The sequence below is a fragment of the Streptomyces sp. NPDC030021 genome, assembly GCF_055574035.1.
Genome location: NZ_JBVIAH010000004.1, coordinates 476,369 through 533,775, shown reverse-complemented (window position 1 = coordinate 533,775; position 57,407 = coordinate 476,369). Strand labels below are relative to the sequence as shown.

General features: G+C 72.7%; 45 protein-coding genes, 6 pseudogenes and 1 riboswitch (2 of these 52 running past the window's edge). Of the genes and pseudogenes, 17 read left to right on the top strand and 34 right to left on the bottom strand.

Annotated elements, in window-relative coordinates:
* A protein-coding gene (locus ACZ4YL_RS11290) for a dihydrofolate reductase family protein (RefSeq protein WP_468115574.1) crosses the window boundary here: on the top strand, positions 1-32 show its 3' end. The gene continues 613 nt to the left of window position 1, outside the view; the window shows 32 of its 645 coding nt (coding positions 614-645); its start codon lies off the left edge, out of view; it ends in the stop codon at positions 30-32.
* Positions 33-175: 143 nt separating this feature from the next.
* Entirely contained in the window at positions 176-2,017 is a 1,842-nt protein-coding gene (locus tag ACZ4YL_RS11285) for a glycoside hydrolase family 15 protein (RefSeq protein ID WP_468115572.1), read from the top strand.
* A 14-nt stretch (positions 2,018-2,031) separates the two neighbouring features.
* Here ACZ4YL_RS11285 and ACZ4YL_RS11280 read toward each other — a convergent pair.
* From ACZ4YL_RS11280 to ACZ4YL_RS11250, 7 genes and pseudogenes are all read right to left on the bottom strand, one after another.
* Positions 2,032-2,343 (bottom strand): annotated as a pseudogene (locus tag ACZ4YL_RS11280) (CatB-related O-acetyltransferase); the annotation flags it as partial.
* A 27-nt stretch (positions 2,344-2,370) separates the two neighbouring features.
* A complete protein-coding gene (locus tag ACZ4YL_RS11275; RefSeq protein WP_468115570.1) occupies positions 2,371-3,417 on the bottom strand; it encodes a cytochrome d ubiquinol oxidase subunit II in 1,047 nt (348 codons plus the stop codon).
* Complete coding sequence (locus ACZ4YL_RS11270) at positions 3,414-4,904, bottom strand: cytochrome ubiquinol oxidase subunit I (protein ID WP_468115568.1); 1,491 nt, start codon at positions 4,902-4,904, stop codon at positions 3,414-3,416. Before ACZ4YL_RS11270 ends, ACZ4YL_RS11275 begins: the two co-directional genes overlap by 4 nt.
* Positions 4,905-4,936: 32 nt before the next feature.
* The gene (locus ACZ4YL_RS11265) at positions 4,937-5,731 is read right to left on the bottom strand and encodes an SDR family oxidoreductase (protein WP_468115644.1); all 795 of its coding nucleotides are present in this window, start codon (positions 5,729-5,731) and stop codon (positions 4,937-4,939) included.
* Positions 5,732-5,958: 227 nt separating this feature from the next.
* A complete protein-coding gene (locus ACZ4YL_RS11260; RefSeq protein WP_468115566.1) occupies positions 5,959-7,539 on the bottom strand; it encodes a GMC oxidoreductase in 1,581 nt (526 codons plus the stop codon).
* 157 nt (positions 7,540-7,696) lie between these two features.
* Complete coding sequence (locus ACZ4YL_RS11255) at positions 7,697-8,611, bottom strand: cyclase family protein (RefSeq protein WP_468115642.1); 915 nt, start codon at positions 8,609-8,611, stop codon at positions 7,697-7,699.
* A gap of 152 nt (positions 8,612-8,763) precedes the next feature.
* Positions 8,764-9,573, bottom strand: a complete 810-nt coding sequence (locus ACZ4YL_RS11250; RefSeq protein ID WP_468115640.1) for a M15 family metallopeptidase — start codon at positions 9,571-9,573, stop codon at positions 8,764-8,766.
* 230 nt (positions 9,574-9,803) lie between these two features.
* On the opposite strand from ACZ4YL_RS11250, the gene ACZ4YL_RS11245 reads away from it, so the two are divergent.
* Entirely contained in the window at positions 9,804-10,544 is a 741-nt protein-coding gene (locus tag ACZ4YL_RS11245) for a hypothetical protein (RefSeq protein WP_468115564.1), read from the top strand.
* Between the two features lie 54 nt (positions 10,545-10,598).
* Here ACZ4YL_RS11245 and ACZ4YL_RS11240 read toward each other — a convergent pair whose 3' ends face one another.
* The 5 genes from ACZ4YL_RS11240 to recQ form a co-directional block, all read right to left on the bottom strand.
* Complete coding sequence (locus tag ACZ4YL_RS11240; protein ID WP_468115562.1) at positions 10,599-13,487, bottom strand: NHLP bacteriocin export ABC transporter permease/ATPase subunit; 2,889 nt, start codon at positions 13,485-13,487, stop codon at positions 10,599-10,601.
* A 1-nt stretch (position 13,488) separates the two neighbouring features.
* Positions 13,489-15,747 carry an NHLP family bacteriocin export ABC transporter peptidase/permease/ATPase subunit gene (locus ACZ4YL_RS11235; RefSeq protein ID WP_468115560.1) on the bottom strand — a complete coding sequence of 753 codons (2,259 nt, stop codon included), beginning with the start codon at positions 15,745-15,747 and terminating at the stop codon, positions 13,489-13,491.
* Positions 15,744-16,550 (bottom strand): hypothetical protein, encoded by an 807-nt coding sequence (locus ACZ4YL_RS11230; RefSeq protein ID WP_468115558.1) that lies wholly within the window; start codon positions 16,548-16,550, stop codon positions 15,744-15,746. The genes ACZ4YL_RS11235 and ACZ4YL_RS11230 overlap by 4 nt, the downstream gene beginning before the upstream one ends.
* A gap of 114 nt (positions 16,551-16,664) precedes the next feature.
* The gene (locus ACZ4YL_RS11225; RefSeq protein ID WP_351154853.1) at positions 16,665-16,904 is read right to left on the bottom strand and encodes a hypothetical protein; all 240 of its coding nucleotides are present in this window, start codon (positions 16,902-16,904) and stop codon (positions 16,665-16,667) included.
* 487 nt (positions 16,905-17,391) lie between these two features.
* Positions 17,392-19,452: a DNA helicase RecQ gene (gene recQ / locus ACZ4YL_RS11220; protein WP_468115556.1), complete on the bottom strand. Its 2,061-nt coding sequence runs from the start codon at positions 19,450-19,452 to the stop codon at positions 17,392-17,394.
* A 98-nt stretch (positions 19,453-19,550) separates the two neighbouring features.
* Between recQ and ACZ4YL_RS11215 the strand changes: the two genes are divergently transcribed.
* From ACZ4YL_RS11215 to ACZ4YL_RS11200, 4 genes and pseudogenes are all read left to right on the top strand, one after another.
* Positions 19,551-20,765 carry a hypothetical protein gene (locus tag ACZ4YL_RS11215; protein ID WP_468115554.1) on the top strand — a complete coding sequence of 405 codons (1,215 nt, stop codon included), beginning with the start codon at positions 19,551-19,553 and terminating at the stop codon, positions 20,763-20,765.
* 83 nt (positions 20,766-20,848) lie between these two features.
* Positions 20,849-22,906 (top strand): nuclease-related domain-containing DEAD/DEAH box helicase, encoded by a 2,058-nt coding sequence (locus ACZ4YL_RS11210; RefSeq protein ID WP_468115552.1) that lies wholly within the window; start codon positions 20,849-20,851, stop codon positions 22,904-22,906.
* Between the two features lie 103 nt (positions 22,907-23,009).
* Positions 23,010-23,126, top strand: a pseudogene (locus tag ACZ4YL_RS11205) (oxidoreductase); the annotation flags it as partial.
* A gap of 277 nt (positions 23,127-23,403) precedes the next feature.
* On the top strand, positions 23,404-24,198 hold the full coding sequence (locus tag ACZ4YL_RS11200) for a peptidoglycan recognition protein family protein (RefSeq protein WP_468115550.1): 795 nt from the start codon (positions 23,404-23,406) through the stop codon (positions 24,196-24,198).
* A 30-nt stretch (positions 24,199-24,228) separates the two neighbouring features.
* Here the strand turns inward: ACZ4YL_RS11200 and ACZ4YL_RS11195 are convergent, their stop codons facing one another.
* The 8 genes and pseudogenes from ACZ4YL_RS11195 to ACZ4YL_RS11160 form a co-directional block, all read right to left on the bottom strand.
* Positions 24,229-24,678 (bottom strand): hypothetical protein, encoded by a 450-nt coding sequence (locus ACZ4YL_RS11195; protein WP_468115548.1) that lies wholly within the window; start codon positions 24,676-24,678, stop codon positions 24,229-24,231.
* Positions 24,665-25,135 (bottom strand): Ohr family peroxiredoxin, encoded by a 471-nt coding sequence (locus ACZ4YL_RS11190; protein WP_468115546.1) that lies wholly within the window; start codon positions 25,133-25,135, stop codon positions 24,665-24,667. The genes ACZ4YL_RS11195 and ACZ4YL_RS11190 overlap by 14 nt, the downstream gene beginning before the upstream one ends.
* Before the next feature lie 75 nt (positions 25,136-25,210).
* Positions 25,211-25,273: riboswitch (guanidine-III (ykkC-III) riboswitch) on the bottom strand.
* A gap of 85 nt (positions 25,274-25,358) precedes the next feature.
* On the bottom strand, positions 25,359-25,553 hold the full coding sequence (locus ACZ4YL_RS11185) for a hypothetical protein (RefSeq protein ID WP_468115544.1): 195 nt from the start codon (positions 25,551-25,553) through the stop codon (positions 25,359-25,361).
* 309 nt (positions 25,554-25,862) lie between these two features.
* Positions 25,863-27,047: a vWA domain-containing protein gene (locus ACZ4YL_RS11180; RefSeq protein WP_468115542.1), complete on the bottom strand. Its 1,185-nt coding sequence runs from the start codon at positions 27,045-27,047 to the stop codon at positions 25,863-25,865.
* A gap of 12 nt (positions 27,048-27,059) precedes the next feature.
* On the bottom strand, positions 27,060-28,265 hold the full coding sequence (locus tag ACZ4YL_RS11175) for an AAA family ATPase (protein WP_468115540.1): 1,206 nt from the start codon (positions 28,263-28,265) through the stop codon (positions 27,060-27,062).
* Entirely contained in the window at positions 28,262-29,953 is a 1,692-nt protein-coding gene (locus tag ACZ4YL_RS11170; protein WP_468115538.1) for an ankyrin repeat domain-containing protein, read from the bottom strand. Before ACZ4YL_RS11170 ends, ACZ4YL_RS11175 begins: the two co-directional genes overlap by 4 nt.
* Positions 29,950-31,086, bottom strand: a complete 1,137-nt coding sequence (locus ACZ4YL_RS11165; protein WP_468115536.1) for a leucine-rich repeat domain-containing protein — start codon at positions 31,084-31,086, stop codon at positions 29,950-29,952. The genes ACZ4YL_RS11170 and ACZ4YL_RS11165 overlap by 4 nt, the downstream gene beginning before the upstream one ends.
* A 74-nt stretch (positions 31,087-31,160) precedes the next feature.
* Positions 31,161-31,233: pseudogene (locus tag ACZ4YL_RS11160) on the bottom strand.
* A 387-nt stretch (positions 31,234-31,620) separates the two neighbouring features.
* Between ACZ4YL_RS11160 and ACZ4YL_RS11155 the strand changes: the two are divergent.
* From ACZ4YL_RS11155 to ACZ4YL_RS11130, 6 genes are read left to right on the top strand one after another with little or no spacing between them, the layout of a single operon-like run.
* The gene (locus tag ACZ4YL_RS11155) at positions 31,621-32,679 is read left to right on the top strand and encodes a 3-oxoacyl-ACP synthase III family protein (RefSeq protein WP_468115534.1); all 1,059 of its coding nucleotides are present in this window, start codon (positions 31,621-31,623) and stop codon (positions 32,677-32,679) included.
* A gap of 9 nt (positions 32,680-32,688) precedes the next feature.
* Complete coding sequence (locus ACZ4YL_RS11150) at positions 32,689-33,540, top strand: hypothetical protein (protein ID WP_468115532.1); 852 nt, start codon at positions 32,689-32,691, stop codon at positions 33,538-33,540.
* 5 nt (positions 33,541-33,545) lie between these two features.
* Positions 33,546-35,609 carry a fatty acid CoA ligase family protein gene (locus ACZ4YL_RS11145; RefSeq protein WP_468115530.1) on the top strand — a complete coding sequence of 688 codons (2,064 nt, stop codon included), beginning with the start codon at positions 33,546-33,548 and terminating at the stop codon, positions 35,607-35,609.
* Positions 35,594-36,754 (top strand): NAD-dependent epimerase/dehydratase family protein, encoded by a 1,161-nt coding sequence (locus ACZ4YL_RS11140; protein ID WP_468115528.1) that lies wholly within the window; start codon positions 35,594-35,596, stop codon positions 36,752-36,754. Before ACZ4YL_RS11145 ends, ACZ4YL_RS11140 begins: the two co-directional genes overlap by 16 nt.
* Positions 36,751-40,065 (top strand): amino acid adenylation domain-containing protein, encoded by a 3,315-nt coding sequence (locus ACZ4YL_RS11135; RefSeq protein ID WP_468115526.1) that lies wholly within the window; start codon positions 36,751-36,753, stop codon positions 40,063-40,065. Before ACZ4YL_RS11140 ends, ACZ4YL_RS11135 begins: the two co-directional genes overlap by 4 nt.
* On the top strand, positions 40,062-40,778 hold the full coding sequence (locus ACZ4YL_RS11130) for a formyltransferase family protein (RefSeq protein WP_468115524.1): 717 nt from the start codon (positions 40,062-40,064) through the stop codon (positions 40,776-40,778). Before ACZ4YL_RS11135 ends, ACZ4YL_RS11130 begins: the two co-directional genes overlap by 4 nt.
* Here ACZ4YL_RS11130 and ACZ4YL_RS11125 read toward each other — a convergent pair.
* The 3 genes and pseudogenes from ACZ4YL_RS11125 to ACZ4YL_RS11115 all read right to left on the bottom strand — a co-directional run.
* The gene (locus ACZ4YL_RS11125; RefSeq protein WP_468115522.1) at positions 40,747-41,148 is read right to left on the bottom strand and encodes a hypothetical protein; all 402 of its coding nucleotides are present in this window, start codon (positions 41,146-41,148) and stop codon (positions 40,747-40,749) included. The genes ACZ4YL_RS11130 and ACZ4YL_RS11125 overlap by 32 nt on opposite strands.
* Before the next feature lie 23 nt (positions 41,149-41,171).
* Entirely contained in the window at positions 41,172-41,552 is a 381-nt protein-coding gene (locus ACZ4YL_RS11120; RefSeq protein ID WP_468115520.1) for a ferrous iron transport protein A, read from the bottom strand.
* A gap of 41 nt (positions 41,553-41,593) precedes the next feature.
* Positions 41,594-41,725: pseudogene (locus ACZ4YL_RS11115) on the bottom strand (NAD(P)H-dependent oxidoreductase); the annotation flags it as partial.
* 746 nt (positions 41,726-42,471) lie between these two features.
* On the opposite strand from ACZ4YL_RS11115, the pseudogene ACZ4YL_RS11110 reads away from it, so the two are divergent.
* Positions 42,472-43,274 (top strand): annotated as a pseudogene (locus ACZ4YL_RS11110) (helix-turn-helix transcriptional regulator).
* A gap of 37 nt (positions 43,275-43,311) precedes the next feature.
* On the opposite strand, the gene ACZ4YL_RS11105 reads toward ACZ4YL_RS11110, so the two are convergent.
* Both ACZ4YL_RS11105 and ACZ4YL_RS11100 read right to left on the bottom strand, forming a co-directional pair.
* Positions 43,312-44,052 (bottom strand): ferritin-like domain-containing protein, encoded by a 741-nt coding sequence (locus ACZ4YL_RS11105; RefSeq protein WP_468115518.1) that lies wholly within the window; start codon positions 44,050-44,052, stop codon positions 43,312-43,314.
* A gap of 47 nt (positions 44,053-44,099) precedes the next feature.
* Entirely contained in the window at positions 44,100-45,575 is a 1,476-nt protein-coding gene (locus tag ACZ4YL_RS11100; protein ID WP_468115516.1) for an amidase, read from the bottom strand.
* 130 nt (positions 45,576-45,705) lie between these two features.
* Here ACZ4YL_RS11100 and ACZ4YL_RS11095 point away from each other — a divergent pair, with 130 nt between their 5' ends.
* A complete protein-coding gene (locus tag ACZ4YL_RS11095) occupies positions 45,706-46,299 on the top strand; it encodes a TetR/AcrR family transcriptional regulator (RefSeq protein WP_468115514.1) in 594 nt (197 codons plus the stop codon).
* Positions 46,300-46,316: 17 nt separating this feature from the next.
* On the opposite strand, the gene ACZ4YL_RS11090 is transcribed toward ACZ4YL_RS11095, so the two are convergent.
* A complete protein-coding gene (locus ACZ4YL_RS11090; protein ID WP_468115513.1) occupies positions 46,317-47,261 on the bottom strand; it encodes a 5'-nucleotidase in 945 nt (314 codons plus the stop codon).
* Between the two features lie 141 nt (positions 47,262-47,402).
* Here ACZ4YL_RS11090 and ACZ4YL_RS11085 point away from each other — a divergent pair, with 141 nt between their 5' ends.
* The gene (locus ACZ4YL_RS11085; RefSeq protein WP_468115511.1) at positions 47,403-48,104 is read left to right on the top strand and encodes a hypothetical protein; all 702 of its coding nucleotides are present in this window, start codon (positions 47,403-47,405) and stop codon (positions 48,102-48,104) included.
* A 186-nt stretch (positions 48,105-48,290) separates the two neighbouring features.
* Here ACZ4YL_RS11085 and ACZ4YL_RS11080 read toward each other — a convergent pair whose 3' ends face one another.
* Positions 48,291-49,634: a YhgE/Pip domain-containing protein gene (locus ACZ4YL_RS11080; RefSeq protein ID WP_468115509.1), complete on the bottom strand. Its 1,344-nt coding sequence runs from the start codon at positions 49,632-49,634 to the stop codon at positions 48,291-48,293.
* Positions 49,635-49,774: 140 nt separating this feature from the next.
* On the opposite strand from ACZ4YL_RS11080, the gene ACZ4YL_RS11075 reads away from it, so the two are divergent.
* Complete coding sequence (locus ACZ4YL_RS11075) at positions 49,775-50,458, top strand: MerR family transcriptional regulator (protein WP_468115507.1); 684 nt, start codon at positions 49,775-49,777, stop codon at positions 50,456-50,458.
* Between the two features lie 87 nt (positions 50,459-50,545).
* On the opposite strand, the gene ACZ4YL_RS11070 is transcribed toward ACZ4YL_RS11075, so the two are convergent.
* The 7 genes and pseudogenes from ACZ4YL_RS11070 to ACZ4YL_RS11040 all read right to left on the bottom strand — a co-directional run.
* Complete coding sequence (locus tag ACZ4YL_RS11070; RefSeq protein ID WP_468115505.1) at positions 50,546-51,412, bottom strand: ABC transporter ATP-binding protein; 867 nt, start codon at positions 51,410-51,412, stop codon at positions 50,546-50,548.
* Positions 51,409-52,512: a FecCD family ABC transporter permease gene (locus ACZ4YL_RS11065; protein ID WP_468115503.1), complete on the bottom strand. Its 1,104-nt coding sequence runs from the start codon at positions 52,510-52,512 to the stop codon at positions 51,409-51,411. The genes ACZ4YL_RS11070 and ACZ4YL_RS11065 overlap by 4 nt, the downstream gene beginning before the upstream one ends.
* A complete protein-coding gene (locus ACZ4YL_RS11060) occupies positions 52,509-53,495 on the bottom strand; it encodes an ABC transporter substrate-binding protein (protein WP_468115501.1) in 987 nt (328 codons plus the stop codon). Before ACZ4YL_RS11060 ends, ACZ4YL_RS11065 begins: the two co-directional genes overlap by 4 nt.
* Positions 53,496-53,639: 144 nt before the next feature.
* Complete coding sequence (gene tsaD / locus ACZ4YL_RS11055; protein ID WP_468115499.1) at positions 53,640-54,710, bottom strand: tRNA (adenosine(37)-N6)-threonylcarbamoyltransferase complex transferase subunit TsaD; 1,071 nt, start codon at positions 54,708-54,710, stop codon at positions 53,640-53,642.
* Between the two features lie 72 nt (positions 54,711-54,782).
* The gene (locus tag ACZ4YL_RS11050; protein WP_468115497.1) at positions 54,783-55,595 is read right to left on the bottom strand and encodes an ECF transporter S component; all 813 of its coding nucleotides are present in this window, start codon (positions 55,593-55,595) and stop codon (positions 54,783-54,785) included.
* Positions 55,592-56,551 (bottom strand): annotated as a pseudogene (locus ACZ4YL_RS11045) (ATP-binding cassette domain-containing protein); the annotation flags it as partial. The gene ACZ4YL_RS11050 and the pseudogene ACZ4YL_RS11045, both read right to left, overlap by 4 nt.
* Positions 56,506-57,407: the 3' end of a SpoIIE family protein phosphatase gene (locus ACZ4YL_RS11040; protein WP_468115495.1), read on the bottom strand. It continues 1,528 nt past the right edge of the window; 902 of the gene's 2,430 nt are visible here — the last part of the coding sequence; its start codon lies off the right edge, out of view; it ends in the stop codon at positions 56,506-56,508. The pseudogene ACZ4YL_RS11045 and the gene ACZ4YL_RS11040, both read right to left, overlap by 46 nt.

The following is a 57,407-nucleotide window of genomic DNA, read 5'->3' as shown; positions in this document are numbered from 1 at the left end:
CACCCGACCGTGGTGCCGGAAGCGGGGGCTGAAGCCGCCCGCCGGGCTGCCGGGGGAAGCCCCTGCGCCGTACGCCGTAGGTGCCCCGCTCGGCGGGACGGTGCCGCAGGCCCGGCATACGCTGGTTCCGGGGGCCGAGATCCGGGCGGCGATGCATGCCGGAAGGGACGCCCTGATGGACGAGTACCCGCTGATCGAGAACCACGGCCTGATAGGCGATCTGCAGACCGCGGCGCTGGTGACCTCCGACGGAGTGGTCGACTGGTTCTGCTGCCCGCGTTTCGATTCGCCCAGCGTGTTCGGAGCGCTGCTGGACAAGGGCAAGGGCGGCCACTGCACGGTCCGCCCGGCCCACACGACGTACGCGACGAAGCAGTTGTACCTGCCCGACACCGCGGTCCTGGTGACCCGCTTCATGACCGAGGCCGGCGCCGGCGAGGTGGTCGACTTCATGCCCCTGACCGGCACCACGGTCACGGCCCGGCACCGGCTGGTCCGCATGGTCCGCTGCGTGCGCGGCAGCATGACCTTCGACGTCGACATCGCTCCCCGCTTCGACTACGGGCGCAAGTCGCACGAGCTGCACATCACCGAGAACGGGGCGGTGTTCACCGCCGACGGCACGACCCTGACCGTGCACGCCATCCGGGAACCGGACGACGAGCGGCTGGGCCACCTCCTCACCGGTGACCACGACCTGCGTCTCACCCTGAACCTGCAGGCGGGACAGCAGCGCGGGCTGATGCTGGAGTCCGCCGCCGACGGGCCGCCCCGGCAGATCCGCCTCACCGAGTACGAGGAGATCTTCCAGGCCACCATCGGCTACTGGCGGAAGTGGCTGAGCACCTCCCGCTACACCGGCCGCTGGCGCGAGGCGGTGGAGCGCTCCGCCGTGACCCTGAAGCTGATGACCTACGCCCCCACCGGCGCCGTGATCGCCGCCCCCACCACCGGGCTGCCCGAGCAGCTCGGCGGCGAGCGCAACTGGGACTACCGCTACACATGGATCCGGGACGCCTCGTTCTCCGTGTACGCCCTGCTCGGCATGGGGTTCACGGAGGAGGCGAAGGCGTTCATCGGATGGCTCGGCGACCGGATCGCGGAACGGGCGGGCGGCGAGGGGGACACCGGGCCGCTGAACATCATGTACGCGGTCGACGGCTCCTCCGACCTGAAGGAGGAGACCCTGGACCACTGGGAGGGCTACGAACGCTCGTCGCCCGTCCGCATCGGCAACGGAGCGGCCACCCAGCTCCAGATGGACATCTACGGCGAGGCGATGGACAGCATCTCGTTCGCGCAGAGGCACGGCATCCACCTCGGGTACCGGGGATGGACCGGCCTGATCCGCGTGCTGGAGTGGCTGGCGGACCACTGGGACTCGGCCGACGAAGGGCTGTGGGAGACCCGTGGCGGGGCCCAGGACTTCACCTACGGCCGCGTGATGTCCTGGGTGGCGTTCGACCGTGCGCTGCGGCACTCCGTATTCAGCGGCCGCCCCGCACCGGTACTGCACTGGAGCGCCACCCGGGACCGGATCTTCGAACAGGTCATGGACCGCGGGTGGAGCGAGGAGCGCGGCGCGTTCGTCCAGCACTACGGCAGCGGGGTCCTGGACTCCTCGCTCCTGCGCATGCCCACCGTCGGCTTCCTCACCCCCCAGGACCCGATGTGGGCCTCCACCCTCGACGCGATGGAACAGGAACTGGTCAGCGACAGCCTGGTGTACCGCTACAACCCCGAGGCGTCGCCGGACGGCCTGCGCGGCTCCGAGGGCACCTTCTCCCTGTGCACCTTCATGTACGTCGACGCACTCGCCCGGGCCGGACGGATCGACCAGGCCCGGCTCGTCCTGGAGAAGATGCTGGGCTACGCCAACCACCTGGGCCTGTACAGCGAGGAGATCGACCTGACCGGACGCCAGCTGGGCAACTTCCCGCAGGCGTTCACCCACCTCGCCCTGATCGACGCGGCGATCACCCTGGACGCGGCCCTGAACCGGGGCTCCGCGCCGTAGCAGATCCGGCCGGCTCACGCTCGGGGTGCGGCCCTTTCGAGGTCGTCGACGGTGCCCGACACGACGGTCCGGATGTGTTCGGTGAGGTGGGCCGCCGGCCAGTCCCACCAGGCGATCGAGAGCAGGCGGGCGATGTCGGCGTCGGTGTGGCGGGTGCGGATGAGCCGGGCCGGGTTGCCGCCGACGATGCCGTAGCCGGGGACGTCGTCGACCACGACGGCACCGGAGGCGATGACGGCGCCGTGCCCGATGCGCACCCCGGGCATGACCGTCGTGCCGTAGCCGAACCAGACGTCGTTGCCGACGACGGTGTCCCCCCGGGTCCGGTGGCCGGCGATCGCCGACGGGCTCCGTCAGGCCTCGGGTTCCGGGCCGCCGCCCCGTCGCAGGTCCGCGTCGCCGAGGGGTTCCAGCGCGCCGCGGGTGTCGAGCCGGTACAGAAAGGCCACGGCGGGGAAGACCAGGATCGCGGCGACGACGGTCACGATGATCAGCCAGTGCAGGGTGCTGGGCGCCCCCGCCGCCTCGGCCACCGTCAGCCGGCCGGGGATGAGGTACGGGCGCTGCGCCACGCCCCACGCGAGCACGGCCGAGGCCATGAGGACGACGGCCGCCGGCCGGGACCACGCCCCGGACGTGCGCAGCAGCAGCCATGCCGTGACGAGGGTGGCCAGTACGGCCACGATGACGAGGACGAGCCCGGCGCCGTGGGTGAGGCCGTGCCACAGGTGGGGGGCGTCCTCGTGGGCGACGATCAGCGTGACCGCCCCCAGCACGGCGAAGGCGCCGAGGGCGGCCAGCGCCCGCCGCCGGAAGTAGGCGTGCAGATCGGGGGCTTCGTAGCGGACGGCGTCCGCGGCCAGGAACACCGCCCCGAGCAGCGCCGTGCCGACGACGGCCAGCAGGCCGAAGAAGACGGAGGTCGGGTTGGACCAGGCGTGCGCCGTCGGCTCGGTGCCCGGTCCCACGCGCCCCGAGGCGATCCCGCCCGCGGCGGCACCGAGGAAGAACGGGGTGAGGAGCGAGGAGACCGCGAACACGGCGCCGTAGACGCGCCGTCCGGCGATCCTGCGGGTCGGCTTGCGCAGCGCGAAGCCGGCGCCTCGCAGCACGATGCCGATGACGGCGAGGGCCAGGGGCAGCCACATCGAGGAGAACACGGTCTGGAAGAACACCGGGAACCCGGTCCACATGATGACCAGGACGAAGATGAGCCAGACGTTGTTGACCTCCCACACGGGGGCCATGGCGTGGTCGATGAGCCACCGGGGGCGCTTCCCGCGTTCCGCGCCGCCCGCCGTCAGGTCCCAGAAGCCCGCCCCGTAGTCGGTCCCGCCGGCGCAGGTGTAGGCGGCCACCGCGAGGAGCAGGACGGCGGCGACCACACCGGCGGCGGTCACGGCCTGCCGTCCTCGGCCGGTGCCGCGCCGGTGCCGTCGCCCGGAGCGGGGGCGTCACCGGCCGGGACGGCGGAGCGGGGGCCGTAGGGGGTGTCGGTCTCCGGTGTCGCCATCGTGCCCGCCTCAAGGCTTCGTTCGTCGTCCTGGCGCCATCGGGTGCGCATCTTCAAGAGCACGGCCAGGAAGGACCCGAAGATGAGGACGTACACGACGACGACCACGGCGAACATGGTCCACAAGGACCCGGAGCGGGCCCCGGTCACCGCTTCGGCGACCCGCATGTTCTCGTAGACGATCCACGGCTGGCGGCCCACCTCGGTGGTGATCCAGCCGCACTCGACGGCGATGACGCTCGCCACACCGGCGCAGGCGGCGCTGCGGTAGAACCACGGCGACGCGGGCAGCCGGCGGCGCCGCCACCAGACGATCGCGTACCAGATGACGAGCAGCAGGAGCACCGAGCCGATGCCCACCATGATGTCGAAGGTCCAGTGGACGAGGGTGGCCTGGGTGACGGTGGGCCGGTCCGCCGCCGGTACGGTCGACAGTCCGTGCACCTCGGTGTCGGGGCTGAAGCCGGCCAGGATGGAGTCGAGTTGGGGGATCTTGATGCCGCCGGTGACGGTCCCGTCGGGGTGGAGGCGGCCGAAGAGGTACTCCGGGACGTGCGTGTCGGTGTTCCAGACGATCTCCATCGCCGCGAACTTCACCGGCTGCTTCTGGAACACCGCCCGGGCGATGGCGTCGCCCAGCATGAACTGGACGGGAGTGAACACGGCCGCGACCGTGAACGGAACGGTGAAGCCGAGGCGGTGGTAGCGGTCGCGGCGACCGCGCAGCCAGCCGGTGGCGTAGACACCGGCCACCACGAACCCTGCGGTGACCAGCATCGCCACGACGAAGTGCCAGTACTGCGGCCCGAACATCGGCGTGAAGATCGCCTTGCGGACGTCCACGTCGACGGGATTGCCCTCGGAGTCGAGGGAGAAGCCCTGCGGGGTGTTCATCCAGGAGTTGGCCGCCAGGATGCCGAAGGCGCCCAGCAGGGCCGTCGCCGGCAGGGGCAGTCCGAGGAGGAAGTGGGTACGGGCGGGAAGCCGGCGCCACCCGTAGAGGTAGATCGCGATGAGGACGGCCTCCAGGAAGAAGGCCCATGCCTCGACGCCGAAGCCGATCCCGAACACATCGCCCCACCGGCCCATCAGCCCCGGCCACAGCAGGCCGAACTCGAAGGACAGGACGGTGCCCGTGACGACGCCGATGGCGAACTGCACCGCCATGACCGCCGACCAGCGGCGCGCCAGCAGGAGGGCGGTCGCGTCGCCGCGCCGCAGCCCGTAGCCGTGCATGATCAGGGTGATCAGCGGCAGCGCCACGCCCATCGGCACCAGGATGATGTGCGAGGCCAGGGTGAACGCCATGAGCGAGCGGGCCGGCAGCATCTGCGGCGGCGGTACCTCCGCCAGCAGGTGGAGCGTGGTGTGCATGCGTCCCTCCCCGGGGCCGAAGCGGATGGAGGTCAGCCGCCGGTGGCGAAGCCCGGGAAGAGGGTCATTCCTCCGTCCACGTAGAGCGTGGCGCCCACGACGTAGTCCATGAGGTCGGAGGCGAGGCCGACGGCCGCGTGGGCGATGTCCTCCGGGTCGCCGACCCGGCCGTACGGGATCAGCTTGAGCAGGTCCTGCTCGGCCTGCTCGGTGTCCCAGGCACTGCGGTTGATGGGCGTCCGGATCGCGCCGGGGGCGATCGCGTTGACGCGGATCTTCTGCGGGGCGAGTTCCTGGGCCAGGGTCTCCATCATCATCTGCACGCCGCCCTTGGAAGAGGCGTAGTTCACGTGCCCGGCCCAGGGGATGATCTGGTGCACCGAGCTCATGCAGATGATCTTGCCTGCGGAGCTGGAGACCTCCGGGACGACCCCCCGCCGCAGGAACTCCTTCGTCGCCTCGCGGGCGCACAGGAACTGTCCCGTCAGGTTGACGTCGATGACCTTCTGCCACTGGGCGAGCGTCATCTCGGTGAAGGCGGAGTCCCGCTGGAGGCCCGCGTTGGCGACGAGGATGTCGATGGTCCCGAACTCCTCGACCATGCGGTCCATCATGGCCACGACCTGGCCCTCGTCGGACACGTCCGCCTCGTACGCCGCCGCGCGCACCCCGAAGGAGGCGATCTCCGCGACGACCTTCTCGGCCTCCTCCCGTCCGGCCACGTAGTTCACCACCACGTCCGCCCCGGCCCGGCCCATGCCGATCGCCGTGGCCTTGCCGATTCCGGAGTTCGCACCTGTCACCAGTGCCTTCTGGCCCCGGAGCAAGTGCGCGGGGATCACGCCCCGGGGTACGCCCTCGGTCGAACTCACGACGGACTGCCTCCTTCGCACCGCCGCCCCGTGCCGTCGGGGTGACGGCACCCCGGCGGGTCCGGCGTCACCCAATCACCGCATCCGGGGCGCGACGGCCCGCCGCGTTCCGTGTTGCGCCACCTGGTGCAGGATCTTCGCCCGGTCGGCGGTGTCCCTGGCCGCGGTGTCCCCGCCCCGGGTCAGCCCATCCGTTCCAGGAGGTGGTCGCCGACCCGCAGGGCGTTCGCGATGGCCGTCAGCGACGGGTTGACCGCGCCGATGCTCGGGAAGAAGCTCGTGTCGACCACGTACAGGTTGTCCAGCTCGTGCGCCTTGCAGTTGAGGTCCAGGGCAGACGAGGCCGGGTCGGTGCCGAACCGTACGGTGCCGGCCTGGTGCGCGGTCGCACCGATCGGCATGCCCTTGTGCAGGTAGAGGCTGTGGTCCAGCAGGTGGTGCTCGTGCATGCCCAGGTGTCCCAGCATGCTCTGGAGCTTGTGCCGCAGCCGCTTCAGCCCGTCCGTGTTGTGGGTCTCGTCGAGCGCGAGGTGGATGCGGCCGTCGCCGTCCAGGGTGACGCGGTTGTCGGGCAGCGGCAGGTCCTCCCCGCACAGCCAGAAGTCCACCGCGTGGTGGGCCATGACCTCGAACGGCATGTTCGGGGTCACCGCGCCGGCCCAGCGCGGGGCCTCGCCGTGGATCTGCTCGGCGTCCGACTTGCCGAGCATCTGGATCCCGCCGAGGGGGTAGTCCCAGTCGTCCGCGCCCAGGTACCAGTCGTGCAGGGCGAGGGTCTTCTGGAACTGCGTGTCGTTCGGCTCCCGGGAGATGGCCATCAGGGCCAGGTTGTTGTGGCGCATGTAGAACCGCCCGACCACGTCCGAACCGTTCGCGAGGCCCTGCGGATGCCGGTCGTTCGCCGAAGCGAGCAGCAGAGCCGCCGAATTGACCGCGCCGCAGGCCACGACCACCAGGTCGGCGGAGAACCGGGCCTCCTCGCCGCCGGCGAGGCGGGCGACGACCGAGCTGACCGTACGTCCCGTCGGATCGGTCTCCAGCCGCAGTACGTGCGCGTGGGTGACCAGCTCGACGCCCGGGTGCTGCAGCGCGGGCTCCACGCAGATCACCTGGGCGTCGGACTTGCCGCGGACCAGGCACGGGAAGCCGTCGACCCGGTTGCAGCGGATGCAGACGCTGGACGGGGTCGCCCGGCCGGTCGCGTCCTGGTCCAGGTCGACCCCGATGGGCAGGTGGAAGGGGTGCAGGCCCTGCTTCTCCAGGTCGTCGCTCAACTGCTGGATCCGCGGCTCGTGTTCCACCGGCGGGTGGGCGTACTGGGCACTCGCCGGACCCTCCGTGGGGTCCTCGCCGTGCCGGCCGTGCACCCGGTAGAGGTGTTCCGCCTGGGTGTAGTACGGCTCCAGGTCCTCGTAACGGAGCGGCCAGGCGGGCGAGATCCCGTCGTGGTGGCGCAGCTCCCCGAAGTCCTCCGGGCGCAGCCGGAACAGCGCCGCGCCGTAGAACTTGGTGTTGCCGCCGACGTAGTAGTTGACCTCGGGAGGGAACTCGCGGCCGTGCCGGTCGAACCAGAACTCGGGCGCGCGGTACTTCCCCTTGACGAACACCGCCGTGGAATCCCAGTTGTCGCGTTCGCGGGGGAGGTAGCCACCGCGTTCGAGGATCAGCACCCGCTTCCCGGACGGGGCGAGCCGGTGGGCGAGCGTGCCGCCGCCGGCCCCCGTTCCGATGACGATGACGTCGTAGTGCGGAGCGTCGTTCAACCGGATCACCGTCCTCGGCTTGGGGTGCCGCCGGCCCGACGGGCCTGTCGCGGCAGGGCCCCCCTTCGAACGTATACGCCCCCAGCCGGTGCGGCACCCGGGGATGCGCGGGGCCGGGAATGCCGGGGGCGGTGCCCGCGGTCACCGACGGCGCGTGTCACAGGACGGCGATCGGGTTCACCGGGGACCCGGTGGCCCCCGGCAGCCGCAGCGGCGCCACTGTGCACAGGAACCGCCAGCGCCCGAGCCCCGCGCACGCGTCGGCCAGTTCGTCCAGGTCCAGGTAATCCAGCAGGTGCATGCCCAGGGCGTGCAGAGCCAGGACGTGCACGGGGAAGGAGACGCCGGGCACCGGGCTCGGGGCCGTGTCGTTGTTGCCGTCCGAGCCGAGCACGGCGACCTGCCGCTCGGCCAGCAGCCCCATGCACGCCGGATGCAGGCCCGCCCGGGCGTGCGCCGCGTCCCAGGCGCCGGTCTCCCGGCGCCGGCGGCGGTGTCCGACCCGTACGAGCAGCAGGTCGCCCGGACCGGTCCGGACGCCCTGGGCCTCCTCGGCCGCCGTGAGGTCGTCGGCGGTCACGAAGTCTCCGGGCTCCAGCCAGGGGACCCCGCGCAGCCGCGGGACGTCCAGCAGGACCCCGGGGCCGACGATCCCGTCGCGCACCAGGTCGAGGGTGATCCCGCGCGCGCCGCCCGCCGCCAGACGGCTCTCCGGGAGGCCGCCGTGGAGCTCGCCGTCGAACACGACGTGACACAGGGCGTCGAGATGGCTGTGGGCGTCCCCGTGCACGTTCATGGCGAACCGGTCCAGGGCGAAATGCACCCCCGGGGTTCCGGTCTCCGGCGCGGTCGGCGCCGTCAGGCGGTAGACGGCGGGCTGCGGATCGTCCGGCCCCGGCTGTGTCTCGATGGGGGCGGCCAGCGACACGGTGCGCCCGAGGCGCACCTCGGCTGCAGCCGAGGCCACGCGCTCCGGGGTCAGGTGGGCGAGGGTGCCGCGCCGGTGCTCCGGGCCGGCGGGTGCCCGCCGGCCCAGCTCGGCGTGGAGGGAGCGGAAGGCCGCCTCCGACATGAAAGGCGGAACCGCCCGGTCGGGTGTCGGGTCGTCGTCCGTCACGCGGGTCCTCCCGGTCTGCCGAAGGCCCCGCCTCCACTGTCCGCCGCCACAGCGTCCCGTGCATCCCGGCGGCCGCGGCGCCCTCCCGGCCGCGGCGCCCGGCCTCCTCAGGAGCGGTGTCCGGCGACCGACCGGTGCGCGACGGGGAAGTCGAAGTACGTGTCGGGGAACAGCTCCGGCTTGTGCGTGAAGTGCCACCACTCCTCCGGCAGGTTGACGAATCCCTCCGCCGTCAGCGCCGACCTCAGCAGGTCCCGGTTCGCGCGCTGTGCCCCCTGGACGCGCGGGTCGTCGGTGTGCGACAGCGTGTCGAAGCAGTCGAAGCCCGTTCCCATGTCCACGGAGTCGTCCGGATACCGCTCCGCCCGGGGCGCGTAGCAGGGCACCGACTCCTGCCCCGGCCGCGGTCGGGGCGCCGGCAGCACCGGCAGGCGCACCAGCGTCACGTCCATGGTGCTGCCGCGGCTGTGTCCCGACTTCTTCGCGATGTAGCCGTCCTCGAACAGCCGGGACTTGTCGACACGCGGATAGAACTCCGCCTTCCGCCGCTCGTCGCCGAGGTCCTCGGCCCACCGTACGAAGTGGTCGACGGCCCGCTGCGGCCGGTAGCAGTCGTACACCTTGAGCGAGTAGCCCTGGCGCAGCAGGCTCACCTGGGCCCGGTGCAGGGCTTCGGCGGCCGGGCGGGTCAGGATGCAGACGGGCTGCCGGTAGCCGTCGACCGGCTCGCCGACGAAGTTGTGCGCACGCACGTACCGCATGTCCTGCAGGATCGTCGGGTCGACCGAGCTCAGTGCCACGAACGCGCGCGGAGCCTTCGCCTCGGGCGGCGGTGCGCTCGCCCCGGCGGTGGCGGCCCCGGCCATCGTGAGAGCGGCGGCTGCGGCCGTCACGGTCACGGCGAGGCGTGCCCTCATCGGCGCCAATAACGTGGAAATGGTCATCCAACCCTCCGTCGGCGGTGCTGCGGGGACGTGATCGGGCACCATGCTGCCCGACGCCGGGTCCGTCCCGTCCGGATCCGGCCGAACCCACCCGGACTGCGTCCACCGCGCGGCGGACCTACGCTGATCAGGTGACCGGTTGCGCCGGAGGAGCGGTGATGCCTTCCGCCGTACCGGATGCGGCCCGAGGAAGGTGATGCCCGATGTCCGCACCCAGGGCGGTCGCGGCCCGCTGCGCGACCGCCGGAGCCGCTTGCCTGCTGGTCTTCGCGGGCGGGGGCACGGCCGTCGCCGATGACAACGGCATCGCCGACGAGAGCGCCCAGGCCATCGCACAGGCCTCGCGCGAGGCCATGTCCAAGGTCACCTCCCTGCACATGGTGGGCAAGGTGACCGACACCGCGGGCACCACCACGCTCGACCTGCGGTTCGACGAGCAGGGCGACTGCGTCGGCACCGTCACACCCCCCGGCGGCACCGGCACGGCCGACATCGTCAAACGCGGCGACGACGTCTGGATGAAACTCGACGACGCCCTGCTCAGAGCCCAGGTCCCGGGTCCCGCGGCCGACGACGCGATCGCGCTCATCAACGGCCGCTACCTGCACGGCACTACGGACAGCGCCATGCTGAGCGATTTCGCCCAGGTCTGCGATCTGGACTTCTTCAAGGAGGAGTTCTCCTCGAAGCCGCCGAGCGAACAGCTGGTCAAGGGCTCCCGGACCACCATCGACGGCCAACCCGCCATCACGGTCACCAGCAGGCGCGACGGCCGGACGGGCACGTACCAGGTCTCCACCGAGGACGAACCGTACCTCCTGCAGGTGCGGGGCACCGATGAGTCCGGCCGGCGCGTGGACGCCTCCTTCTCCGACTTCGACAAGCCCGTCACGCCCCGGCCCCCGGCTCCGGCCGACTCGGTCGACCTGTCCGAGCTCCAGTAGCGGACCGGAAGGCACCAGCGCCCGCCTCGGGAGCGTTCCGGGGTGATGCGCGGGTCAGCGCAGTTGCCGGCGGACCAGGCCGTGGAAGAGGCCGGCCGTGTCGGCGAGCAGTTCGGCGGGCGGGCCCTGCTGGACGATCCGGCCGTCCGCCATGACGATCACGCGGTCGGCGTCCATGACGGTGGAGAGCCGGTGGGCGATCACGAGGCGGGTGGCCCGCAGGGCGCGCGTGGATTCGGTGACCACACGCTGGGCCTCGTTGTCCAGCGCGCTGGTGGCCTCGTCGAGGAACAGGATGCGCGGCTTGCGGATGAGGGCCTGGGCGATCATCAGCCGCTGGCGCTGACCGCCCGAGACGGTCCCGCCGCCGTCGGACAGGATGGTGTGCATGCCCATCGGCATGGCCTCGATGTCCGCCGCCAGGCCCGCCATCGCGGCGGCCTCCCACGCCTCCTCCGGCGAGAACGTCCCGGTGCCGCGGATGCAGTCGAGGATCGAGCCGGTGAGTGGCTGGGCGTGCTGCAGCACGACGCCGCACTGGCGGCGTACGGCCGCCCGGTCGAGCGCCGCCAGGTCCTGACCGTCGTAGAGCACACTGCCCGAGACGGGCCTGTCGAAGCCGATGAGCAGCCGCAGCAGCGTCGACTTGCCGCAGCCACTGGCCCCGACGACCGCGACGAACTCGCCCGGTCCGATCCGGAGGCTGACGTCGTCGAGGACGAGCGGGCCGTCGTCGGCGTATCGGTAGGACAGGTTCCTGGCCTCGACGGCACCGGTCAGCTCTCCCGGGCGGGTACTGGAGCGGTCCACCTCGGGGGTTTCCCGCAGGAGCGGCCTGATCTGCTCGAACATCGGCAGGACTGCGGCGGCCGAGACGAGCGCCCCGGTCACCTGTGTGACCGACGACAGGAGCATCGTCAGCGCGGTGCTGAAGGTGAGGAACTCACTGGCGGACATGGCGCCGCGTGCCGGACCGGCCAGCAGCACGAACATCACCAGCGTGCACAGCGGCAGGTAGACGGCGCCGAGGACCGTGCTGACGTTCTGGGTCCGGCCGATGCGCTGCTGCAGGTCGCGGGTACGGGCGAACTCCCGTGCCCAGGCGGCGTACGCGAAGCTCTCGGCCGCGGCGACGCGGAGCTTGGGCAGGCCCCGCAGGGTCTGGAAGGCCTGGTTGGCCAGCCGGTGGCCGAGCGTGTTCAGCCGGCGCTCGTACCGCAGCTGCCACAGCCCCAGGCCCAGGAAGATCACCGCGATGACGGCCAGCATGCCCAGCGCCGCCATCGCCAGCGGCACGCTGTGGACGAGCAGCAGTACGAAGCTCACCACGCCGACCGCGCCCGCCTGTACGCAGACCGGGCCGATGCCGGACAGCACGCGGCGCATCGCGCTGATGCCCATCGCCGCGCCGGCCAGCTCGCCCGTGGAGCGACCGGCGAAGAACGTCGCCGGCAGCCGCAGCAGCCGGTCCCACACGGCCGGCTGCACGGTGGCCTCGATGCGGCCCTCCACGCGCAGGAGGGAGGTGTTCTGCAGCAGCATGAAGACGGCCGCGACCACGGCGGTCGCGACCAGCGCCAGCCCGGTCTGCACGATGAGGCCGGTCTCGCCCTGCGGGACGTACCGGCCGAGGACCTGGCCGGTGGCGACCGGCACCAACGCCCCCAGTACCACCGCGACCAGCCCGCCCAGCATCAGGCTGCGGAGCTCGGGGAGGATGCCGCGCACGCTGAAGCGGAGCAGTGCGGGCAGGCCCACCCGCCCCTCGGGCAGGGGGCGGTACAGCATGACGGCGCGCGGTTCGAAGGCGGCCTGGTTGGCTCTCCTGACGCGCTCGCGCTTGCCGGTGGCGGGTTCGACCGCCTCGTAGCCACCGCGCCGCCACAGCAGGGCGACCGGCGTGCCGTCCTTCTCGCGCCGGCCCACCAACGGCCCGCTGTTCTCCCGCCACCAGCGCCCGCCGAGACCGACCACGCGGGTGCGGATCCGCGAGGCGAGCGCGATGCGTTCGACGGGATCCAGCTGCTCGGACGTGGTGCCCGCCCCGCCCGGTGCGGACAGGGCGATGCCGGCCGCGCCGGCGACGACGCGGCACGCCGCGAAGGCCGCGTCCACGTCCGCGCCCCGGTGGCGATCGCGGCCGTCGGCGCGGACGATGGACGCCAGCAGCGTCCGGTCCGCCTGGGTACGGGCTGCCCGGCCTGCCTGGATCCCGGCGGCCGTGCGGTCCTCATGGGCGCGCTCCAGCTGTTCGATCCAGCCGTCCAGGGCGTACAGCAGCCGGTACTGCTGGTCGACCATGCCCTGCCACGTCGCGGCGTCGACGAGGAGGGTGCCGACCGGCTCCGTCTCGTACACGGCGCCGTACCGCACACTGCCGGGGTCGATCCGCATCCACAAAATGTCGTCGTCCGCTCCACCGTGCCCGGTGGTGGCGGTGCCGTCCAGCGGTGCCTCGCAGAGCACGCGCAGACCGCGGCCGATGCCGCGCGCGAAGGCGTCCTCCAGCGGGCTCGGCGCTCCTGCGGCAGCGGCGCCGTACGGCCCCTCACCGGCGTACTGGAGGTACTGCGGGTCCGGCGGGAACGGCGCGTACTCCGAGCGGTACAGCTCCCGCAGTCCGATACGCCGCAGCCGGCATCCGGGCAGGGGCCGGCCGACCAGGGTGTGGTCGGGGCCCTCGGCGGGCCCGAGCAACAGCGTGCCCGGCTCCAGCCGGCCCAGGAAGTGCCAGTGCCCGCCCTGCACGGCGTCCACCGCGAACAGGTCCAGCTCGCCCTCGACGACCAGCCACAGGACGAGCGGACCTTCCAGGGACAGGCTGCGCAGGCCCGTGCAGTCCACCGGCGAGCCCAGCGCGCCCAGGGCCGCGACGACCGGATCCGGAGCTCCGGAGGGCGTCCCGGTGGCGGCAGCAGCGGTGGCATGGTCCGTGTACGTCACCTCAGTGCTCCTTGACCAGTGCGGAGTACGGGCCCTGCGCGCCGACCAGGTGTTCGTGGCGCCCGCGTTCCACGACCGTGCCCCGGTCGAGCACGACGATCTCGTCGCTGTCGCGCACCGTGCTCAGCCGGTGGGCGATGACCACACAGGCACAGCCACGGCGGCGCAGGTTGTCGATGATGATCTGCTCGGTCACCGCGTCCAGGGCGCTGGTCACTTCGTCGAGCACCATGACGCTGGGGCGGCGCACCAGCGCCCGTGCGATCTCCAGGCGCTGGCGCTGGCCGCCCGAGAAGTTGCGGCCGTCCTGCTCGACGCGGCTGTGGATGCCACCTGGGCGGCGGGCCACCACGTCGTGCACGGCGGCGTCCTGGAGCGCGGCGACGACGGCCTCGTCCGCGATGGAGGGGTCCCACAGCGTGACGTTGTCGCGGACGGTCCCTTCGAAGAGGAAGACGTCCTGGTCGACGAAGGAGACGGAAGCGGCCAGCGCACCGCGCGGGATGTCCTCCAGCCGCATCCCGTCGATGCGGACGGCCCCGGCCCAGGGGGCGTGCAAGCCGGAGACCAGCCGGGAGACGGTGGACTTGCCGCTGCCGGAGGCCCCGACGAGCGCGACCTGCTGCCCCGGTCCGACCGTCAGCGAGAAGTCCTTGAGCAGCGGGGCGTCCAGCGGGTTGTAGCCGAAGGTGATGCGGTCCAGCTCCACATGGCCCTTGAGGCGTCGGGTGGAGGCCGCGGGCTCGCGCCGCGAGTAGACCCGGTCGACCGGAAAGTTCTCGACGTCGCCCAGGCGGGCGACGTCGGCCGCGAAGTCCTGGATCCGGCCGGCGACGCCGCCCAGCCGGGAGATCGGCGCGGTGAAGCTGGTCACCAGGGCCTGGAAGGCGACGAGCAGGCCCACCGTGAGGTGGCCCTCCACCGCCCGCAGGCCGCCGATCGTCAGGATCAGCGCACTGTTGAACGCCGCGAGCGTGGGCGCGACGATCGCCAGCCACGCGCCGGGCACGCCGAGCCGCTGCTGCACGTCGAGGGTGACGGCGTGCTGTCCGGCCCAGCGGCGGAAGAAGCCGTTCTCGCCGCCCGTCGCCTTCATCGTCTCGATGAGCTGCAGACCGCTGTACGCGGTGTTGGTCAGCCGGGCGCTCTCGGCGCGCAGCTTCCGGGTGCCGGTGGCCCTCAGCCGGATCGCGATCCGCAGGGCGACCACGTTGAGCAGCGCCACGGCCACGCCGACGAGGGTGAGCTGCGGATCGTACGTCCACAGCAGCACCGCGTAGAGCACGACCACCACGGCGTCCACCCCCGCGGCGGACAGGTCCCGGGCGAGGGTCTCGGCGACCGCGTCGTTCGACTGCAGGCGCTGGACCAGGTCGGCCGGGTTGCGCTGGGAGTAGAAGGTGACCGGAAGCCTGAGCAGGTGCCGGAAGAAGCGGGCACTGCTCAGGGTCGAGGAGATGATGCGCCCGCGCAGCAGGTTGGCCTGGAGCAGCGCGGTGAGGGTCGCGGTGAGGACGAGGGTGACGGCCATCGAGGCGAACAGCACACCGAGCAGGGACGTCTGCTCGCCGATGAGGAACATGTCGATGTACGTGCGGCTGAGGGCCGGCACCGCCGCGCCGACGGCGACCAGGAGGAGGCTGGCGAGCACGGCGGCGGCCATGGTGCCCGAGGTGCCCCGCAGGCGGGCCGGTACGGCCCCCAGGACGCCCGGTCCGCGGCCACCGCGGCGGAACCCGTCGCCCGGCTCGAAGGTGAGGACGACCCCGGTGAAGCTGGTGTCGAACTCGTCCATGGGGACGAACCGGCGGCCCTTGGCGGGGTCGTTGACGTACACGCCCGTGCGGCCGGGCCGCCGGACCGTGCCCTCGTAGACGACGTAGTGGTTGAACTCCCAGAAGAGGACGGCCGGGGCGCTCACTTCGGCGAGCGCGGCCAGGTCCATCTGCATGCCCTTGGCCGTCAGCCCGTACCCACGGGCGGCCTTGAGGAGGCTGCTGGCGCGGGAGCCGTCGCGGGAGACACCGCACGCGATGCGCAGTTCTTCGAGCGGGACGAAGCGGCCGTGGTGGCCGAGCACCATGGCCAGGGCGGCGGCGCCGCACTCCACCGCCTCCATCTGCAGCACGGTGGGGGTGCGTACGGGGCGGGGCGTCCTGCCCCTCGGTACGGGTGCGGGCGCGGTCCTGCGGCGGGAGCCGCCCTTCGGCCCGGGGCGGTGGCGCCGGCGCCCGGCGGGAGGCAGGTGCGGCGCGGTCACGGCAGCAGCCAGTCGACCGGGCGCTGCGCGGCGAGGTGGACGGCGCCGGTGACCGGTGTCCTCGAATCGACGGCGTACGGGGGCCCGTCCGCGGAGGACCACCGGTAGCCGGATGGAGTGGAGGAGGAGCGTTCGAGCCGTACGACCACGGCCACCGGGCTGCCGTGGCGGGAGAACTGTTCGGCGAGCCCGCTGTCGCCGAGGAAGCCGCCGATCTGCGCCCGCGTCTGGGGTGCGCGGCCGACCGCCGTGACGCGCCCGCGCAGCATGCCGAACCGCTGCTGCGGGACGGACTGGACGCTCAGGTCGACCGGGGCGCCCACGGTGATCGCCGAACCGCTGCCGCCCGGCACGTACAGCACGGCCACCAGAGGGTCCTCGGGATCCTTCGCACGTTCGACGGTGGCCACGTCCGCACCCGTGGCGACGACCGAACCCACCTTGGCCACCAGGGTCGTCAACCGGCCGCCGGTCACCACGCGCACGGGCCGTTCCCCCTGCTCCGTACGCACGTTGAGCAGGGGCGCACCGGCGGCCAGCAGCTGGCCCTCCTCGGCGAGGACCCCGGTCACCTGTCCCGCGACCGGAGTCTGCAGCACGTAACTGCCCTCGGCCCGGGTGAGGATGCCCGGTGCGCTCAGCTTGGACGACACGGTGCCGGTGAAGGCCCAGTAGGTCGCGGCCGCCATGACGGCGACGGTGACGGCCAGGACCAGTCGCCCCTGCGGGCGGGCAAAGCGAACGGGCAGGTCCAATTCCTCGGGCGATTGCAGCTTGGAAAGAGCCTTTTGGCGAAACTGCACGAACTGTTCCTTCGGCTGCATTCGTATCGTCGAGCGGACATACGGGCGGACATACGGGCGGCCGTGAACCCCGGAGCCGTGGGGGATGATCCGGGGTTCACGGGTTATTTCCGATCAGAGACCGGCGCGACCGGAGTTCACCGAAACACCGGTGATGCCCGTGACGAGACCGGGGACGTGGGACACGATGCCCGTCGCGGCCTGGACGGTGTGGAGGGAGCCCACGACGCCCACGACATTGCTGACATCGCTGGTCACGGCGCCGGCCAGGCCACCGGACACGCTGATGATGCCGCCGGACACGGCGTCCAGCTCGGTGTCGTCGATCTCGCGGGTCTCCAGGTCGTTACGCATGGCGCGCACCTTTCATTGGGGGGAGGAATTCATCGCCGCGCGGTCGGCGGAACGAAACTCGGCCGCCGTTCCTGACTGCTGCGATGCGCAAGATGAAAGCATGCGAACGCGCCCTCCACCCAATCCCGCTGACTTCCCGTCACGGGTGGACGGCCACCTCTGCGGACGGACGTGCAGCTTGATTCACCGAATGGTGGCGACTTCTTCACAGGATCGAGTAACACATAGGGGAGGTGCACTGCCGGCGCGGAACCGAACAGGATGAATCGCCACCGAAGGGACGGGACATAGCATGACAAATTGCCCTGCGGGGGAGGTCCGCTGTCGAGATCGCGGACGCCATGTGCAGGTTTCCTGAGGGTGCACGGGGTGACGGGTGCCTCACACCCGGTTGCCGGGCGCCCAGGGGCCGGGCGGCCCATGGGCGCAGGGTGGCGCGCCCATGGTGCCAGGTGCCGCGTCCGGGCTCCCCGTGCGGCTGGACCGGCTACTGCCAGTCGTCCCAGGGCGGCGGAGCCATCTCGTCCAGGTCGAAGGGCGGCTCGTCGTCGTCCGGCGCCGCCTCATCGCGCCGTGCCGCGGACTGTGCCGCGGACTGTGCCGCGGACTGTGCCGCGGGCGGTGCCTCCGGGTGAGCCGGAGCGGCGGACCCGGCCGGCGGTGCGGAGGCGGGGGCCGAGGCCGTGGCGCCGCACTCAGCCAGGGTGTCGAGGACGCCCTCGGCGTACTTGGCGAGCTTCGCCTCGCCGACGCCGCCGATGGTGCCCAGCTCCTCCGTCGTGGCGGGCAGCCGGGTCGCGATCTCCCGCAGCGTCGCGTCGTGGAAGACGACGTACGCCGGTACGCCCTGCTCCCGCGCCGTCTCGGCCCGCCAGGCGCGCAGGGCCAGGAAGACCGGCTCCGCCGCGGCCGGCAGGTCGACCGGCACCCGGGCGCCCTTCCCCGAGCGCGAACCGGACTCCTTGCGGGCGGGTCCGGCGGGAGCCTTCTCCTTCCGCATCGGGACGCTGCGGCGTCCGCCCAGCACCTCGCCGCTGTCCTCCGTCAGCACCAGCGTCCCGTACTCGCCCTCCACCGCCAGCAGCCGCTGCGCCAGCAGCTGGCGTACGACGCCCCGCCACTCCGCGGTGCCCAGGTCCGCCCCGACGCCGAACACCGAGAGCGCGTCGTGGTCGAACTGGATGACCTTGGCCGTCTTCTTGCCCTGGAGGATGTCGATGATCTGGCCGGCGCCGAACTTCTGCCGCCGTTCGTTCGCCAGCCGCCACACGGTCGACAGCAGCTTCTGCGAGGCGACCGTCGCGTCCCAGGACTCGGCCGGCGTCAGACACGTGTCGCAGTTGCCGCACGGCGTGCCCGACTGGCCGAAGTACTCCAGCAGCCGCACCCGGCGGCAGTCGACCGTCTCGCACAGCGCCAGCATGGCGTCCAGGTGCATGCCCAGGGAGCGGCGGTGCGTCTCGTCGCCGTCGGAACCGTCGATGAGCTTGCGCTGCTGCACCACGTCCTGCAGGCCGTACGCCAGCCACGCCGTGGCCGGCTCGCCGTCCCGGCCCGCCCTGCCGGTCTCCTGGTAGTAGCCCTCGACCGACTTCGGGAGGTCGAGGTGCGCCACGAAGCGCACGTCCGGCTTGTCGATGCCCATGCCGAACGCGATCGTGGCCACCACCACGACCCCGTCCTCCCGCAGGAACCGCGCCTGGTTCGCCGCGCGCGTCCGGGCGTCCATGCCGGCGTGGTACGCCACGGCGTCGATGCCCTGTTCCACCAGGAAGGCCGCGGTCTTCTCCACGGAGGCCCGCGAGAGGCAGTAGACGACTCCGGCGTCACCGGCGTGCTCGCTGCGGATCAGCTCCAGCACCTGCTTGAGCGGGTTGTTCTTCGGGGCGATCCGGTACTGGATGTTCGGCCGGTCGAAGCTGGCGACGAAGTGCCGGGCCTCCTCCAGGCCGAGCCGCGCCACGATCTCGGCGTGGGTGGCCTCGGTGGCCGTCGCGGTCAGCGCGATCCGGGGAACCTTCGGCCAGCGTTCGTGCAGCATCGACAGCGCGAGGTAGTCGGGCCGGAAGTCGTGACCCCACTGGGCGACGCAGTGCGCCTCGTCGATCGCGAAGAGCGAGACCGTCCCCCGGTCGAGCAGCCGCTGGGTGCTCTCGGTGCGCAGGCGCTCGGGGGCCAGGTAGAGCAGGTCCAGCTCGCCGCCGAGGAACGCCTGCTCGACGGCCTGCCGCTCGTACGGGTCCTGCGTCGAGTTGAGGAATCCGGCCCGCACCCCGAGGGTGGTCAGCGCGTTCACCTGGTCCTGCATCAGCGCGATCAGCGGCGAGATGACGATGCCCGTGCCTTCTCTGACCAGCGCCGGGATCTGGTAGCAGAGCGACTTGCCGCCGCCGGTCGGCATCAGCACGAGGGCGTCGCCGCCGCCGACGACCTGCTCGATGATCTCCTGCTGCTCACCGCGGAAGGAGCCGTAGCCGAACACGCGGTGCAGTACCTGCAGAGCGTCGGAGGTCTCGGAGGTTTCGGGGGAAGCGTCGGGGAGTGCCATCCATGAAGCCTATCGACACCCACCGACACCGGATCCCGTCCGCCCGGACCCGGAAAAAGGGGAGAGCTCCGCCCGGCGACGCCGAGTAGCCTCCCGGGATGGCGAAGACGATCAAGACGCTGAGTCCGGAAGCCGGGCGGACCGACACCGCGGGCCTGCTCGCGTTCGACGCGGACGCCGTCGCGAGGTGCGCGGCCGACGCGGCCCAGCCGTGGTGGCGCCGCCAGGCCTGCGCGGAGGCGCTGGCCGGACGGGTGCCGGAGCGGCGCGTGCCCGAGTTGATCGCCTGCGTCCAGAACGCCGGTGACGTGAGCCATGTGCGCATCGCGCTGCTGGACCTGCTCGCGGACCGCCCCGAGCTGCTGCCGTGGCTGCGGCACGAGGACCGGAACCAGGACGGCGCGTACGGCATGGCCGAAGCGGTCCTGGGGGCCCGCGGCGCGCTCGGCGACCTCATGGCGGCGGGCGCCCTGGCGACGCTCGCCTTCAGCCCGTGGCGTCGCCGGCGGGAGACCGGCGAGGCGGGGCTGGACGCACTGGCCGCACGGTACGGGTTCGAGGCGCTGCTGGCCGAACTCGACCGGGCCCGGCCCGAGGACCGCTCCGCCGGCATCCGCCTGCGCCACCACGCCGGCGAGGACGTCACCGGTGCGCTGGCGGACCCCGACCGGGTGGTCGCGTACCGCGCCCAGGAGTTCCTGACCGACCCCGAACGGCTGCGCGGCCATCTCGCCGGGGCGCCGACCGAGGAGGCGAAGCTGTGGTCCGTGTACGCGCTGCACCGGCTGACCGACGACGCCGCCGAGACCCGGCGGCTGTACGACGAGCTGGAGCGGCCCCGCGTCGAGGTGGCCGGCCTGGACGAGGAACTGCGCGCGGCGATCGTCCACGAGTACGGGCAGTGGGCCGAGGAGCGGAGCGATCCGCGGTGGCGGATCGAGGCCGTGTGCACGGAGCCGCCGCCGGCCACCGACCCGGCCGAGCGGCTGCTGCGGGCCACGGCCGCCCTCACCGCCGCGGGCCTCGCGCCGAAGCCGCCGGTCTCCTGCGGAGAGGACAACGGCTCGGGGGACGGTACGTACCACGTGATCGGCTACGGCACGAGCGAGCGCACGGTGTTCATCAGCACGCTCGGCCGGTTCGCCACCGGTGACGACGACGATCCGGACGTGCGCCGAGCCCTCGAATCCGCCGGATTCCGCTGGATCGATCACACCGTCGCCTCGATCGAGGTCACCGGCCTCTGCGTGTACTACTTCGGCAGCCGCGACCCGCTGAGGGTCGACACCCTGCTCTTCTACTGGCAGGACTAAGCCCCCCGCCTGCCCGGTACGCGCCCTGCCGTCACAGTTGCGTTCCGCCCTATGATCGTCACTCCGCGTACGAGGGGGCTGGTATGGGGGCAGGCGGGGCGGCATCGCAGCGGGCGCAGGACGCGCGGCGGCAGGAGCGGTTACTCCGGGAGCAGTGGCAGGCCGCCCGCCGGCAGGCCCTGCGGTGGGGCGCGGTCGGCGAGGGCGAACAGCGGGTACTCGCCCAGCTGTTGGTACTGACGGCCCGCGGGTGGCGGTTGCTCGTCGACCGGCAATGGTCCGGGACACGGACCGCCGACGCGGACATGCTGCTGGTGGGGCCCGGCGGTGTCTTCGTCATCGACGTCACCGCCGGCGGCGAGCCGGGCGACGGACGGGCGGCCGGGCTGCTCGCCGCCACGAAGGCCGCCGAGAGCGCGGTGGCGTCCCTCGGCATGTCACCGGTGGCGGTCCAGCCGCTCATGCTGTTCGCCGGGCAGCGTGTCGACACGAACCGCGGCCGGATACGGCTCCTGGGCGAACACGAGATCGGCCCCGTGCTGCTCTCGCAGCGGCACAGGCTGCGCGCGGAGTCGGTCCGGGCGATCGCCGATCATCTGGAGCGGGTGTTCCCGGGCTACACGGGATCGGCGGTCGACCAGCAGCTGCCGCAGGCGCCCCAGCACCACCGACCGAGCTCCCCGGACGGGCTGTTCGACCTGGAAGGGCTGCGCGACGCGGCCTTGAAGGGAGCGATGCAGGCGCCGATCGAGCAGTGGATGACCTTCCTCCACCCCGATCAGGTGGCACTGGTGCGCCGCAACTGGGCGGGCCCGGCCCGCATCAGCGGACCGGCCGGTACCGGCAAGACGGTCGTCGCCCTGCACCGTGCCGCCCACCTGGCCCGGCGGACGACCGGCCGCATCCTGTACGTCACCTTCGCCAACAACCTGCCCCGGGTGCAGAGCACCTTCCTCAAGACCATGGCCCCGGCCGTCGCCGACCGGGTGGACTTCCGCAGCCTCCACTCCTGGGCGCAGGAGTTCCTGCAGGAGCGGGGCATACCGGTACGGCTGCACGGGGACAAGGCCGAGACCGCCTTCAGCCTCGCCTGGAAGAACGTCGGCCGCGAGAGCCGCCTGGCCGAGCTCGACCCGGCCCCCACCTACTGGCACGAAGAGATCGACTACGTGATCAAGGGGCGAGGCCTCACCCGCTTCGAGGAGTACGTGACCCTCCCCAGGCGGCGGCGCAAGGCGCGCCTCCACCGTACGCACCGGCAGTCGGTCTGGGAGCTGTACGAGGCGTACGAATCGCTGCGCGGCGAGCGCGGCGTCCACGACTTCAACGACGTCCTCTCCCTGGCCCTGGCCGAAGCCGCCCGCCGGCGCGAGCGGCCCCCGTACGCGGCCGTCATCGTGGACGAGGTCCAGGACCTCACGCTCGTCGGCGTGCGCCTCCTGCACGCGCTCGTCGGTGATGTGCCGAACGGTCTGCTGCTCGTCGGCGACGGCCAGCAGACCGTGTACCCGGGCGGCTTCCGCCTCACCGACGCGGGCATCGACATCCGCGGCGACCGCGGACAGGTGCTGCGCACCAACTACCGCAACAGCAAGCAGATCCTGGACGCGGCCCTCACCGTCGTGGCCGACGACGCCTTCGAGGACATCGACGGCCTGCGCACCCCGGGGCGCCGCGACGTCGACCTCACCTACCACGACGGGGACGTCGTGCGCGTCACCAGGCCCACGGTCAACGCCCACGACAGGGAACTCCTGGACGCCCTGCGTGCCCTGCCCGACGGTGCGCGGGCCGACACCGCCCTGCTGTGCCCCTCCATGCGCGCCATCGGCCACTACCAGCGGTTGCTCACCCAGGCGGGCATCCCGGTGTGCCAGTTGGAGCACTACGACGGCCGCGCGGTCGACGCGGTGAAGCTGGGCACCTACCGCAGGGCCAAGGGCCTGGAGTTCAAGAACGTCTTCCTGCCCCGGCACGATGCGGTCTTCGCGAAGGGGACGCCGGCCGGCACGGCGGGCGGTACCACGGGCGGTACGGAGACCTCGGAGACGGCCCGGGAGCGCGAGGAGCTGCTCCGCAGCCAGCTCTTCGTGGCGATGACCCGGGCCCGTGACCTGCTGTGGCTCGGCAGCGTCGCCTAAGGCTGTCCCGTAATCCCCGGTGGATCAGCGCGCGGCGTCAGATGCGGTGCCTCGCAAGGCGGAGGGGCGCCCGCATACTGGGCGTATTCGGGTGCTCCGACAACGCGCCGTGGCGCTGCCGGCGTCCGCGATCGCCGAGGCCATCGCCTTTGCCGTCGCCCAGCCGGCCGAGGTCGGCGTCAACGAGATCGTCGTACGTCCTGCTGCGAGTACGCAGTGACCACAGGGACCGAAGGGAAGCACGAGGACGGGACGCCGGAAGGCCTCGGATAGACGGTGTCCCGCGGACCAGGCGGGGCAGGCGGTCGTGTCCGGGCCAGCCGAGGGAGCAGCGGCGCGCTCGCCGGAGGACATCGCCGAGCCCCTGTCGGTGGCGAAGCCGGCTCCGTGCGCCGGCCGCGGGTGACCGCCGGTTACGGCCGGTCGGGGACACTCCGGGGGGTTGGGCGGTGTGTCTGCGCGACCGGTGGAGGTGGAGTCCCCTTCAATGGCGCCGCATGACCTTCTCCGCACTGCACCAGCCGCCCGCGCGCGCCACCGCCCCGTACAGCCGCCGGTCGGTCCTCACGGGAGCCTTCGCCCTCGCCGCCGCCACGGCACTGCCGCTCGCCGCGGCCGGGCGGGCGTACTCCGCCGCCACCCCTGACATCATCGGCTGCGCCGCCTGGGGTGCGCGGGCGGCGTCCGAACCCGTCGTCGTCCTGGACAACCGCCCGGAGCGGATCATCGTCCACCACACGGCGACGGCGAACGTGACGGACTACTCGAAGCAGCGCGCCTTCGCCCTCGCCCGCGCGATCCAGACGTACCACATGGACGCGCAGGGCTGGATCGACACAGGTCAGCACTTCACCATCAGCCGCGGGGCCTTCGTGCTGGAAGGACGTCACCACAGCCTCGCGGAGCTGCGCACCGGCACCCGCCAGGTGCGGGCGGCGCACTGCGTCGGCCAGAACACCGTGTCGATCGGCATCGAGAACGAGGGCACGTACACCTCGCAGGACCCGCCCGAGGCCCAGTACGCGGCCCTGGCCGACCTGTGCGCCCACATCTGCGACCAGTACGGCCTGCCCGCGTCGGAGATCTACGGCCACCGCGACTTCAACGCCACCTCCTGCCCCGGCGACCACCTCTACGCACTGCTCCCGACCCTCCGCAAGGACGTCGCCGACCGCCTCGGCACGCCCGCGCCGGAGGAGGCGGCCGACCCCATCGAGGACCTGGTGCGCCAGGCCACCGGGCGGCCGGCCTCGGAGTACGCGGAATACCTCCCGGCCGGTCTCCTGCCCTGACGGTGCGCCGCCGCCCCGGGCCACCCAGGGCTACAGCCGCCAGTACGTACCGGCACGGGAATCGACATGCACCACGTGGCGGCCGACGCGCACCACGTGGTGGTCCGGTCCGGACCAGGAGCCGCAGGCGCCGTCGGCGGCGGGCAGCGGGGTCCAGATCTCCAGGAAGGTGCTGCCGTCCGGGTTGGTGCCCCGCTCGACGAGGTCCGCACCGTCCCACCGGAAGGTGCCGGCGTCTTCGCCGGGCTCGCCCGTGAGGTGGTGGAAGTGCACCTGGGAGCCGTCGAAGGACGTCGTACCGGCGAAGCCACGGCTGTCGGCGTAGTACGACCCGGCCTGCAGCCACACCACTTCGCGGTCCTCGACGAGGGGTCCGCCGTTGCGGCTGATGCCGCGCCGAAGCCAGGCACCGCGCTCGGGCACCGGGACGCCGGGGCCGTCCGTGACGTGCCCGGCCGGCCCGGGCTCAGGCGCGGTCATCGGCGGCAGGCTCGGTGGCCTCGGCGGGCTCGTCCACGGCCAGGAGCGTCAGCGGTACGTTGCCGCGTACGGCCTGCGAGTACGGGCAGACCGCGTCCGCCCGGTGCAGCAGGGGCTGGAGGTCCGCCGCACGCCACCCGGGCAGGCTGACGGTGAGCGCCACCGCGAGGCCGTAGCCCGCGGGCGTGTCCGTGGTGCCGAGCTGGACCTCGCAGGCCACGCGCGCGGTGGAGGCGTCCGCCCCGAACTCGGCGGCGACCTCCGCGAGCGCGGAGGTGAAGCAGGCGGCGAAACCGGCCGCGAACAGCTGCTCGGGGTTGGTGGTGCCGGGCACCTTCTTGCGCGGCGGGGCGAGGCGGACGTCCAGGCGTCCGTCGTCCGTGCGGACGGATCCGGTACGTCCTCCGGCGGCGTGCGCGGTCGTCCGGTACAGGCTGCGGGTGAGTGGCACGGTCATGGCGTACGGCCCATCTTGCTCGACGAGGACGCTGCCCGGGTGCGGACAGCGGACGGCGCCGCTCGTGCGGCACCTCGCGCGTCGTCGTGCGTAACCGGGTACGGCGCATCTCGTCCGGGGCCGTGGACCGGCCGCCGGACAATCTAGCAACGCGCTCCGCGATCCGGGGCCACCCCCGCGGTGAAGTACCTCACCCACCACCGACCCGGCCGCCGGCCCGGGGTCAGGGCGCGTGGTGCTGGATGCCCCGCTGACCGGGTACCCGGGTCGACCTCGGAGCGCCCGAGCGGCGGTGGCGGTCGGCTCGCTGCCGGCGGCCCGGGAACGGGTTGCGCCGCACGGTGGCGCTGGGGGCCGCGATCAGCAGGCCGACAAGTGCGAGGACCGCGACGAGGATGAGCACGTTGACAAGGTTCATGGTCCTGCCTTTCGTCGAGTATTGACTGCCTGTCACTACATTTTGTTACCGATTCGCGGACGGTTAAACACGGAGGGTGACAAGGCGTGTCGTCGAGGGTCGCGTCGGCGATGCCGATCCGGCAACATCAGCCGTGCGTGCGGGCATTGGCGCGGCACGAGCGACGGCCGTCCGCCACCGGCGGGGAACCGGGACCTTCCCCGCCGGCGCCGCACGGGCAAGAACCACCAACAGCACGGCACTTGGTGCCTCGTCCCACCGGGGTCGGCAGGATGGCGGGTGTCGTTCGTAGGCGTATCCCGGCCGGGATCACGTGGCCGGGTCGACGCGTACCGTCTCCACCCAGGACGGGGGCGCGGGCGGGGAGTTGCCGATCAGGGCGGCGATCAAGCGGCACGACGGTGTCTCGTCCGGCCACGGCGTGTACCCGTCGGTCAGCACGACCACGACGTTCGGCCGGTCGGGCAGGGCCAGGGCCGCGCCGATGCCGACCCGCATGTCCGTGCCCCCGCCACCGGCCAGGGTCACCTCGCCGGCACTGCGCACCCGGGTCACGGCATGCACGTCGGCGTCGCACGCGAGGACGGCGACCCGGTTCCCGCCGACGCCCACCTCCCGCAGGACGCCGGTGACTTCGGCGAGGGCGGCCGCGAGGTCGTCCGGGCCCATCGATCCCGAGGTGTCGAGGACGACGGCCACCCGCGGCAGCGGCCTGCGCAGACTGGGAAGCACCACCCGGCCGCCGAGCGCGGGTGTCCGGCGCGACGGGCGGCGGTACGTGTAGTCCACCGCGCCGGCCGCCCAGGCGGCGGCCTCGCGGACCGCTCCCGCCAGAGCCTGGCGCCAGTCGACGGAGGGCTCCAGAAGTTCCTCGGCCCACCGGGCCCAGCCCTCGGGGACCCGGCCCCGGGTGCGCCGGTGGGCCCGTACGGCCTCGGCGGTCTGCCGGCGCAGTGCCTCGGCCTCCACCGGGCCGACCCGGGCGGGGCCGCCGTCCTCGCCCAGCTCCCAGGGCCCGGGGGTGCCGTGCGCACCGGAACCGCAGTCCGGCCCGTGGGGCGTCGGGGGAATCGCCGGCAGGTAGGTCTCGAACAGGCCGCCCGTGGGCAGGCCGTAGAGCCTGGGCTCCATCCGGCCCTCGGGCAGCACCAGCCCGTCGGCCAGCAGGTCGTCGTTGATCTCGCAGTCCTGGGCGATGTTGACCCGGACCGGATCGCGCTGGTCGGCGGCGGGCAGGCGCTCGGCCCGGCCGTGGTGGTCGCGCAGCAGGTGCGCCACCTCGTGGATCCACACCCCGGCCAGTTCGACGACCGGGGTCGCCTCGACGAAGGCGGGCGAGACGTAGCAGCGCCAGTGCCGGTCCACGCCCATGGTGCGCACCCCGGCCGAGGGGACGACGGTCAGGGCGTACAGCGCGGAAGCGAGGTACGGACGGGTCTCGGCGGCCTTGTAACGGGCTGCCAGCAGCTTCGCGCGGTCCAGCTCCCGGCGCACGGCGGACCGGGCTCAGCTGCCGCCCGGCAGCGAGCCGGACAGCTGGAGCAGTTCCACGAAGGCGTCGATGCCCGCGGGCACCGGCCAGTCGAGGTCGCGCATCGCGGCGAGGTCGGCGGCGGCGCGGGCGGCGACGTCGGGCACGCCCGCGTCCACAGCCTTGGCGAGGACCGCCCAGCCCGCCTCCCACCGGGGGCGGGTGAGCTCGCTCTGCACGGCCGCGACGACCGCGATGAGGAAGGCCAGCTGCCGGTCGCCGCGCTCGGGCAGGGCGAAGGCGTCCGGGTCGGCCAGCACCCGGTCCGGGTCGGGCAGGTCGAGGTGTTCGAGGTACGAGAGGAGTTCGATCCCGGCGGCTTCGCCCACGGCGCCGGTGAGCGCGGCTGCCAGCGCCTCCCGGCCCGTCGAGGCCGCGTACCCCGTGGCCAGCAGCCGCAGGGCCATCTCCCAGGTACGGGGGGAGGGCCAGCCGCGGCCCCGTCCGGCGGCCTCGGCCGGCATGTGGTGGACCAGGCCCGGCCGGGCGGTGAGGAAGCCGGAGACGGCGCCGCGGGCCCGGGCGACCGAACTGGAGACCTTGGCGGGATCGACGGCCGGGATGGCCACCTCGGGCCAGGTGCCGGCCATGCCGCGGGCCACGGTGCGCGGGTTGTGCGTCCAGTCGAGGTGGACGAAGCGGTTCGCGAGCGGCGGGCTGAGGTGCCAGCCGTCCGCGGCGCTGGCGGGCGGATTGGCCGCGGCGACGATCCGTACGGCCGCAGGCAGTTCGAGGCTGCCGACCCGGCGCTCCAGGACCACGCGCAGCAGGGCCGCCTGCACGGCCGGCGGGGCGGAGGACAGCTCGTCGAAGAACAGCAGCCCGTGGCCGGTGCGGGCAAGGCGCACCGCCCAGTCCGGCGGAGCCATGGGGACACCCGTGGTGGCCGGGTCCTCGCCGACGATGGGCAGACCCGCGAAGTCGGAGGGCTCGTGGACGCTGGCGATGACGGTCTCCAGCGGCACGCCGAGCGCGGTGGCGAGCTGCTCCATGCCGGCGGACTTGCCGATGCCGGGCTCACCCCACAGGAGGACGGGCTGGTTGGCCGTCACGGCCAGTGCCAGTGCCTCCAGTTGGGGGTTGGTGGCGGGTTCGGTGCGGGTGGCGCCCAGCCGGGCACCCAGGGCGTCGGCGGCCGCCAGGGCTCGGGCGGGCCGTGACTGGGGCTGGGTCGCACTCACGCGTCGTCGTCCTCTTCCTCGTCGTCCTCGTCCTCGTCCTCGTCTTCCTCGCGGTACTCCATGTGTTCGTCGTACCAGTCGGCGCCGATGCCGGGGAACTCCTCGTCGACGCGGTCCTGCAGGAAGGTGAGGTCGGGGCGCTTGTACCGGCGGATCTCCTGGGACAGCGACAGTTCCATCTCGTCGGTGACGTCGATCCGCGAGCCGGCCGCCAGCAGGTCCCTGACGAGATCCGCCGAGCCGCCCCAGTGCACGGCGGACAGCAACGGGGTGCGCTGCCCGTTGTCCCGTGCCTCCAGGTCGAGTCCGGCCGCCAGCAGCCGGGGCAGCAGCACCTTGTGGTCGAGCAGGTGGAGGGTGTGCAGCAGGCCGCGGCCGCGGGCGTCCCGGATCCGGGGGTCCATACCCGCGTCCAGCAGCGCCACCACGGCCGGGGTGTCGCCATGCTGGATGCGCAGGAAGAGCTCGTGCCGCTGGGCCCGGAGGGCGCGCGGCAGCCGCCCCTCGCCCGTGGTCCAGCTCTGCTGCACGGCGAAGCACCCCGAGACCGCGCCGCCGAACGCCCGCATGGCACGCTCCCGTTGCTGCTCCTCGGGGGTGTGCGGTACGTCGAGTACGCCGCCTCGTGAGTGCACCTCGTGCCATGCGCCGCGGCAGCGCACGCGTACTGGCTTGCCCGTGTCGGGACCGGGCGGGCGCGCTGCCGGTCCGGCGCCGGGGAACAGCGCGGCGGACACCAGCGGGTGCAGCTCGCGCGGGGAGATCAGGCCGGTCCGGACCAGTTCGGGATCGGGGAGCCGCTGCCAGGCGTACCGGGGCAGGGCCGGTACGGCGAGTGCCTCGGCCTGTTCGACGACGCGGGCCCGGAGCCTGTCGGGACCGACGTGTTCCAGCAGCAGGTAGGAGCGCCAGCTCGCCGCGATCCGGTAGCGGTCGCCCGCTCCCGCCGCCACCAGCCGGGCCACCTCCGGTGCGAGCCGGCCGAGGTCGACCGGCATCCCGGCGAGGAGGGCCTTCGGGTCCGTCGGGCGCTGGTAGGGCTGCGGAGCGGGGACGCTCAGGTCGCACTCGATGCCCGCCGCCGCATAGGCCCCGACCGTGTCCCCCGCGGCGCGCAGCACGGCGATCCGCTCGGCGAGGCCGTCCGGGTCGGTGAAGCGCGCGCCCAGCTCGGACGCGTGGCGGGCGTCCCAGAACGGCCGGACCGCGGTCCAGTCCTCCGCGACGAAGCCGCGCCCGGTGTACGCGTTCCCCTTCTTCGCGGTGACCGGCGCGCAGTGCAGGCGCAGCCGCTGCGGGCCTTCGCTCATGCGGGGTGTGGTGACCGACAGGGTCGGACCGCCGGGGCCGCCGTAGGAGGCGAGCAGGATCCGCAGGTCGGTGGCGAGGGTGGTGCGGCCGCCCAGGTACCGGGGCAGGTGCCAGCGCAGCAGGTCCGGTGCGAGGTGCCGCAGGTCCTCCGCCACCGCCTCGGCCACGGCGGCGCCGTAACGGGCCGCGAGCCCGGGCAGTTCGAAGCCGACGTCCACGGCGGCGGCCGCGCAGGCCGCCCGCCAGTCACCGGCCAGCCGGTGCGCGGTGGCCTGCTCGATCATCCAGCCGGGCACGGCGTAGCGGCGGATCCGCCGCCATGCCAGACGGTCCTCCGGCCGCAGGCCGCCGGGCAGTTCGGCGTTCTCCACGCTCACCGGTACACACTGCCGATGGCGCGCAGGTCCGGGTGGGCCGCCCGGGCGGGACGGAGCCGCTCGGTGAACGAGCGCTTCACGCGGCGGGGCAGGCCGGGACCCAGGCCGACGTACTCCAGCGGGCTGTCCGCGGGCACCGCCGCGAGCAGGCTCTTCGCACCGCGCCCGGTGAGGCCGGTGTGGCGCAGCTCCAGACGGCGCAGGGGGCTGCCGGGGAGGGCCGCGGCCAGGGCGTACGCCCCTTCGTCGCCGGGGTCGTTGCCGGGGGAGCCGAGGCTGCGCTCCGACATGGTCCGTCCGAGGTCGAGCGCTTCGATGCCGCCGAGGGAGGCGGCCAGGCTGCGCGCTCCGGCGGCGCCGATGCCGTTGCCGCCGAGCCCGAGACGGACCGGGTGGGCGGAGTCGGCCGCGGCGCAGGCGAGGGCCGCGGCGCCCTCGTCGCCGAGGTGGTTGGCGGGGACGTACAGTTCGCGCACTCCGGCCTCCCGTATCAGGGCGGCCAGCAGCGGGGCGGCGTCCGGGCCGAGGCCGTTGCCGCCGAGGAAGAGCCGTTCCAGGGGCTGCTCGCGCTCCACCAGGGCGTCGAGCAGGAGGCGTACGCCGTCGGCGCCGATTCCGGTGTTGACGAGGTCGAGGGTGCGCAGGGCGGTGTTGCGGCGCAGCAGCGCGGCCACGGTGCGGGCGCCGTCCCCGAAGAGCGGGTTGCGCTTGAGCCAGAGGGCGCGCACGGTCGTGTCGTCGCCGAGGGCGCCGGCGAGGGAGCTCACGCCGTCCGGGCCGATCCGGTTGCAGCCGAGGTAGAGGGTGTGCAGCCCGTGGTCGCCCGTGAGGGCCTCGGCCAGGGTGCCGGCGCCCGCGTCGCCGATGGCGTTGGTACCGAGGAGCAGGTGCCTGGCGTGCGGGGAGGCGGTGGCGGCCGGCAGCAGGCGGGCCGCGCCGTCCGGGCCGAGCCCCTGCTTGCAGAGGTCGACGCGGCCGTCGGTGCGCAGGGTGCCGAGCGGGAAGGTCTCGTCGGTCTCGACGGGCCGGTCCGCGGCGAGCCGGGCGAGCAGCGGGTCGAGGCGGGCCGGGTCGGCCGGCGGCAGGTCGGGGTGCTCGATCGCGGGGCACCGTACGGGTGTCGGCTGTGTCATCACCACTCCACCGGTTTCATTCGCCGGTGCCCGGCGTCCATCACGACTTGAAGGGAGAACTGCGGAAGTAGACGCAAGACCGGTCGGATTCGAACCGACGTCCTCCAGCTCGATGCGTGGGCGCGACGACCTCTGCGCTACGGCCTTGCTGCCGGCGATCATACCCACTCGGCGGCCAGAAATCGATCACCAGTTTGGCCGATTGGTCCGTGCGCGATCGTCGCGGCCGTCACGCCCTGCGAGGCGGACCGAGTGGTTCCGGACAGGTTTTCGAGGGCGTGGGCGCCACCGAGAGGGGCGGAGGCTCGGATTCTGCTTGATGTTGCGGCGGTGGCGAGCGGCGGCAAGTGGCGACGAGTGGCCGATATTCGACCATATATTCCTGATTTGCGAAGCCCTGACACATCGTCGACATCTCCGTACGCTACGGTAACTTGACTGTCCGTTATTCCCCGGACGCCCATTGAATCCCTCTGTCAACCACCGCCCTGGCACTCCCATGCCCCGGGCGGACCGCCACGGAGAGCCACACACATGAGCACCACCGCATACAGCCGAATAGAAGCCTTAGGCGTCTGTCTTCCGGCAGCAGTCCAGACCACTCCGCAACTCGCCGCCCTGGTCCCGGGGCTGGGGGAGGCGGACATCGAGAAGATCACCGGGATCACCGAGCGGCGCGTGTACGACCCCGAACCGGGGGCCGGCGAGGATTCGTTCGGGATGGCCCTGTCCGCCGCCCGGGACGCGCTGGAGTCCTCCCGCTACCGGGCCGCCGACCTCGACATCGTCATCTCCGCCTCGATCACCCGCTTCAAGGACGGCGGTCGCTTCACCTTCGAGCCGTCCTTCGCCGCGATGCTGGCCGGGGAGCTGGGCGCCCGCTCCGCCATTCACTTCGACGTCTCCAACGCCTGCGCCGGAATGATGACCGGCGTGTGGCTGCTCGACCGGATGATCCGCTCCGGCGCCGTGCGGCGCGGCCTGGTCGTCAGCGGCGAGCAGGCGACCCGCGTCGCGCAGACCGCCGCACGCGAGATGACCGACTCCTACGACCCGCAGTTCGCCTCGCTGTCCGTCGGGGACTCGGCGGCCGCGGTCGTCCTGGACGTCTCCACCGACGCCGCCGACCGCATCCACTACATCGAGCTGATGACCTGCTCCGAGTACTCCCACCTGTGCATGGGCATGCCGAGCGACCGCAACCCGGGCATCGCCCTCTACACGGACAACAAGAAGATGCACAACCGCGACCGGCTCAAGCTGTGGCCGCGGTTCCACGGGGACTTCCTGGCCAAGAAGGGGCGGGCGTTCGCCGGTGAGGAGTTCGACCACGTCATCCAGCACCAGGTCGGCACCCGCTTCATCGACTACGTCAACCAGACGGCCGAGGCCGAGTTCGCCGCCCCCATGCCCGACTCCCTCTCCGTGGTCGAGCGGTACGGAAACACTGCCACCACCTCGCACTTCCTGACGCTGTGCGAGCACCTCAGGGCGGGCGGCGCCCGCCCCGGGGCCAAGTACCTGCTGGTGCCGGCCGCCTCCGGCGTGGTCACCGGCGCCCTGTCCGCGACGCTGACGAACGTGGGGGTCTGAACCATGGGCATGGTCATCACCGCAGCCGCAACCGCCCTGCCCGACACGGCGACCGCCCCGGCCTCCGTCGTGGACCTCGCAGGCCGCGCCGCCCGCGGCGCCCTGGCCCGGGCCCAGGTGTCGGCATCCTCGATCGGCGTCCTCATCAACGTCGGCGTCTACCGCGAACACAACACCTTCGAACCGGCCATGGCGGCCCTGGTCCAGAAGGAGGTCGGCATCAACCTCGACTACATCGCCGACCCCGAACCGGCCGCCGGCTTCTCCTTCGACCTCATGAACGGAGCCTGCGGCGTACTCAACGCCGTCCAGGCGGGCCAGGCCCTGCTGGAGACGGGAAGCACCGAACGGCTCCTGATCACCGCTGCCGACGTGCACCCGGGCGGCGACGCGGACCGCGACCCCGGCTACCCGTACGCGGACCTGGCCGGCGCCCTCCTGCTGGAGCGCAGTGCCGACCCCGACGCCGGATTCGGGCCGGTACGCCACTACACCGCCGACCGGCCCACCGACGTCGAGGGCTACCTCGACACCGACACCATGGGCCGGCACGGGCGGACCACGATCACCGTCCGGCGCGAGCCGGACCACGCGCAGCGGCTGGGCGAGTTCGCGGCGAGTGCCGCCGCCGACTACGCGCAAGAGATCGGCATCGACCTCGACCGGACGCTGGTGATCGGCCCGTCCGCGACCGCTGACGGCGCCGGGGTGAAGGGCGAGCCGCACACCGCGGCGCCGGTCCTCGGCTACCTCCGGGTGCTGGACGGCGTACGCCACGACGACCACGACCAGTTGCTGTTCGTGTCGGTCGGCGCCGGCCCCAGTGCGGCGTGTGCCCTCTACCGGCCCGAGGGGTGGTGAGCCCCGTGCCGCAGACGATACCGACCGGCGGCGGCCCCGCCGTGGAGCAGCAGGACACCGGCACGGACAGCGTCGCCGGATGGCTCGAGCGGAACGCCCGCGCCTTTCCCGGCAAGCCGGCCGTCATCCACCCCGACGGCCGCGGCTCCGGCAGCTACGCCACCCTCACCTACGGTGAGTTGCAGGAGACCGTCGAGGAGCTGGCCCGCGGATTCAGGCGCGCCGGGATCACCCGGGGCACCAGGACGGTGCTGATGGCCCCACCCGGGCCGGAGCTGTTCGCCCTCTGCTTCGCGCTGTTCCGGGTCGGAGCCGTGCCGGTCGTCGTGGATCCCGGCATGGGCGTACGGCGGATGCTGCACTGCTACCGGGCCGTGGGGGCGGAGGCGTTCATCGGGCCGCCCCTCGCCCAGCTCGTGCGCGTCCTGGGCCGCCGTACCTTCGCCGGGGTACGCGTGCCCGTCACCCTGGGACGGCGCCGGCTCGGCCGCGGCCACACGCTGGCCGCGCTGCGCACCACCCCCGCGACCGGGACGTACGCGGACGCGGACGCTGCCGCGCCGGCCGGCGGGGACGACCTGCTGATGATCGGCTTCACCACCGGAAGCACGGGCCCCGCCAAGGGAGTCGAATACACCCACCGCATGGCGCTGTCCATGGCCCGCCAGATAGAAGCCGTCCACGGCCGCACGCGCGACGACGTCTCCCTGGTCACCCTGCCCTTCTACGGGGTGCTCGACCTGGTCTACGGATCCACCCTGGTCCTGGCGCCGCTCGCGCCCGCCCGGGTCGCCCAGGCGGACCCGGCGCTGCTCGTCGACGCGCTGGAACGTTTCCGCGTCACCACGATGTTCGCCTCGCCCGCCCTGCTGCGGAACCTGGCCGGGCACCTCACCGGCGCCGCCCGCGGCCGCCACCCGCTGCCCGACCTGCACTGCGTCGTCTCCGGCGGGGCCCCGGTGCCCGATGCGGTCGTGGCCGCGCTGCGCTCCGTCCTCGACGAGAAGGCGCGGATCCATGTGACCTACGGGGCCACGGAGGTCCTGCCGATCACCTCGATCGAGGCGGCCGAGATCCTCGGCGACGACGAGGCCGGCACGGGGCGCGAAGACGGCGGTATTGCGGCAGGTACCGCGGCCGGTGCCGCCGCGGGCGAAGGGACCTGCGTCGGCCGGCCCGTCCCCGGCACCCGCGTGGCCATCGCCCCCGTCACCGACGGCCCGCTCGCCCGCTTCGACTCCGCGACCGGCCTGCCGGCCGGGCGCGTCGGCGAGATCCTGGTCCACGGCGAGTCCGTCAGCCGGCGCTACCACCGGGCCCCGCAGTCCGACGCCGCGCACAAGGCGACCGAGGAACGCCCCGACGGCGAAGCCCCCCGCATCTGGCACCGGACCGGCGACCTCGGCCATCTCGACGCCGAAGGACGCCTGTGGTTCTGCGGGCGTTCGGCCCAGCGGGTCCGCACCAGCCACCGGGACCTGCACACTGTGCGCTGCGAGGGAGTCTTCAACGCCCACCCCCTGGTCCGGCGCACCGCCCTGGTCGGCATCGGGCCGGCCGGCGCGCAACGGCCGGTCATCTGCGTGGAGACCGAGACCGGGGCGGACGGGACGGCGCTCGACGAAGGCGCGTGGACGAACCTGGTCGCCGAGCTGCGCACGATGGCCGAGGAACACGCCCCGACCACCGGCCTCCAGGAGTTCCTGCGCCACCCCGGCTTCCCGGTGGACATCCGGCACAACGCCAAGATCGGCCGCGAGGAGCTGGCCCGCTGGGCCGAGCGGCAGCAGGCCCGGCCCGCGTCGTCCGCGGGCCGGCGGGCGGCCCGGATCGTGCCGCTCGCCGGATGGGCGTACCTCGTCGGCGGGGCGGTGTGGGCAGCGACCGGGGACGTCCCCGACCTCCCGGTACTGCGGTGGCTGTGGTGGATCGACGCCTTCCTCAGCATCGGCGTGCACGCCGCGCAGATCCCGCTCGCGCTGCCGCGCGGCCGGGAGGCCGGACACGGGACCGCCTCGGTGGTCGGGCGCACCATGCTCTACGGCGCGACCTGGTGGCGGGCGCTGTGAAGATCCTGGTCACCGGAGCATCCGGATTCCTGGGCGGACACCTGGTCGACGGCGCCCTGCGCCACGGCCATCAGGTCCGCGCCCTGGTCCGCCCCGGCAGGGACGCCGTGCGACTGGGCTCCCTGCCCGGAGTCGAGGTCGTCACCGGCGACCTCACCGACGGCGACTCGCTCGGGCGGGCGGCAGAGGGCTGCGAGGCGGTCCTGCACAGCGCGGCACGGGTCGTCGACCACGGCAGCCGCGCGCAGTTCGAGGCCGCCAACGTCACCGGCACGCAGCGGCTGCTGGCGGCGGCGCGGTCGGCGGGGGCACGGCGGTTCGTGTTCGTCTCCAGCCCGAGCGCGCTGATGCGGGTACGGGAGGGCGACCGGCTCGGCATCGACGAGAGCACCCCGTACCCGGAGCGGTGGTTCAACCTCTACTGCGAGACGAAGGCGATCGCCGAACAGCACGTACGAGCCGCCGACGGACCGGAGTTCACCACCTGCGCGCTGCGCCCGCGCGGCATCTGGGGGCCGCGCGACCACGCCGGATTCCTGCCGCGCATGGTCGACGCCATGCGCGCGGGCCGGCTGCCCGACCTGTCGGGCGGCAAACGGGTCCTGGTCTCGCTCTGCCACGTCGACAACGCCGTGGACGCCTGCCTGCGGGCCGCGCTCGCCCCCGCCGGGCGGGTCGGCGGCAAGGCCTACTTCGTCGCGGACCGCGAGGAGACGGACCTGTGGCCGTTCCTGGCCCGGGTCGGAGCCCTCTTCGACTGCCCGCCGCCCGCCCCGCGCATCCCGCTCGTCCTCGGCCGTGGGCTGGCCGCGGCGGTCGAGACGGGCTGGCACCTGCGCCGCCGGTCCGCGGGCGGGGGAGGCAGCGGGGGAGGCGGCACGGACGCGGCTCCGCCGCTGAGCCGCTACATGATGGCGCTGCTGACCCGCTCGGCGACGTACGACACCGCTGCCGCCCGCCACGACCTCGGCTACGCGGCCCCGCGCACCCAGGCCGACGGGCTGCGAGCACTGCGGGAGTGGGTGAACGAGGTGGGCGGCGTCGCCGCCTGGACCGCCGACGGCCCGGCCGCTTCCACCGGCACCGCCGCACCGGCCCGCCACCCCGCACCCGACCACACCGAACAAGGGACCACGAAGTCATGACCTCCCATCAGGTCGATGCCGGTGCCGACACCGGCACCGATTCCGGTGTCGGTGTCGGCACCGGTGTCCGCTACCGGCGTCCGGTGTCGCCCACCGAACGCCTCTACCTCTCCGCCGGGGACGCCCGCGGGGCCATGGCCCTGCGCATCGTCGTCGAGGGCGACGGCGTACCCGCCCCCCAGGACCTCCAGGCAGCCCTGGCACGGGCCGCCGAGTCATGCCCGGGGTCACGGCTCGTGCACGCCGGGGCGATGTGGAGCGCCGGGGGACCGCCGCCGCAGGCGCGGTACGACGTACCGCGCGCCGGTGCGTACGCCGACTCGGCGCCGGGGACGTACGCGTTGCCCGCCGGGCCGTCGCGGCGGACGGAGCCGCCGGGCTGCGAGGTGCTGGTCGTGCCCGGCGCCGACGGGACGGCGGCCACCACCGTCGTCTTCAGCGTCTCGCACGCCATGATGGACGGTCACGGCGCCCTGACCTGGGTACGGGAGGTCTTCCGAGCCCTGCGCGGCGAGCCCGCCCGGCCCGCGCTCGACGCGGACACCGACGCCGGGCTGCTGCGCCGGCTCGGCAGCACCAGGACGCGGCCCACGCCGACGCCTCCCCGGCGCTCCCCGCTCGGCCCGGCCGACGGAGGCGGCCGCGCGCTCCGGACGCTGTGGCTGCGCCGCACCCTGCCCGGCCGCCATCCCGCGCTCACCGCCCGCCTCGCCCAGGCCCTGACCGACGCCGCAGGGCTCGACACCCGCGTCATGGTCCCCGTCGACCTGCGCCGCCACCGCCCCGGGATCGCGGCCACGGGCAACCTGAGCCTGCCGCTGTTCCTGGACCTGCGCCCCGGGGAGGACTGGACGGCCGCGCACACCCGCCTGCTGACCTCCCTGGCCGGGAACCGCGAACTCGCCGCCGGGTTCGAAACGGCCCTCGCACCGCTGCCGCGGCCCGTGACCGCCGCTCTGCTGCGCACCGCCCAGGCCGTGGCGTCACGCACCGACCGCCACCTCGCTTCGGCCGTCGTCTCCCACCTCGGCCGCCTGGACCTGGCGGAGTTCTCCGGCGGCGGCTTCACGGCGTCCACGGCCTACGCACTGCCGGTGCACGCCCCACTGGTCCCGCTCTCCCTGGTCGCCGCCGAGAGCGGAACGGCGACCGAGATCACGCTCGGCGTCCGCGGCGGGGGCCCGGACCTCGCCGCCCGCGCCGCGGGGTTGCTGGACACCGTCCTGGCCGGCCTCGAAACCGAGGGTACGGCTGCGGAGGTCCGCCCCGAGGGCGGTGCGGTGGCGGGTCCGGCGACCGCATCTCCGGCGCACCTCTCCGTCGAGGCGGACGCCGCTGCCATGGGCCCCGCACCGCAGGCGGCACAGCCGGCTCCGGCGGTCCCGGACCCGGCGGTCCCGGACCCGGCGGTCCCGGACCCGGCGGTCCCGGACCCGGCGGTCCCGGACCCGGCGGTCCCGGACCCGGCGGTTCCCGAACTCACCGTCGTGGACGCCTTCCGCGCCCAGGCTGCCCGCACCCCCGACGCGCCCGCGCTCGACGGGCCCGAGGGCGTGGTCACGTACGCCGAACTCGACCGGCGCTCCGACACCGTCGCGGCCGGGCTCCGGCGGCGCGGCGTAGGACGCGAGGACCTGGTGGGACTGGTCGTCGACCGTACGTCCGCCGGCGTGTGCGCCCTGTGGGGCGTCCTCAAGGCGGGCGCCGCCTACGTGCCGCTCGACCCCGGCCATCCCGGAGTGCGGATCCAGGAGATCCTCCAGAGGGCCGGCGTCGGTCTCTGCCTGACCGGACGACACCTGGCCGAGGACCTCGCCCCCTTCGTACCCGGCACCCTGCTCGCGGTCGAGGATCTCCTCGACGGCCCTGCCCCCGGCCCGGACACGGAAACGGAGGACGCAGCGGACGTACGGCCCGCGGACCTCGCGTACGTCATCCACACCTCCGGTTCCACCGGCCGCCCCAAGGGCGTGCAGATCGAGCACGGAAGCCTCATGGGATTCGTCCGCTGGATGACCGGCGTCTGCCAGGTCACCGGCCGCACGCGCTTCGGCTTCGCCTCCTCCTACGCCTTCGACATCTCGTGCTTCCCCCTCTTCCTGCCCCTGCTGGCCGGCGGCACGGCCGTCCTCGCCCCCGGCACGCCCTCGCCCGCCGCCCTGCGCGAGCTCGTCGCCGAGCACCGCGCCGACACCCTCGCACTCACCCCCTCCCACCTCGCCCTTCTCGGCGGCACGGGCAGCGGCCCCGCGCACCGCCTGCGCACCCTCCTGCTGGGCGGCGAGCCCCTCACCCCCACCGCCGTACGGTCCGCGCACGCCGCCTTCGGGGCCGACTGCCGTGTGATCAACGCGTACGGGCCCACCGAGGCGACCGTCGCCGTACTCGCCCACACCGTGCACGGCGGCGAGAACGGCGCCACCGTCCCGATCGGCCTCCCCGGCCCGTACGCCCGGGTCGACCTCGTCACCAAGGACGGCGAGACCATCGGCAGCGGACCGGGCGACACCGGTCGCACCGGCGAGATCGTCGTACGCGGGATCCAGGTGGCCCGCGGCTACCTCGGTCCGTCCGACGGCCGTCCCTCACCCTTCACCACCGGATCCGACGGCGTCCGCGCCTACCGCACCGGTGACCTCGGGCGCCGACTGGCCGACGGAGCGGTCGAGTTCGCCGGGCGCATCGACGAGCAGGTGAAGATCGCTGGGCACCGCGTCGACCCCGCCGAGGTCGTCGCCGCCCTCGAAGCCCACCCGGCCGTGCACCGCGCCGTCGTCGTACCCCGCCGCCGCCCGCGCTCCACGGCGGCCGTGCTCTGCGCGTACGTACTGCCGCACGCCGGTGATCCCGCGGTGGACGGGGACCTGGGCGGGGAGCTGGGCGGCGCCCTGCGGACCGAGCTCACCCGGACACTCCCGGCGTACCTCGTCCCCGCCCATGTCCTCGTGATGGACACCCTGCCCAGCACGGTCAGCGGCAAGGCCGATCTCGACGCCTTCCCCGACCCCTTCGCCCCCTCCACACCGGTCGCACCCACACCGGCAACCGTCACCGTGGAGGCACGTGTCAGGCACCACTGGGCGGAGATCCTCGGCGTCGACGGCGCGCTGCTGTCGGCGGACTCCGAATTCCACGCCCTCGGCGGCGATTCCCTGGCCCTCGTCGAGATGCTCAGCGCCGTCTCCGCGGATCTGCTGACCCCCGGTCAGGCCCAGCGGTTCACCGGCCGTCTCGACTGCCTCGTACGCAACCTGACGCTGGAGCAGGTCTGCGAGCACCTGACCGCCGCCCGCGAGGAGGCGTCCGCATGATCTTCGTAGGAGAGGGAGCCTTGCTCCGCCGCGCCGTCACCCACGCGGCCACCCGCGGTCACCCGGTCGACCTGGTCTGCTCCGTCGACCCGCTGGACGCCGCGGCCGCCGACGCGCCCCACCTCGCGGGGGTGGACGTCAACGCCCACGCCGACACCCTGGCCCGGGCCTGCTCCGACGGCATCGTCTGGTCCCTCAACAACCGGCAGATCTTCCGGGAGCCCCTGCTCCGGGCCGACGGCCTGCGCATCCTGAACATCCACAACGGACTGCTGCCGCGGCATCGCGGACTGCCCTCGGTTGCCGTCCTGTTCGCCCTGCTGCACGGCGACACGGAGTACGGCGCCACCGTCCACGAGGTCGACACCGGCATCGACACCGGTCCGGTCCTGGCCGAACGCCGCTTCCCCGTCGGGCCCGAGGACCGCTACCACCAGGTCATGCTCCGCGGCATCCGTGCCTGCCAGGCCCTGTTCGAGGAGACCCTCCCGGCGGTCACCGCCGGAACCGCCCTACCCGCACGCACCGCGGCGGCGGAACCGTCCGCGTACTACGGCCTGCGCGCCCTGGACCGGCTCGACACCTATCGCGACCACCCCGCCTACCCCCGCGCCACCGACCTCGGCCCCTTCGCCGCCCACGCGCCCGAGATCGCCCGGGCGCTGTCCCGCCCGCCCTCGCTCAGACCTCCCCGGGGGTGTTCAGGCGAGTGATCTCGGCGGCGTATGCGGCGGTGCGGACCGCCGAAGTACCGGAGACGTACAGTCCGGTGCCGACCGTGGCCAGAGGGAGGGAGAGCAGCAATGCGGCAAGTATCGGGCCCAGGTCGCGCTCGGCGTCACAGCGCTCGCCCTCGTCCTTCTGGTACGACACCGTGAATTCGGTGTCCTGGTGGAAGGCGCGGGAGTCACACTCGATGGGCTCGGAGTTCTCGCCGCGGTCGATGCTGAAGGGGAAGACGAGCAGGTAGGCCACCCAGAGCCAGATGACGGCGGCCGCGGCCGTCAATCCCCGCCCCCACCCCTGCTCGCGCAGGCCGCGCACACGGAACTCTCTGTCGTACACCTGTGCCGATGAATTCATGGGGTGAAGCTAGCGCAGACCGGCTACCCGCTTCGGGGACCGTTCGAGGCCGAACCGGGGAGAGGGGGTTCGGGCCGCAGATATCGGTCCCAGATCAGGGCCTTGTGGTACGGGCCGTCCCCGTCGCTGTCGTACTGCGGCTCGTCGAAGACGACCCAGTAGGCCAGTTCCCCGGCACGCGCATGGGAGTTCTCCACGAGCTCGGGCGCTCCCATATCGTCGATCGTGCCCAGGAACTCGTTCCGCCAGGGGCGGCCGTCCCCGTGCGGATCGCGGACGACAACGACCCGGCTGCCCATAGCCAGCGCGGCGGCCAGCCAGTCCTGGGGCAGGGAGCGGCCCCTGATGTGTTCGACGGCCTGTCGGTCATCTGAGTTCGTCGAGGCGGAGGAAGATGCAACCATGTGCCCAGCCTGCCCCGGGAAGATCGCCGAAGCCACCGGTTAAGGGTGTACCACCACAGCGGGAACCGGAAGGTGATCGTGTCCGCCCACACCAGCTTCTCCTGCTCGGCGAGGACGTCCGGGGTGAGCGTCCCGGCGTCGAAGGCCCGTCCCGAGTCCCGGGCGGTCCTCAGCTTGACGTACAACGTCCTGACTGAACTCGCTCAGCACGAGTTGTCGAGTCGGTCTACGAGCAATCGAAGCTCGCGAGCTCGGCGCCGGGACATGCCGTGTATCACGGCATCCAAGAACTCCCGTGCCTCGAAGGGACTTCCGCAGCATTCCCACACACTGCAGCCGCCGTCCTCGTACTCACTCCAGAGGTTGCGGTACGGGTCCCGCACGAACCCTCGCCAAATCCGCACGGACTCAGCCGTGACACCAGGCCACAGGTAGTTCCGGCTCCGCTCGACCCTGGCAACTTCGGCCAGAGCAGGCGCGGACAGGCCGGCGATGGAGACTTGCTTGGTAGGCAGGTGCTGCGGCCGCGGCACCTGCTCGGCGCGGACACGCCCGGGCCGTCTACGCGGCATGGGCCTTTCTGTAGAACGTCATGCGGTGATCCTGCCAGAGACGGTTGCGCCGTGGCATCTGACTTGCGGCTCAGTCCGTTCGCCGCGGCTCGGTCCCGCCGGCAGACATACTGGAGGCAACATTTGGAGGATGCAAGGAACAGTGGTTCAGCGGGTTCGAGACGTGGGGGCCGTAGTCCGCGGCGTCCACGACCGCCTTCCAGTTCATGCGGGAACTCCTTCGGATCGGATGCCTTGATCCTGGACGTCGCGGCGCTCGGCGTTCAGGGGCGCTTCTTCCGCCGGACCGGACTTCCTGGTATCGACAGGGCCACCCTCGTGGGCATCGCCGAGGCCATGCTGGGGGCATGGATGATCTTGCGGGCTTCCTGTGGACCCGGCGAGCCCGGGTCGACCCGGCTGTCGCCGGCACTCCCGCCGACAGCCGCCGACGGGTTGCGGGTGTTGTGCCGGGAGGAGGTCGCGCACCTGTCCGGTGTCAGCGTCGACTACTCCGTACGCCTGGAGCAGGGCCGCGCGACCCCCAGCCCTCCGAACAGGTCCTCGACGTGCTCGCCGGCGTCCTCGGCCTCGACGGGACCGACCGTGATCACCTCTGCAGGCTCGCCGGGCAGCCCCGCCGCCGGACGAAGGCGCCGGGCGGGCGGGTCCGGCCGGAGGTGCTGCGCGTTCTCGGCCTGGTGGCCGGCGCGCCCGCGCCGGTCATGAACCACCGGCTGGACGTGCTCGCCGGGAACCGCCTCGCCGGGCTCCTCTTCGGCCGGCCGATGCCGGGCCTGAACACCGCCCGGCACATCTTCCTCGAAGAGGCTGAGCGCGGCCTCTACGCGGACTGGGACCACGGCACCCTCGACGCGGTCGGGCACCTGCGCCTGGCCGGCCGGTGGGCAGCGAGCGCTTCCGCCGCCTCTGGGTCCGCACGCACGGCCGCAAGGCGTACCGGCACCCGCTGGTCGGACTGCTGGAACTGCACCAGCGGAACTTCGCGCTGCCAGGCGAATCGGGCATGGAACTGCTGGTGTTGTCCGCGCCCCCGGGCAGCCCCGCCGAGGACGGGCTGCGCCTGCTCGCGAGCCTGGGCAGGGACGGCGGTGACGCGCAGCGGCCACACCGCCCGCACCGTCCCCGGCCGCCCCTCGCGCCGGTCTGACACCCGGCCCGGCCTGACCGGCAAGGCGCCCCCCAGGTCATACGCCCGCGCCCACCTCCGCCGGTGCGGGAACCGGGCCGCCCGACATCGCGCGGGCCATCCACCCGGAGGAGCGCAGGGTCTGCGCGACGAAGGCGCCGCGGCCCACCCCCAGGGTCCGCAAGGCCGGACCGTGATCCACCGCGACCAGGGTGGCGGCGCCGGCCAGCAGCCCGCGCCACCCGGCGGTCACCGCGCGGCGGGCGGGCCGGGGCAGCCCGGCGAGCCCCTCCCGCAGGCGCAGGCAGTGGAAGGGGACGTGCCGCTCCTCGTCCGCCAGGATCCGGCCCGCGACCTCGGTGGTCAGCGGATCGGTGGCGCCGTCCCGCAGGGCCTGGTAATACCCCAGGGCCACCACCTCGGCGATCATCAACACCAGCAGCTCCACCCGCAGTCCGAGGAGCCGCCGGACCCGGACGAAGGCCGCGTCGCTCCAGTGCCCGTCAAGGGTGCCGGCCCCGCCGGCCGCCAGCAGCAGCTTCAGCATCCGCGCGTGGTTCTGTTCCTCGGCGATGAAGAGCCGGACCGCCTCGGAGTAGACCGGGTCACCCGCGAGGTCGGCCTTGCCGGAGAGCGCGGAGCCGTCGCCGTCCTCGCCGACCTGGAACTTCTGGATGCTGCGGACGATCTCGGCCGGCAACCGAGCGCCCTTTCCCCAGTCGGGATCGCCCAGGGCCGCTCGGCGCTCCCGCTCGGCCTCGAACTCGCCCACCCATGCCCCGTACTCGCTTTTGATCATGTTCAATAATCTAGCGATTGTTGATCGTGTTCAAAAGTGTCGGAATGTCATGGCCACGTAACAGAACGGCGCGGACCGTACGCGCGCGGACCGTACGCGCGTGGGCCGCACGTGCGCGGGTCGACCGGGGTGAGAACTCCGAGCCGGTCCTCGATCGCCTGGGCCGCGTCCAGGCACAGGTCCTCACGGAACGCCCGCCCCACGATCTGGACTCCGCAGGGGAGCCCGTCGGCCGTTCCGGTCGGTACTGCCACACCGGGCACACCCACGAAGCTGGTCACGGTGCACAGGCGCATCCCCGACCCGACCCGGTCCCTGCCCGGCCTGTCACGCGACTCCAGCCCCGGCTCGACCGGCGGCTCGGTGAAGACCGGGCCGAGCAACAGCGGGTACTCGTCGAGGAACTCGGCCCACGAGCGGCGGATGTTCAGCCAGGTGCCCATCAGCTTCATGAACGCGTCCGCGCTCACGGGCGGGGTCCGCTCCATCATCATCTCGACATAGCGGTCACCGCCCTTGCCGAGCAGCGTGCGCACGACCGGCCAGGTCGGGGCGAACTCGCTCACGACGATCCGGCCGTAGGCGTCGAGGGCCTCGTCCAGCCGCGGCACGTCCTCCACCTCCCGCACGTCGTATCCGGCGTCGCGGAGCGCGTCGGCCGCCGCCGCGACGGCTCCCCGCACCGTCGGGTGGACGCCGTGCCCGCCGGGGTCCGCCACGACCGCGACCTTCACGCGTCCGGGGAGCGGTTCGCCGTAGGCGGGCACCGGTACGGCGCGCGGGTCTCGCGGATCGGTTCCGGCCAGTACCTCGTAAGCGAGCCTCAGGTCGCCCACGCTCCGGGCCAGCGGGCCGTCGGTGACCAGCATCTGTGACGCAGGGCCGGGGTCGTCCGGGCCGAGAGCGCGGTGGTCGGCGGGGAACCGGCCCGTGGACGGCTTCAGCCCGGCCACACCGCAGAACTGCGCCGGGATGCGCACCGACCCGCCGGAGTCGTTGCCGAGTCCGAGCGCCGCCATGCCCGTGGCGACGGCCACCGCGTCGCCCCCGCTGGAGCCGCCCGGCGTACGGCTGCTGTCCCACGGGTTGACCGTGTCGCCGAACAGCTCGCTGCGCGTGTGCATCCCCGCCAGGATCAGGGTGGGGATGTTGCTGTGCCCGATGGGGATGGCCCCGGCCGCGCGCAGCCGCGCCACCGGCGGTGCGTCGGCGGGCGCCACCAGATCGCGGAAGCGCTCCGTGCCGAACGTGGTCGGCACGCCCTCGACGGCGGTGCTCTCCTTCACCGTGAAGGGCACGCCCGCGAGCGGCCCCAGCGCAACACCTGCGGCCCGCCGGCGGTCCAGCTGTGCCGCGGCCTCACGAGCGCGCTCCGCCAGGAGCTGGGTGACCGCGTTCACCTGCGGGTTGATCTCGGCGATGCGATCGAGGTGACTGTCGATCAGTTCGACGGCCGAAACCTCCGCGGTGCGCACGGCCTCCGCCTGTGCGGCGGCCGGCATCTTCCACAGGGCGTCCTGCATGGCCCCACCTTCCTCGTCCACGTACCGATGCGCTTGCATCGGTATCGAAGCGTACCCCTGGATTCGATACGACCGCATCGAATAAACTGCGCTGCGAAGCGGAGCACTGTGGAACAGGGAGGCGGCCGGTATGCCCAGGCAGGTCGATCACGAGAGCCGACGCCGTCTCATCGCCGAGGCCGTCTGTCATCTCGCCGACGAGCGCGGGCTGGAGGGCGTGACCCTGCGCGACGTCGCCGCCTGCGCGCAGGTGTCGATGGGAGCCGTTCAGCGCTGTTTCCGCACCAAGGAAGAGATGCTCGTGTTCGCTCTCGGGTACATCGGCGAGCGGATCGGTGAGCGCGTACGGGCCCGCCTCGTCCGGAGCCCGGCCCAGTCGGCCGGCACCGCCCTGGGTCACGCGGTCACCGAGATCTCACTGCTGCGGGAAGAGCACCGCGCCGAGGCCAGGGTCTGGCTCGCCTTCGTCGCGCAGGCGGCTGTCAGTGAGGCACTTTCGGCAACGCTGAAGGCGAACTACGCGGCCCTGCAGGAGGCGTTCACCCACCTCGTCTCGGAAGCCCGCGAGGACGCCGGCCGTGCGGTGCCCCTCGATCCGCAACGTGAGGCCCGCACGCTCCTCGCCCTGGCGGACGGCCTCACCACGCACGTCCTCATCGGCCACCTCACCCCGCAAGAGGCGTACGACGTCCTCCACGAACACCTGGCCGGCCTCTGGGAGTGACCGGTCCGGCCCGCCGCTCAGTCCGTCGCGGCAGGGGGTGAATTGATCAGTCCGAAGGGTATGTGGACGCTCGGAGTGCCTTGGGCGGTGCCGTTGAGATGGGCGACCTGGTCGTCGAAGAAGATGTGCGGGTCGAGGGCCTTCATGACCGCGGCCTTGTCGATACCGCCGAGGAAGAAGGCGTCGTTGACCCGCAGCCCCCACTTCTTGAGGCTCAGCAGGGCGCGTTCATGAGCGGGGGCGTCCCGAGCGGTGACCAGCGCCACACGGAGGCGGGGCCGGTACGCGGAGTCCTTGCGGCGCCGCTGTTCCTCAAGGCGTTGGATGCGGTTGATGCCCGCCAGGAAGTCCCGTAGCGGCCCCGGATCGTGAGGGGTGGTGGCATGGCCGGCCTCGTACGCGCGGAACGCGTCGATACCACCGCTCTGGTAGACCTGCTCGGCCGTGTCGCTCGCCACCACTCCGTCGAAGTCGAATGCGATACGGAGTTCGGGGTCGGTCTCGTCGTCGATCCGCCCTGTTCTGAGGACGTGTCCCGCAGGCAGCCCGGCTGCGACCGCGTCCCGAACGTCAGGCCCGTCGGCCGACAGGAACAGTGACATGTTGAGCGCCGGCATGAACGGGTGCGAGGGGCGGCCCTGCCGGAAGACCGCCCGGCTGATCGGCAGGTTGTGCGCCTTGATCGAACGCATGACACGCATCCCGGTGTCGGGGTCGTTGCGCGAGAGGATGATGACCTCCACCAGGGGGTCGGCCTGATCCGCGAGGTCGTTCAACGACAGCAGGCGTCTGACGAAGGGGAACGCCACTCCCTTGGCCAGTAGTTCGTCGACGTGCGTCTCCTGGAAGGCCCGGTAGGCATCCTCGCCCCGCTCCCGGAACACCGCGTCGCAGTCGGTCAGGTCGAACAGGGCGCTGGAGGCGATCCCCACCACCAGGCGATCGGACAGGTCGTACCTCATGGCGCCCCCCTGCCGGCACATGTGCAACGTCGGGATGCTTATCACCCTTTGGCATATGCGGGAAACGTCTTCCGGTCCACCGCTGCCGACCGGGCCGCCGCGTGTCAGTGAATTCGAACGGCCGCCGATAGTGTGGTGGGCATGAAGATTCATCGTCCGGGGCGGCCGGAGGACCTTCCGGAAGCGAGTGTGTTGTGGGCGCGCTGGGCCGCGCTTGCCGCGGCGACCTGGAATGCCGAGGAGGAGAAGGAACGCTTCCGGTACGGGTACTGGCTCGGCGGCGGCGGCGACGGCGGCAACGACCTGCGGTACGACGACGGCGCGTGCAGCCGGTGGGTGTTGACCCGGGCCGGCGGCGGCCGCGCCGTCCTCTTCGGGCAGGACGATTCCAGCAAGGTCGGGCAGTACCGGCCGCCGATCGATCTCCTCGCCGGGGCGCCCGGGTGGGTGCACGACGACCGCTTGCACGACCTGCTGGAGCAAGGAAGGGTCGGGTGCGTCTACTGGTTCGAGGACGGTTCCTGGCACCGTGCGCCGTACCCCGACGACCTTCATGACGACGGGCTCGACTGCGGCATCGGCCATCTGACCTCACGTGACCTCGCCGTCGACGCGATCTGTGCGCTGTTCGAGTTCGACGACGACTGCGAAGGCGCCGTGGAGGCCTGTGGGCAGTTCGTCGACCACGCGGAGCGGGGCACGGTCACCGGCGCGGTCGTGCGCTCCTTCGCCGATGAGGTCTTCCGGATCCAGACCGAGTACGAACTGCTCTGGCCCAAGCTCCCGGTCGCCCGTTCGGAGGCGGACCTTGCCGCGATGACCGCGCTCGTACGCCGGCGGTGACGCCGCGGCGGTCGGTCGGCGGTGACCCAGGACGCCTGCCCGACGGACCGGCCACCCGCAGCTGACCGGCGGGATTCCCCCGAACGGTCCGGCCCGTAACAGCCCCGCCCCGCCCGCGCGTCCGGCCGTGGTGCACGGCCGGTGGTACGCACGGGCGGGGCGGGTGTGCCGCGACGGGAGGCCGTATCAGGCCGTGGCCGGGGCGGGGGTCCCGGGAGACTGCGGGGGCTCAGGGCTCTCGGCGGGGACCTCGGCGCCGGGGCGGGGGATGCGGTGCAGCCCCTTGCGGTCGTAGAAGCGGGTGACGGCGAAGCCGAAGACCAGCGCGGCGACGAGGGCGACACCCATCGAGGCCCAGGCCCGGGTCAGGCCCGCGTCGGCCTGGGCCCCGTAGTAGAGGAGGGAACGCAGGCCCTCGGTGATCTGGCGCAGGGGCTCGAACTCGGCGAGGGCGCGGAAGAACCCGGGGAGTGCCTGGACGGGCACGGTGGCGCCGGAGGACGGTACGGCCATCGCGACGAAGACGATGGTGGCCAGGAGCATGCCGGGCGTGCCGAAGGCGGCGAACAGGGCGAGGCTTCCGATGCCGACCACCGCGATGGTGGCGACCGAGTAGAGCCACAGCAGGCCGAGGTGGGAGGCGTCCATGTCGAGGATGCCGACCGTGGCGACCTCGACCAGGGTGCCCATCACCACTGACAGGCCGAGCATGAGCGCGATGCCGATGGCCAGGGTGCGGACGCGGCTGGTGTGCTGAACGGGTTCGCGCTTGCGGATCGGGCCGAAATCGGTGTGCAGGTAGCCGAGCGCGGTGTCGACCTGGGAGTTGACCACGTTGGCGCCGAGCATGCCGCAGACGACCAGGACCAGTGCGTAGTAGAAGGCGCTCAGGCCCATGGCGCTGCGGGGTCCGACCGGATGGCCGTCGGCGACGTTCACGGTCACCGGGTCGGCCAGCTTGAGCTGGGCAGCCGTCGGGAGGGGGGTCTTCTGGGCGCCGGCCTGCTTGAGGAGTTCCTGGCCGAGCTGGGCGGAGGCGGCGTGGGCGGCCTTCTGGGCGGCCTGGGAGGACATGGAGGAGCCGATGCTGCCGGCGGCCTGGTTGGTCAGCACGGTCAGGGTCGGCGGGGCGGCCTTGCCCTGGGGCGCGGGCTGCGGGGCGGTGAGCCCGGCCACCGTGGCGGAGTAGTCGGCGGGTATGACGAGGGCGCCGAAGACCTTGCCCCGGCCCAGCCGCTTGTCGGCCTCCTCGCGGCTCACGACCTGCCAGTCGATGCTCTTCTCGCCCTTGGCTGCCTTCTGGATGCCGGAGACGACCTGCTCGCCGAGGTTGACATGGCGGCCGTTGATCTCCGCTCCGCTGTCGCTGTTGACCAGGGCCACGGGCAGGTCGCGCAGGTTGCCCTTGGGGTTGACGTTGCCGCCGACGTAGAGCAGGGCGAACAGCATCGAGACCACTGCGGCGATGAGTCCCGTTCCGATCCACAGCTGGGGTCGGCGGAGCACGGAGGGGGGCGTGGGATGAGGCATCGATTCTCCGGTGCGGCTGCGTTCCTAGGGCTGGATACTTATGGTATCCAGTTACTGGATAGTGGCAGTATCTTGCTGTGGTGTCCAATCGCCGACGCCGGATGCCCGATGCCGGACCGCATGACCAGCAGGGAAGCCGTATGAAGATCTCGGAGCTCAGCCGGCGGACCGGCGTGCCGGTCGCCAGCATCAAGTACTTCCTGCGGCAGGGACTGCTGCCCGCAGGGCGGGCGACGGCCGCGACCCTGGCCGAGTACGGGGAGGAGCACGCGCAGCGGCTGCGGCTGATCAAGGCGCTGACCACGCTCGGCGGCCTGTCCATCGCCGCCACCCGTGAGGTGCTCGGGGCCGTCGACCAGGCCCACAGCTCGGAGAGCGCCCTCGGAGCGGTCAGCTACGCGCTCCCGGTGCCGGTGGCGGTCCAGGGCGCCGCGCGCCAGGAGGAGGAAGCCCCGGCGGACGCGACCGCCGGGGCCGAGGTGGCCGGCCTCCTCGCGGAGCTGGACTGGCAGGCACCCGTCACCTCACCGCACGTGAAGGGACTGACGGCGGCGCTGGAGGAGCTGCGCCGACTCGACGCCCAGTACGCCCCGGGAGAACTCGCCGCCTACGCGAGGCTGGCGGAGTCCGTGGCCCGGCTGGACCTGGAGCGCGCGGCCGGCCTGGACGACCCGGTGGCCCTGGCCGAACGGGCCGTCATCGTCTTCGCGATCTGCGCCCCGGTGTTCGAACTCCTGCGGCGTCTCGCGCAGGAGGACCAGGTCCGGCGCCGGGTCGCGGGCGCCGGCCGCGGCGGTGGCAGCGGGGACGCGGCGCCCCGGTAGCGCGCGTACGCGGGGTGTTCACGTGCGTGCCGCCCCTGCGGGATCCGGATGCTGTCCGCCCGCCGCCCCGCGACGGGCGGACAGCGCTCAAGGGGCGTGACGGCGCTCCACGGGCCGGCCGTCACGGCGGGCTTCGGGGACCACGGTGACCCGCGGGATCCCGGTGCCCGGATGCCGGGACACCTCCGCCTCGACACGGTAGACATCGGCCAGCAGGTCCCGGGTGAGGACCTCCTCCGGTGTTCCGGTCGCGACCACGCGGCCACCGTCCAGCACACAGATCCGGTCACAGAAGGACGCGGCGAGGTTGAGGTCGTGCAGGGCGATCACGGCGGTGACCCCGACCCTCCGGACGAGCCGGAGCGCGTCGAGCTGATGGCGCAGGTCCAGGTGGTTCGTCGGCTCGTCCAGCACCATCGTCCCGGTGCGCTGGGCGAGCGCGCGGGCGATCAGCACCCGCTGCTTCTCCCCGCCCGAGAGACGGTCGAACGGCGCGTGCGCCAGAGCGGCGACATCGAGCTCCTCCAACGAGCCCATGATGATGTCGCGGTCGTCGGCGTCGTCGCCCGCGAAGGCGCGCTTGTGCGGGGTGCGTCCCATCGCCACCACCTCGTAGACAGTGAGTTCGAAGTCGCCCGCGGTCTCCTGCAGGACGGCCGCGAGGCGCTGCGCGAGCCGCTTGCCGGGCATCCGCCACACGTCCTCGCCGTCCAGCAGGACGTGTCCGGACGTGGGGCGCAGCACCCGGTAGAACGTGCGCAACAGGGTCGACTTGCCAGCGCCGTTGGGACCTGCGAGCGCCAGCACCTCACCGGGTGCCACGTGCAGGGAGACGCGGTCGACCAGGGTCCGGCCGTTCACCACGACCGTGACGTCCTCGGCGTCGAGGGCGCCGGGCAGCCCGGACACAGGTCCGCCGGTCATCGGTCCGCCGGTGATCGTGCCGCCGGTCATCGTGCCGCCTTCCGTCGCATCAGCCAGAGGAAGAACGGGCCGCCGACGAGGGAGGTCAGGATGCCGACGGGTATCTCCTCCGGGCTCATGAGCGTGCGCGCGCCCAGGTCGGCGGCGATCAGGAAGCTCGCGCCGAGGAGGGCGGCGGCGGGCAGCGCGCGGCGGTGGTCGGCGCCCACCAGCAGGCGCACGACGTGCGGCATGATCAGCCCGACGAAGCCGATCTGGCCGCTGACCGCGACGATGGTGCCGATCATCAGGGCGACCAGGGTGAACAGGGCGCCGCGGAAGCGGTGGACGTCCAGCCCCAGGGCCGCTGCGGCCTCCTCCCCGGCCAGCAGCAGATTGAGCGACCGGCACACCCCGAGCAGGACGGCCGTGCCGAGGAGCACGGCGCCGACGGGGATCCATACCGTCGTCCAGGTGGTGCCGGCCAGCCCCCCGAGCATCCAGCGCAAGGCCGATTGCGTCTTCTGCGGGTCGTTGGAGGTGACGATCAGGAAGCTGGCCACCGCGGAGAGGACCTCGGCCATGGCCACACCCGCCAGCACCAGCCGTACGGTGGTCATCCGCCCGCCGGAGCGGGCCAGGAAGTACACCGCGACCAGGGCGGCCAGGGCTCCGCAGAACGCCGCCATGGGCAGCGAGAACATCCCGAACAGGGTCACGTGGAACACGAGGACCAGGACCGCGCCGACCGACGCGCCGGACGAGACCCCCAGCAGCATCGGATCGGCCAGCGGATTGCGGACGAGGGCCTGCAGCGCCATGCCCGACACCGACAGACCCGCGCCCACCACGCCGGCCAGCAGGACCCGGGGGAGCCGCACGTCGACGACGATCGTCGCGCGGACCGGGGTCCAGTCCGGTTCGGCGAGGACCGGGTGGATCCGGTGCAGCAGGATCCCCCAGACCTGGTCGGCCGGGACGCTGATCGAACCGATCGCGATACCGGCCGTCGAGGTCGCCGTCAGCAGGACTCCCAGGGCGACGAGCAGCAGGGCGTAGGGGACGGCCCGGCGGCGGGCGGCAGCCACCGGGGTTCCCGCCGGAGCGACGACCGCCTCGCCTGCCTCACCGGCCTTCGTCAGCCCGGTCACCGGAACCGGTCCGGGTGGATCTGGCGGGCCAGTGACTCAACGGCCGCCGGGACGCGGACACCGAGCACGGTCGACGACAGCGGAAGCACCGCGAACCGCTGGTTCTTGATCGCGGGGACGTCCTTCAGCGCCGGGTTGGCGAGGAGGAACTTCTTCTTGTCCTCGACGGGCTGGTCGCCGTAGTCGTAGATGACGACGACCTCGGGGGCCCGCTCGGCCACCTGCTCGAACGACACGTCGCCGAAGGCCTTGTCCACGTCGGCGAAGAGGTTGACCCCGCCGGCCCGCTTGATCAGCTCGTTGCCGATGCCCTTGCCGCCCGCGGTGAAGGCGGTCTTGTCGCCGCTGTCGTAGACGAAGAGCTTGGCCGGGGCGACGCCGGCCAGTCTGCCGTCGACCCGGTCGAGGGTGCCGTGCAGCTGGTCGACCTGCTGCTCGGCCCGGTCCGGTACGCCGAAGATCTTGGCGACGGTGCGGATCTCCTCGTCGACGGTGGCCATGGTCACCGGCCCGGCCGGGCACTCCTCGATGTTGAGATGGGTGTTGACCCCCGCCTTGGCGAAGGCGGTACGGCTGCGGCCCTCCTTCTCGTCGAAGGTGGAGCCGAACCCGCCGTAGACGAAGTCCGGTTCGGCGGCCAGCAGGGTCTCGAAGGACGGGTACTGCTTCGACAGCACCTTCACCGAGTCGAAGGCGGCCTGGTACTCCGGCAGGATCTTGTCGTCGAGATAGCCCGTGCCCACCATCGACTTCTCCAGCCCGAGCGCCAGCATGACCTCCGTGGCGTGCTGGTTCAGGGACACCGCGCGCTGCGGCGGCCGCTGGTAGGTGCTCTCCACCCCGCAGTTGGACACCGTGACGGGGAACCCTTCCACCCCGGGTCCCGATGCGGCGGTGTGGTCCTGGGCCTTGCCGCCACAGGCCGGGACGAGCAGTACGGCGGCCACGGCCAGGAGCGAAGACAGCGGGCGTGTGCCCCTCATGTGGTGGGTCCTCTCAGTGGGTCTGTCGGGTGGTCACGGAACTTCGCGGAACTTCACGCAGCGATCCGCCCCGGACGCCCCGGACGCGCCGGCTGCGCCGAACGCACGCGGGCGTCGGCGGCGGGGCGGCGGAGGGATCGTCCGTCAGGGGACGGCGACCGGCGGGGCGGGGAGCGGGGTCAGGGAGGCGTACTCCAGCGGTGCGGACGGGTCGACGGACACGTTCAGCGGGGCCGGCTCCGCCCCGGAACGGACCAGCAGGTCACCGACGGCCGCGATCATGGCGCCGTTGTCCGTGCACAGGGTCATGGGCGGAACGCGCAGTTCGATGCCGGCCGAGGCGCACCGGCGTTCCGCGAGGGCCCTGACCCGCGAGTTCGCGGCCACGCCGCCGACCACGATCAGCGTCCTCACGTCGTACGCGCGGCAGGCCGCGAGAGCCTTGCGGGTCAGTACGTCCGCGACCGCCTCCTGCAGCGCGGCGGCCCCGTCGGCCACCGGCGGCTCCGCACCGCGCTGCCGGTGCTTCTCGGCCCAGCGGGCCGCGGCCGTCTTCAGCCCGGAGAAGGAGAAGGCGTACGGGTCGTCCCCGGGCCGGGTCAGCGGGCGCGGGAAGGCCACGGCCTTCGGATCGCCGTCGCGGGCGGCCCGGTCGATGGCGGGACCGCCGGGATACGGCAGGCCCAGGATCCGGGCGACCTTGTCGAAGCATTCGCCCGCCGCGTCGTCGAGGGTGTCCCCGAGGTGCAGGATCGGCTCGCGGACCAGGTCCCGGACCAGGAGGAGCGAGGTGTGGCCGCCGGAGACGATCAGCACCACACACGGGTCGGGCAGCGGCCCGTGTTCCAGGGTGTCGGCGGCGACGTGCCCGGCCAGGTGGTGGACGCCGTACAGCGGGACCCCGGCCGCGTACGCCAGTGTCTTCGCCCCGGCGAGGCCCACCTGCAGCGCGCCCGACAGGCCGGGCCCGGTGGTGACGGCGACCGCGTCGATCTGGTTCATCCGCAGCCCTGCCTGGTCGAGGGCCTGGCGGACGACCGGGTTGAAGGCGTGCAGGTGCGCGCGGGCGGCGATCTCGGGCACGACGCCGCCGAAGCGCGCGTGCTCGTCCATGCTCGACGCCACCACGTGCGCGAGCAGTTCGCCGTCCCGCACGATTCCCGCGCCGGTCTCGTCGCACGACGACTCGATCCCCAGCACCACAGGTCCGCTCACTGCTCTCCACCCTTTCCTGCGCAAGATCCGCAACTGCAAACTATAGGCAATAAAGCGGATGGTTTGATCCGGTCAGGGGCGTGCACCCGGCCGGAAGCGGACCGGGGCCTCGAAGCGGGCCTTGCGGGCGGCCCGGCGGAAGGTGGTCAGGACGGCCGGTCCCGCGAGGGTGATGCAGATGAAGTTGGTGACGGCGCGGCCGGTGTCCCAGCCCAGGGACGTGGCGAGGTCGAAGGCGAGGTAGCGCTGGAACTGCTCGGTGAAGGGCAGGCCCGGCAGGTACGCGATGGAGTTGTTGGGGTCGAGGGAGAAGGGCCAGAAGGAGAGGTTGAGGAGGAAGCCGAAGAGATAGCCGGAGACGGAGCCGTAGAGGGCGAGCATGACGATCTCGCGGCGGCCCGAGGCCCTCGGGAGGAAGCCGGCGAGCATGCCGACGAAGGCGCAGCCGAACATCTGGTACGGCATCCAGGGCCCGACCCCGCCCGTGATGAGGGCGGAGGCGAACAGCGAGGTGCAGCCCAGGGTGAAACCGAAGCCCGGGCCGTAGACCCGGCCGGCCAGGACGAGGATGAAGAACACCGTCTCGATGCCGGCCGTGCCCGCGCCCAGCGGGCGGATCGCCGCGTTGACGGCGGACAGGACCCCCAGCATGGCCAGGGCCTTGGAGTTGATCCCGCCCTCCGCGATCTCGGAGATCACCACGCACAGCACGATGACGAGCAGTACGCCGAAGATCAGCGGCGGGGCGTAGTGGGAACCGAACTTCCCGGGCGCGACGAGGAACGGCCAGAAGAACGCGACGACCCCGAGGAACGCGGCCATGGCGATGACGACACCCGCCCGCGCGTTGATACGGATGGCGGCCGTGCGTGCGGCGGTGGTCATCGGGCCCGGTCCGTCTCGTCGTCGGGGAGGGCGGAGGCCACCTGGGCGACCGTGAGGTAGGGGAGCGGGGCGAGGATCTTCGCGGTCTGCGGCGCGAAGACGGGGGAGGCGACGATGATCTCGCCGGTCGGGCCGTCCGCGACGATGTCGCCCTCGGCCATGACCACGACACGGTCGGCGGCGCGGGCGACGAACTCGACGTCGTGGGTGGAGATGACGACGGCGCGGCCCTCGGCGGCCAGGTCGTCGACGATGCGGATCAGTTCCGCCTTGGCGCGGTAGTCGAGGCCGCGGGTGGGTTCGTCGAGGAGCAGGACCTTGGGTGCGGCGGACAGCTGGATGGCGAGGACGAGGGCGAGTTTCTGCCCCTCGGACAGGTCGCGGGGGTGCGTGGCGTCGTCGATCCCGGGTGCGAGGCGGTCGAGGATCTCGCGTGCGGTGGGGGCGTCCGTGCCGACGCCGGATTCGGAATCCGCCTGGTCGAGTTCCTGCTTCACGCTCTCCAGGTACAGGAGGTCGGTGGGCGTCTGCGGGACCAGACCGATGAGGCGGCGGGCGCAGGCGGCGGACAGGTTCTGCGGGTCGGCGTCCTTGCCTCCCCCTTCGGTGGGGATGTGCACGGTGCCCGCCTTGCGGGGACCGGAGCCCTGGAGGGCCCACAACAGGGAGGACTTGCCGGAGCCGTTGCGGCCCATGAGGGCGGTGATCTCGCCGCCGCGCAGGTGCAGGTCGACCGCGCGGACGGCCGGGACACCCCGATACGTCACCGTCACCCCACGGGCCTTCAGCAGCTCGGCCGGATCCGCGGCGGGAACCGGCCGATCGGGCACCGGTCTACAAGCCCGCTCCCCCTCCCGGCCCGCGGCCAGGACTTGTCCGGCCCGTCCCCGGGAGCCGCCTGCGCAGCGCGTCAGGAACCGCGGCGCCAGGGGATCTCGGCCCACACCTGCTTGCCGCCGCTGAGCGGCACCGATCCCCAGGCCGCCGTCGTCGCCTCGACGATGAGCAGTCCGCGACCACCGGTCGACTCCCAGCTCACCCAGACCGGTTTGACGGGGCTGCGCGGCGACGCGTCGTTCACGGCGATCCGCAGCCGGTCCGCCGACAGGGTCAGATCCATCCCCACCTCGCCCTGCGTGTGCGCGATGGCGTTGGTGACCAGCTCGGACACGACCAGCAGGGCTTCGTCGAGCTCCTCCACCACTCCCCAGGACCGCAGGGTGCGCGCGGTGAAGCGGCGCGCGTGCAGGACCGCGTCGGGCAGCCGCCACACCGTCCAGTGGCTCCGCATCGGCCGGTCCCCCTGGCCGTCGTAGCGCAGCAGCAGCAACGCCACGTCGTCGTCGCGACGGCCCACGCCGACGACCAATTCGTCGGCCACCGCTCCGACATCGACCGGGTCGACCGCCGCGAGCACGTCGCACACCCGCCGCATGCCCTCCTCCAGCGGCAGCCTGGCGGACTCGACCAGGCCGTCCGTCAGCAGCACGAGCAAGGTGCCGGGGACCAGCCCCGCCTCGGTCATGGGGAATTCCGCGTCCGCGAGCACCCCCAGCGGAGGCCCGCCCTCGACCGCCATCTCCTCGGCGACGCCGTCGGGATGACGCAGGATCGGCGGCAGATGGCCGGCCCGGACGACCCTGGCGATGCCCTCCTCCATGTCCAGGTCCACATACGCGCAGGTGGCGAACAGATCGGTCTCCATGCCGACGAGCAGCCGGTTGGCCCGCGCGACCACCACATCGGGCGGGTGGCCCTCCACCGCGTAGGCCCTGACCGCCGTACGCATCTGGCCCATGATGGTGGCGGCTC

Coding starts and splice junctions, on each gene's coding strand:
- ACZ4YL_RS11285 (WP_468115572.1), top strand. CDS start 176: ATGGACGAGTACCCGCTGATCGAGAACCACGGCCTGATAGGCGATCTG.
- ACZ4YL_RS11270 (WP_468115568.1), bottom strand. CDS start 4,904: ATGCACACCACGCTCCACCTGCTGGCGGAGGTACCGCCGCCGCAGATG.
- ACZ4YL_RS11255 (WP_468115642.1), bottom strand. CDS start 8,611: ATGTCGGAGGCGGCCTTCCGCTCCCTCCACGCCGAGCTGGGCCGGCGG.
- ACZ4YL_RS11250 (WP_468115640.1), bottom strand. CDS start 9,573: ATGAGGGCACGCCTCGCCGTGACCGTGACGGCCGCAGCCGCCGCTCTC.
- ACZ4YL_RS11245 (WP_468115564.1), top strand. CDS start 9,804: ATGTCCGCACCCAGGGCGGTCGCGGCCCGCTGCGCGACCGCCGGAGCC.
- ACZ4YL_RS11225 (WP_351154853.1), bottom strand. CDS start 16,904: ATGCGTAACGACCTGGAGACCCGCGAGATCGACGACACCGAGCTGGAC.
- recQ (WP_468115556.1), bottom strand. CDS start 19,452: ATGGCACTCCCCGACGCTTCCCCCGAAACCTCCGAGACCTCCGACGCT.
- ACZ4YL_RS11215 (WP_468115554.1), top strand. CDS start 19,551: ATGGCGAAGACGATCAAGACGCTGAGTCCGGAAGCCGGGCGGACCGAC.
- ACZ4YL_RS11210 (WP_468115552.1), top strand. CDS start 20,849: ATGGGGGCAGGCGGGGCGGCATCGCAGCGGGCGCAGGACGCGCGGCGG.
- ACZ4YL_RS11200 (WP_468115550.1), top strand. CDS start 23,404: ATGACCTTCTCCGCACTGCACCAGCCGCCCGCGCGCGCCACCGCCCCG.
- ACZ4YL_RS11195 (WP_468115548.1), bottom strand. CDS start 24,678: ATGACCGCGCCTGAGCCCGGGCCGGCCGGGCACGTCACGGACGGCCCC.
- ACZ4YL_RS11190 (WP_468115546.1), bottom strand. CDS start 25,135: ATGACCGTGCCACTCACCCGCAGCCTGTACCGGACGACCGCGCACGCC.
- ACZ4YL_RS11185 (WP_468115544.1), bottom strand. CDS start 25,553: ATGAACCTTGTCAACGTGCTCATCCTCGTCGCGGTCCTCGCACTTGTC.
- ACZ4YL_RS11165 (WP_468115536.1), bottom strand. CDS start 31,086: ATGACACAGCCGACACCCGTACGGTGCCCCGCGATCGAGCACCCCGAC.
- ACZ4YL_RS11155 (WP_468115534.1), top strand. CDS start 31,621: ATGAGCACCACCGCATACAGCCGAATAGAAGCCTTAGGCGTCTGTCTT.
- ACZ4YL_RS11150 (WP_468115532.1), top strand. CDS start 32,689: ATGGTCATCACCGCAGCCGCAACCGCCCTGCCCGACACGGCGACCGCC.
- ACZ4YL_RS11135 (WP_468115526.1), top strand. CDS start 36,751: ATGACCTCCCATCAGGTCGATGCCGGTGCCGACACCGGCACCGATTCC.
- ACZ4YL_RS11130 (WP_468115524.1), top strand. CDS start 40,062: ATGATCTTCGTAGGAGAGGGAGCCTTGCTCCGCCGCGCCGTCACCCAC.
- ACZ4YL_RS11125 (WP_468115522.1), bottom strand. CDS start 41,148: ATGAATTCATCGGCACAGGTGTACGACAGAGAGTTCCGTGTGCGCGGC.
- ACZ4YL_RS11120 (WP_468115520.1), bottom strand. CDS start 41,552: ATGGTTGCATCTTCCTCCGCCTCGACGAACTCAGATGACCGACAGGCC.
- ACZ4YL_RS11105 (WP_468115518.1), bottom strand. CDS start 44,052: ATGATCAAAAGCGAGTACGGGGCATGGGTGGGCGAGTTCGAGGCCGAG.
- ACZ4YL_RS11100 (WP_468115516.1), bottom strand. CDS start 45,575: ATGCAGGACGCCCTGTGGAAGATGCCGGCCGCCGCACAGGCGGAGGCC.
- ACZ4YL_RS11095 (WP_468115514.1), top strand. CDS start 45,706: ATGCCCAGGCAGGTCGATCACGAGAGCCGACGCCGTCTCATCGCCGAG.
- ACZ4YL_RS11090 (WP_468115513.1), bottom strand. CDS start 47,261: ATGAGGTACGACCTGTCCGATCGCCTGGTGGTGGGGATCGCCTCCAGC.
- ACZ4YL_RS11085 (WP_468115511.1), top strand. CDS start 47,403: ATGAAGATTCATCGTCCGGGGCGGCCGGAGGACCTTCCGGAAGCGAGT.
- ACZ4YL_RS11080 (WP_468115509.1), bottom strand. CDS start 49,634: ATGCCTCATCCCACGCCCCCCTCCGTGCTCCGCCGACCCCAGCTGTGG.
- ACZ4YL_RS11075 (WP_468115507.1), top strand. CDS start 49,775: ATGAAGATCTCGGAGCTCAGCCGGCGGACCGGCGTGCCGGTCGCCAGC.
- ACZ4YL_RS11070 (WP_468115505.1), bottom strand. CDS start 51,412: ATGACCGGCGGCACGATCACCGGCGGACCGATGACCGGCGGACCTGTG.
- ACZ4YL_RS11060 (WP_468115501.1), bottom strand. CDS start 53,495: ATGAGGGGCACACGCCCGCTGTCTTCGCTCCTGGCCGTGGCCGCCGTA.
- ACZ4YL_RS11050 (WP_468115497.1), bottom strand. CDS start 55,595: ATGACCACCGCCGCACGCACGGCCGCCATCCGTATCAACGCGCGGGCG.